Genomic DNA, 56456 nt, shown 5'->3' on the forward strand with positions numbered 1-56456 from the left:
TTTTGGGCCTTGAGCAGCTTGGCCGTGGCGGCGTCGGCGATCGGCGCTGCGTCCATGTCGGCGGAGCAGATGATGAACCGGGTGCCGGAGGCTGTCGGGGCCGCCATGACCTGGGCCGGGAACAGGACCTGGGTGAACAAGGCCATGACCACGGCAAAACACGTCCAGAAACGGACGGTGTCGCGACGGAGGTGGTGAACGGCGTTACCCATGGGGATGGCTTAGCGGCGGAGCGGGAGACATGTCAAGGGGCAGGGTGTCGCAGGCGTTGGCGGACATCAGTTTGGAATGCCAGGCGTTTGCAGAAGACGACCTAATTCCCCCTTCCGGCGGGACAAGCCCGCCACGGCACCGGCCGCCCGGCTTCCCCGCAAGCGGGGCAGGAGAACGCTTGTGTAATTTCGCCTTATGCGCGTCGTGTCAGGCGGCGCGGTTTTCGACCTCGGCCAGCTTTTGCAGGGTGACATAATCGGTCTTGCCGGAGCCCAGGACCGGTACACTGTCGACCTTGACGATCTTTTTCGGGATGGCCAGGACCGGCGTGCCGTTCTTCTTGGCCCAATCGGTCATGCGCGCCATGTCGGCATCCCGTTTGTCGGTGATCAGGACCAGGCGTTCACCCTTCTTGTCGTCGGCAATGGCGACGACGGCGTGGCGATTGTCGGGCCAGACCTCTTCGGCGATGCGTTCGACGGCGGTCAGCGAGACCATTTCGCCGGCGATTTTGGCGAAGCGCTTGGCGCGGCCGAGGATCTTGACGAAGCCTTCGTTGTCGATATTGACGATGTCGCCGGTGTCGTGCCAGCCGTCCTTGGGCGCCTCAATGACGTCGGGATTGTCGATATTGATGTAGCCGCCCATGACATTCGGGCCGCGGACCCACAGGCGGCCGCCGTCCTTGATGCCATCGACCGTTTCCAGGCGGGTTTCGATGCCGGGCAGCAGGGCGCCGACCGTGCCGTAGTGGTTGTTGTCGGGGAAGTTGACGGCGACGACGGGCGAACATTCGGTGACGCCATAGCCTTCGAGGATCGGGATGCCGCCGAACTGGCTGTTGAAAACGTGGTGGGTTTCTTCGCGCACCTTTTCGGCGCCGCAGACGACGAATTCAAGGGTCGAGAAGTCGTCGGGCTCGGCCTGGCGGGCATATTGGTTGACGAAGGTGTCGGTCGAAAACAGCAGCGACGCCTTGGTTTCCTTGAGCAGACCCGGGATCTGCTTGACGTGCAGGGGCGACGGATACTGGAAGCTTTTCATGCCGGAGAGCAGCGGCAGGATGACGCCGCCGGTCAGGCCGAGCGAGTGGAAGATCGGCATGGGGTTGAAACACACCCATTCCGGCTTGAGCTCGATATGAGCTTCGATCTGGCGGCAATTGGCGACGAGATTGGCCTGGGTCAGGACGACGCCGCGCGGGCTGCCGAAACTGCCCGAAGTGAACAGGATGACGCCGATGTCTTCGGGCCGGGTTTTCTTGGCGAACAGGCGCGGCAGTTTCGACGCCGCGACGGCCCACAGCTTGTCGACCAGGGTGATTTCCTTGCGGATATCGTCGAGATAGACGATGCGGACATAGGCGCTCATGGCCTCGACGAGGTCCTCGAGTTTCGCCGTGATGATGAAAAGCCGTGAGGTCAGGATGGTCTTGATCTGGGCCGTTTGGACGGCGGCGCGGATATTGGCCTGGCCGGCCGTGAAGTTGATCATGACCGGCACGCGGCCGAGTGCATGTAACGAAAAGAAGGAGACGGCGCCGCCGGTCGAGGTCGGCAGCATCATGCCGACGCGTTGTTCGTCGCCGAGGTGCCGTTTCAGCAGCCGCGACAGGGCGAAGACACCGGTGACGAAGAGGCCGTAGGACAGCGGTTTGCGGTCCTGATCCTCGATAATGGTTTTTCCGGCGCCGTATTTGGATTGCGCCTGTACCAGCGCCTCGAACAGCGAGACCGTTAAATCGCTCGCCTTGAACTCGCGCTTCATGCGCTACTCCCCTCGGATCGCGACCGTGGCGGGCCATCACCCGTCATCGCTTTCGCGCCGTCTCGATGTTAACACCGCCGTCATGCAGACTTTTAGCTCAGACGCCGCATGGCTCCTCGCAAAAGCTCGGGCGGGCACTTGCCCGCTGCCAGCGGCCGGAGATCACAGGCCGCCGGTATGACGCAGCAACAATCTGACATAATAGCTGATCCGGCGTCGGGGTAAAGGGGAAGCTTTAAGCCGGAAGATGCTGCAGGAGCATCGCCCAGGCCTCATGCAGTGTTGCAAAGGCCATTTTTACAAGAAAATCAAAAAGATCGGCAGGCATCTTCATTCTCCTTGTCGAGAGCGGGAGAGGATGTTTTGGGCGCACCCAGGCTTTGGCGCAGGTGGGCGCGCTGTTCGGCGGGCATCAGCAATCACAGATTCAGGGCTTACGCGTGTTGGCGACGACGACCTTTGTCAGCGTGTCGGTGCGGACATTGACCACGACATCGACCTTGGTATCCGGGGAAAGAATAATCGTTGGTTGGGCCTTGAGGGCGATGGCCGCATTCGGAGACGGTACTGCGCGCGGGGTGATGAGGGCTATACTGGGGGTCCGAACCGTCACGTTCTTGATAAACCGGGCGCCGGTGGCCGGCACGGGAGCCGGGGGCGCGGGAGGCGCCGGCGGGACCGCAAGGGAGGCGTCAGGGGCCGGCGGAGCGGGTGGCACGGCGTCCATCATGGGCGCGGGCGCTTCGATACCGACGGGTTCGCGCGGTGCTCTGGGAGCCTTAGGAGGTTTCGGTGCCTTGACCTTCGGTGGCTTGGGGGTTTTCCAATCGCGTCCCCCGTTATTGGCAAAATGCTTCCAGCCGTCGCTGTCACCGGTCCAGGCGAAGCTGGCCTTGGCGTGCAGGGCGCCGGCGCGGGCGGCCGCGGCAATGGCGTCGGGATCGATGTCCTGTTCATTCAGGTTGGCGACTTCGCGACGGGCTTTTTCGGCGGCGGCACGGGCGTTGGCGGCGATCGCATCGGGATCGATATCGCTGATCCAGCCCTGGCGTTCCATGTCGGCCTTGGCACGTATGGCGCTTTGGCGGGCCTGTCCGGTAATGGCCTCGACGTCGATGTTCTGGGCCTTGGCGCGTGCAATCTCGGCACGGCCACGTTCGGCATCGGCGCGCGCCTCGGCAGCGATGGCGTCGGGATCGATGTCGCGGACGTCGGCGTCGTCACTGTCGGCATTATTATCATTGCCGGCATTGTCATCGCTGTCGACTTCATTGTCATCGCCATCGAAGTTGTAGTCGGCCTCGGCTATCTTGACGGCGTCGGTGTGGCTGATGCCGGGGTGATCGGCCGTGATGGCAGCGAGCTTGGCCTTGAAGGCCGGGGTATTGATGGGGCAGTTCTTCTTGTCGTCGGCCGGGGCGGCCAGGCCTATATCCTGCTGTACGCTGGCGGCGACGCGGGCGACGGGGGTCACGAAGGCGGCCAGGGCGATCAGCACCACCGGCAGGGCCAGGGCGGCCGTCGGGCGGCCCTTGGCACGGGGCGCCGAAGCTTTCTCACCCAGCATGCGGGCGATCCGCGAAACCAGGCTCTTGCCGGAACCTTCGCCGTTCAGGGCCATTTTCAGGTTTTGTTGGGCTAGCCGGGGACCGTCCCGGCGCTGCTCTTCCAGGCTGAGCAAGGCAGTGGCGTAGGTGAGGGGATCCTGGCAGGTGCGGAGCGCCGCGTCGTCGCAGCACAGCTCGCGCTGTTCGCGCAGCTTGGCGCCCAGCCACCAGACGGCGGGATGGAAGAAGAACAGGGTTTCGATCAGGCTTTGCACCAGGTTCCAGACATAGTCGGCGCGGCGGATATGCTCCAGTTCGTGGGCCAGGACGGCGTCGAGCTGCTCGGGGCTGAGCGAGGTCAGAGCCGAAACCGGCAGATAGACCACCGAACGGAAAGCGCCGATGACGAACGGACCGGTGATGGCCGGATGCAGCCGGATGCGGACCTTGCCGGCGAGACCAAGCCGGCGGGCGGCGTGGGCGAAACGGTTGGCGACACTTTCAGGTACGGCCTGAGCTGATCGCGATAAGCGATTGATAAACCACAAACCTCCGGCCATACGCAAGGACAGGGCCATGACGCCGGCCACCCAGGCTGCGTCGAGCCAGGGCAGCAGGGCCTGCAGGGTCAGCTTGTCTGCAGGGGTGGACAGGAAGGGGGCGGCGACAGCGATTTCGGAGGCGGCGGTGAGGCGGTTTTCTTCGTAGACAAAGGTCGCGAAGGCGCACATCAGCATAGACAGCATCAGGAAAAGACCCAGGCTGTAGCGCGTCTGGTTGCGCATGCGCGGCGCCGCGAAATCGATCAGTTTATAAAGTCCCGCCAGGGCCATGGCCTGCCAGCAGAAATGGACGAGGGTAAAGCCCAGGGCTTCGTAGTGAGACGTCATCACGCACCTCTTTTGCGCTCGATGAGCGCCTTGATCTGTTGCAACTCATCATCGCTGGCGGGCTGCAGCGACAGGGCGTGCATGGCCAGCAGGGCGGTGGAACCGGAAAACAGTTTTTCGCTCAGCTCTTTCAGAAGCTGGCCTTGCATATCTTCTTCGCGCATGGTGGCGGAATAGATGTGCGCCTTGCCGGCTTCGATGCGCTGGACCAGGCCCTTTTCGGTCATGATCTGGAGCGTCTTGAGGACCGTGGTATAGCCCATGGCGCGCTCGGCATTGAGCACTTCATGGACGTCGCGCACGGTGGCGGAACCCTTGGCCCACAGGACGCGCAGGATTTCGAGCTCGGCTTCGGTGGGCTTACGGGTAACGGGTGTTTGGGGGGTATCGGGCTGGGTCATGACGTCAATATACGAAGCGCTTCGTATGGTGTCAACGAAATTCTTCGTAGATGATTGCCGCGACCTGAAAGGGAGGCCGGCCCGGGCTAAAACAGCGCTTTCAACATGGCCTTCAATTTTTTGCCAAGCCCGTCGCGCGCGACCGCCGGAGCGGGCTCGAGCTTGACGCTGCCGTTCAGCAGCTGAAGCTTGGCCGGACGGCGCTTTTTCACGTCCGGTTTCGGCAATCGCACGGATACGGCGACGGCARCCAGTATCTCATCGCGTGGCCGGATCGAGCAGGCCAGATCGGATAATTGCAAGGCGTCGTCGCCGCGCCCGCTGACGTCGGCGATCAAGGCGGCGACGGCACAGGTATAGGGTCGATCGGCGGCGGCGAATTGATCCACCGTGGCGATATAGGACCTCAGCTCCATGATGACGAAACCGCGAAACTCCGCCAGATTGGTGCGCAGGACGTGCTGCAAGGGGCCACCGTCGACCAGGCCGTGGAGCCTGAAATCATTTTCGAGGGCTTTCTTCAGCGTTGCCTCGGCGCCGTCGAAGTCGCGGTTCCTGGTTTGCAGCTTGGCTCGCAGCAGGCTGTAATAGGCGTTCTCCGGATCGTAGCGGATCGCCTTGCCGAGATTTTCGATCAGGACGGCGTCCTGGATAACGCCCATACCAGTATAGGCGACCATATAGAAACTGAAGGCGCGTTGCAGGTCGGGTAGGGGCAGGCTGGGGTCGTCTATGTCCGTATCGGCCCCTACGATGTCGGCGATTTGCTGGGGGCGCAGCCCTCGTTGCGGGTTGTGCATGGGCCGGCCGCCGATCCAGGACGCGACCGTGGCGAAGCCGCTGACGCCGGCGTGAATTTCCTCGCAGCGCGACATCAGGACGATTTCACCGAGCGCCGTGGCGGCGGTGCTCCCGTCCTCGAGATAGTCCACGCCCAGTTTCAAACCGTATTTTTCGGCCAGCCAGCGGCAGGTCGGCCTGTCCTGGCCGAAGATAACGGGCGACTTGCCTTGCTGGATGAGGTCGCCGATCAGTTTGTTGGCGACGGAATAGCAGATCACCTTCTGGCCGATGGAACTAACGAAGCGGAACGGACCGTAAATGATGTCGCCGGCGCGCAGGTGGACGGCGACGGCGCGGTCGGGCAGGACGACGGCGCGCGCATGCGCCATGGCCATTTTCAACGGCCTGGTGAAGGTGATGTTGCGAAAGGCCCGGGCGTAACGCTTGGCCAGATCGGGCGCATCACCCAGTTCCGTCAGGCGGGATAAGGGCTCCTGATTGACGATCAGGCCACGCGGCGCGGCATGAATCAGCTTTTTGAGCTCGGCCTGGCTTTTCCGCGGTGGTTTTACAAGATGATAGTCCGCCGCGGCAAGTCTCGAGATATAATGCCCTGCGAGGAATTGGGCGTCGAAGATCTTCTTCCGGTCGTCGATAATGTGATGCTGATCGTCAAGCCCGTCATTGACCGGCCAATGGAAGCGAAAATCGGCGCCAAGGGATTCAGCGATGACCATGGCATTGAGCATGGCTTTCAGGCGCTCACCGAAACCGTCGTTCCGCATCGCAATGACCTGCTTTTTTGCCGCCTGTCCCGCCGGCAGGCGGATGGCGTCTGTGGCGACGGCTGGGCGCCGGCACAGATCGAGAAGATGGCGGAAATGGGGATTATTACGGTCGCAAACGACCGCTTGGGCCGCCAGGCGCGTCGCCTCCGCCGTTTCGCCGGCAATAAGGGCCGCCAGCGCCGTGATATAGCTGATGTAAGGTCGTTCGGGTGTGGCGAGGCCTGAGAGATTGTGCAGGCACACGGCCACGGCGAGACGTTCAGTGACCAACCGCTTCACCACGGCACGCTGGATGGCCTGATAAAGGACGGTTTCTTCGAAAATGATTGCCGGTCGCTGTTGATCGACGATGGCTTTCAGCGTTTCCTCGGCGTTGTCGACATCGTGCTCCAGGACCTCGATGCTGGCCTTGTTCAGACTGTAAAAGGCATTGCCGGGGTCGTAGACCAATGCCTTGCCCAAGGCGTCGATAACGACCCGGTTGGGGACGACATCCATGCCGGCAAAGGCGACCATGTAGAAACTGAAAGCACGTTGCAGATTGGTCAGGGGCGAGGCCGGGTTGTCGATCTCATCATCGGCAAGGATACAGTGGACAACTTCCTCGGGCTTCCATTTGCCCGCCGGAATCTCCAACTTTTTATTACCTATCATCGACGCCAGAATGGAAAAGCTGCTGGAGCCGGCATAGATCGTCTCACAGCGCGACATCAGGACGATCTCGCTCAGGGCGGCCGGAAGAAGGTTGGCCTGGGCCAGCATGTCGGCGGCCGGTTTGAGCTTGAAACGGTCAGCCAGCATGCGGCAAACCGTCCTGTCCTGGCCGAAGATCAGCGGATACTTGCCATCGGCGATCAGGTCGGCGATCAGCCGCTTGATCACAGGGTAGCAGACGGCTTTGTTGGTGGCCTGGCTGATGACGTCAGCGGCATGAATATGCACGGCGACGCAATTGTCCGGCAGGGGCAGGACGCGGGCGGCTTCGATCGCCGCCTGTACCTTGGGCACGAACCTGATGTGACGAAAGGCGCGAACATAGTAGCCGCGCAGATTTTTGAGATTGCTTAGGTCGACAAGGCGATTGACCGGTTCATGGCCGATGCTCAAGCCTTTGATCGAGGAGGACAGAAGATGGCGTACGGCCTCAGGGGAGTGATTGCGGCCGGTTAAGGCGGGATAGTCCCTGGTCTGGATACTGTCGATGTGGTGTTTGGTGAGGAAACTACGGCTGAACGTCGCTTGTGGCGCCAGGACGGCATGATGCCGCTGAGAGTCGCCGCCGCCTGGGCGCCATTGAAATTTGAAGTCGACGCCAAAATGTTCAGCCAGGACCATGGCATGGATCATGACGCGCAGGCGTTCACTCAATCCCTCAGTCCGAGCGGCCAGGAAACAGGCTTTGGCGTCGTTCTCGTCCATGGGGAACTTGTATTCCTATGCCGCACTCCGGTGCGCGGCAATTTGGCCTACAATCCACCACTGGGCAAGCCGCTTCAGTCCACGACCGGCAATTCCGCCTTAATGTGGGACGTCAGGTTATCGTCTGAATATGCGAAGCGCTTCGTGTAGCGACAACGAAAATCTCTGTAGATAGCTGGACTTGGGTGCAGGATCGGACACAGTTTCGACGCCCAAGGACGCTGCCAATTGTCTGAAAATCAGGGTTTGCGGTTCAATGGTCGCTGCTCGCCTGGCAAGGTCCCGGGCCTGGTCGGTCGCGCCGCGTGCTTCGGCAGCCAAGGCGGCCACATAGGCCATATACGGCCTCTCATTCAAAGCCAGGACGGGCAACCTGTTGAGATAGTCCGTCAGATTTAGCGGCCCCACGGTGGGGTCGATATGCGCGTCCAGATTCAACACAAAACGCAACGTATCGTCTTTCAGCGACAGGTTTGTGTGCACGGCCGTCTTGAGTGTCGCTTCCGCAGCAGCAAGGTCGCCGCTGCGCGTTTCGATTTCAGCCTTGCGCAGGCTATAGAATGCGTTTCCCGGGTCGTATTTAAGTGCCTTGGCGAGATTGGCAATCAGGACGCTGTCAGCTATGTCCGGCGCGTTGGCCCCTACCACCATAAAAAAGGCAAAGGCGCGCTGCAGGTCGGGCAGGGCAATGTCCGGATTGTCGAGGTCTTTATCCGCGAGGATGGTGCGCACCACCTTGCCCGGATCCCGTAGACGGTCCGAACTGTGCAACGGGATGCCACCGATCCACGAAGCGACGGCCGCAAAGCCGCTGCCGGCGGCATAGATTTCATGGCACCGCGACATCAGGACAATATCAAACAAGGCTATGGCCACATTGTCGAGCCCGGCCGGGAGCATGTCGGCGGCGAGTTTCAGGCCGAACTGATCGGCGAGCAGGCGGCAGGTAACGTCGTCCTGGCCAAAGATAAGCGGCGCTTTACCAGATGCGATCAGGTCGGCGATCATGGCCTTGGCAGCCGGATAGCTCAAGGCCTTGTGAGCCGCCTTGTTGCTGAAGCGATAGGACCCGTAGATCGTGTCGCCGGCGCGAAGATGGACGGCCACTGCGCCGTCGGGCAACGGCGCTTCCCTGGCTTGAGCTATCGCCTGAAGCAAAGGCGGCGTAAATTGAATACGCCAAAAAGCGTCGCCCAGCCGTGCCGGCAAGTCCGGGATGACATCGGGCCGGAGCAGCTTGTCCAGCGGTAACCGGCTCAATTGCACGCCGGCCGGGGCAGCTTCGAGAAATGCCTGGAACTCTTTGCGAGACTTTCTCGGCTCCGTAAGCGGGTGAAATTTCCCCCGCTCCAAATCTTTGAGATGGAAGGCGTCCAGAAATTCGGCAGCGAAAATGTCTTCACGCGCCGCTATGACATGATGGTGCTGTTCGAGTTTATCATTTTGCGACCACGAAAAGCGGAAATCGCCACCGAAAACGTCGGCCATGACCATTGCGTTAAGGATGGCCTTCAGCCTTTCGCCAAAACCATCCGTACGCTGGGCCAAAAAAATCTTCTTGTCGGGGGTCGGCTTCTTGAGTTCCGGGACATTTGGCTTAACGACTTCGCTTGCTTCCGGAATGGCCGGGCCAGTGTTTGTGTCGATGCGGGAGCGTCGGCACAAATCAAGCAGACTGAGGAACTGAGGATTTAGCTCGTCGCCGGCAAGCGCCTGGGCAGCCAACGTTCCGGCAGCCTCCGGGTTCCCACCGAAATAGGCAGCAAGACCCGCGACATAGCTGGTACAGGGGCGCTCGCGGGTGACATGCCGGGTGAAAGTATCCAAGCAAGGAAACAGGGCCAGCCGCTCCTTGAGCCCACGCTTCACGATTGCGCGACGAACCGCCTGGTATAAAAGAGTCTCCTCAAACGGCGTGTCCGCAGGAACGACGGCCAAGAGCGAGTTCAGAGTCATTTCAGCGCTATCGGGATCGCCATTGACGAACTCTAGATTCGCCTTGTGCAAGCCGTAAAAGGCATTGCCTGGGTCGAATTGCAATGCCTTGCCAAGGGCGGAAATAACGATCCTGTCGTCCACCACGCCCATACCGCTATAGGCAATCATATAAAATGCGAAGGCGCGTTGCAGGTCGGGCAGGGGGGAGGCCGGGTTATCGATCTCATCGTCGCTCAGGATACAATCTATAACCTGTTGCGCCGTCCATCCCGCGGCTGGCGCTTGCCTGTCCTTGACGCCGATAAGTGAAGCCAGGATCGAAAAACCACTGGATCCGGCATGGATTTCTTCGCACCGCGACATCAAGACGATTTCGCTCATCGCCGCCGCGAGGGCATCGTCCTCGGGCAAAACCTCCGCTGCCAGCTGTATGTTGAAACGGTCCGCCAGCATGCGGCATACAATTTTGTCCTGACCGAAGAGCAAGGGCGTCTTGCCCTGGGCAATCAGATCGGAGATCAATCGCTTGACAACGGGGTAGCAGACAACCTTGGCCGTCGCCGTTGAAGTAAAGCGAAAATGACCGTAGACGATGTCGCCTGCGCGCAAATGGACGGCGACGACGCGGTTGGGTAAGGGCACGGTCCACGCCGCATCAATGGCTTTTTGGACATGGCGGGTAAATCGCAGGCGACGGAAAGCCCATTTATACCGGCTGCGCAAATGCGACGATTCTCGCAGGTCGATGAGGCGGCTGATAGGCTCCTGATTGACGCGCAATCCCTTGGCGGCCGAGTTCAGCAATCGCCGAATCTCGTCAGCTGGTAGTTTACGCCCCTCCAAAACGGGATAGCCCGCCGTGATGCTCCTGATGCCGAGGAAGTGTCGAGATAAGAAAGGTGAGTTGAAGGTCTGCCTTGCGCTCAAAACCGCGTGATGTTGTGCACCGCCGCCGGCGCGTTGTTCCCATGTGAATTTGAAATCAACACCAAAATGTTCGGCCAGAATCATGGCGTTTATCATGGCACGCAACCGTTCGCCCAAACCATCGGTCCGCATGGCCGCAAAACACTTCTTGACGCTGTCATCACTCATTAAATTTTGTAAGTCCTATGCGGCGCAGTGTTTTGCGCATTATTTGGCGCACATCGGCCAAGCCCGTCAAGGCGGTTAATCCGTTTGCGGTAATTCCGCCTTGATAAAGGTTTTCAAATCCTCGCCCAGGGCCTGCTGGCCGTCATTGGGCTGCATGTGGCAATGGGGCAGGTGGGCGCACAGGGCGCTGGCGCCGTTGGCATTGCCGGTCGTGCCGGATTTGGGCTCGATGACCAGCACGGCGGCGTTATGGGCCTTCAGGGAAATGACGGGCAGGTGCAGGCCGCTGAGGTCGGTATAGGCCTTCTGAGTCGCCTTCTGCCATGCCTCGCTCTTGATGCGCAGGCGCAGGTCCGGATTGGACATTTGCCAGTTCTGCGCGACGGCGCCCCAATAGGTCGGGACGGCGTTGTCGCGGTGCCATTCGCCGCCCTTGGCGATGATGCCGCCGAGATAGGGATCGAAGCCGACAAAGCCGGCCATGGCGTCGGATTTGAGTACGGTCGACAAGGACAAGGCGTTGATGGCGCTGTAGCCAGTACCGACGACGAAGACGGGTTTGTCGGCCGTCGGATGGATAATGTCCTTGATAAAGGTCGTCGCCGTCGCCTGGGCGTCGTGATAGTTGGGGGCGTAGACGGCGTCGCCCTGCAGCAGGTAATGACCGGCGCCGCCCTGGCCAGGCGCTTCGAGCAACCAGACGCCATAACCGGCGTCGAGCAGTTGCCGCGTCAGTTCGAAATAGGTTTCGGCCGGGTAGTCAGCGTCGGCCAGGATCAGGACCTGGGCCTTCGGGTTGATCGGCGGCGAGGCGACGCCGTAGCGCGCCTCAGGCAGGCTGCCGGAGCGATAGGCGCCCCAGACGAAACCTTGCGGCGGGAAATATTGCGGCGACAGGCCCGGTGGGATCTGGCTGTCGAGAAAGGCCTGGCCCGGCTGGATGTCCTTGGCGGCGTCCTTGAGCTTCGAACAGGCGCCGAGGCTGAGCAGCGCGCACGCTGTCACTATCGCCAGACCGAAACGAGAGACCGTCACCGCACCCATGCATTGTCTATACCGGAGTTTGCGCCTGCCCGCCAAGAGATTTGCTACACAATGTAAGTGCAATTTGACTTGATATTCGTGCCTTAAAAGATCATTTAGGCCTTATACGCCGGGTGGTTCCTGCCCGCGCGCTTGCGCCTGTCCGGGCCCAAAGGGGGCATGGGAGGCGATAGAGGTGGTAGCTTTCAGCCCATGGTCACTTTGATTAATCGTGTCGATTCCAGCCCGCGCGAGCTGCGCCATCCCGAAAAGCAGAACCGTCCCGATTCGCCGATCCTGAAAAAACCCGACTGGTTGCGCGTCAAGGCGCCCGGTTCGACCGGTTATAATGAGACCCGCCAGATCGTCCGCGACGCCAAGCTGGTGACCGTGTGCGAAGAGGCGGCCTGTCCCAATATCGGCGAATGCTGGTCGAAAAACCACGCCACCATCATGATCATGGGCGACACCTGCACCCGCGCCTGCGCCTTTTGTAACGTCAAGACCGGGTTGCCGCAGGCGCTGGATACGGACGAACCGCGCCGCGTCGGCGAAACGGTCGCCCTGATGAAGCTGGCCCACGTCGTCATCACCAGCGTCGACCGCGACGATTTGAAGGACGGCGGCGCCTGGCACTTCGCCGAGGTGGTGCGCCAGATTCGCGCCCAGTCGCCGAAAACGACGATCGAAATCCTGACGCCCGATTTCCTGCGCAAGGATGGCGCCGCCGAGATCGTCATCGATTCCAAGCCCGATGTCTTCAACCACAATCTGGAGACCGTGCCGCGCAACTATCTCAAGATCCGGCCGGGCGCGCGTTATTTCCACTCGCTGCGCCTGCTGGAGCGCGTCAAGGAACGCGATCCGCAGCAGTTCACCAAGTCGGGGATCATGGTCGGGCTTGGCGAAACGCGCGAAGAGGTCATGCAGGTCATGGACGATATGCGTTCGGCCAATATCGACTTCATCACCATCGGCCAATACTTGCAGCCAACGCGCAAGCATGCCGCCATCGACCGCTTCGTCACGCCGGAAGAGTTCAAGGCTTACGAATCGATCGCCCGCGCCAAGGGCTTCCTGATGGTATCGTCGTCGCCGCTGACGCGGTCGTCGCACCATGCCGGCGAAGATTTTGAGAAACTGCGTCAAGCGCGGGCTGCAAGGGCCTGATTGCATGACGAAATTTCATCTCGATCGCGTCCTTCCTTATGACGCGACCCAGTTGTGGACCCTGGTCGGCGACGTCGAAACATATCCGGACTTCATTCCGTGGATCACCCAGCTGCGCGCCTATAACATCCAGTCGCAGGACGGTCAGTCGCGTCTCGACGCCGATGTCGCGGTCGGCTTCAAAATGCTGTCGGAAAAGTTCTCGACGCGGGTGACCCGGACAGCCGGCGACCGCAGCGTCGACATGGCCTATATCAAGGGGCCGTTCAAGAAGATGATTGGGCGTTGGGTGTTTACGCCGGTCGCCGGTGGCACCGATGTGTCATTCGACATGGATGTCGAAATGAAGAACCCTATCTTGGACGCCTTGTTCCGGGCCAATTTCAATCTCGCTGTGTCGCGATTGATGGCCTGTTTCGAGAACCGCGCCGCGGCGACTTTGACCCGGCTTTAAGCGGTCCCCAACCTTAAACGGTTAGCGTGTCGATCGCCCATTGCAGGGCATGTTGCACGCTGGCTTCGCGGACCTTGTCGCGGCCGATGGCGCCGAATTGCTGGATCTGGGCGTAGGTCATCAGCTGGTGTTCGGGATTCTTGTAGCTTAGCCCGAAACAGACCATGCCGACCGGTTTTTCTGCGGAGCCTCCGGTAGGGCCGGCGATGCCGGTTATGCTGAGCGCAAGGTCGGCGCCGGCGGTTTTCAGGCCGCAATCGGCCATGCTGGCGGCGACCTCGATGCTGACGGCGCCGTGGCTGATCAGGAGATATTCCGCCACCCCGACCAGCTTGGTCTTGGCGGCATTGGAATAGGTGACGAAGCCGGTCTCGAACACTTCCGACGAGCCTGAAATCGAGGTGATGGCGCCGGCCAGCAAGCCGCCGGTGCAGCTTTCGATCGTGGTGACGGTCTTGTTTTGCGCCTTCAACAGGTCGACCAGGGTTTGGGCCAGCTTGTGCGTGTTCATTCGATTATCCAAGAAAAAGGCGACCCGCGAGGATCGCCTTTCGTTTCTTTATTGCAAGTCTAAATCTTATACGCCGGCGAACAAGGGCGCGGCGATATTGGCGTTGGCGAAGTCCCAGTTGACCAGGTTGGTCAGGAAGGTTTCGATGAACTTCGGACGCAGGTTTTGGTAGTCGAGATAATAGGCGTGTTCCCAGACGTCGAGGGTCAGGAGTGGCTTGTCGCCCTTGGTGAACGGTGTTTCGGCATTGCCGGTCTTGACGACCTTCAGCTTGTCGTCGGCGCCGAGAACCAGCCAGGCCCAGCCGGAACCGAATTGCGTGGCGCCGGCGGTCTTGAACTGCTCGACAAAGGCGTCGAACGAACCGAAATCGGCGGCGATCCGGTCGGCGATGGCGCCGGTGGCCGCGCCGCCGCCATTGGGCTTCATCGAGTTCCAGAAGAAGGTGTGGTTCCATACCTGGGCGGCATTGTTGAACACGCCCGGATTCTTGCCTTCGGAAGCCTTGACGATGTCGACCAGGGACAGGCCTTCGAATTCGGTGCCGGCGATCAGCTTATTGAGATTGTCGACATAGGCCTTGTGGTGCTTGGCATGGTGGAAGCTGAAGGTATTGGCCGACATGTACGGCTCAAGCGCGTCCGTGGCATAGGGCAGGGCGGGGAGTTCGAAGGTCATGGGAGCACCTGTATCTGGGGACTGTGGGGAGGGGTATGCTTACCCGCTGTCATATATTGAGGCTAATTCGCGTTTGCAAGGGCGCACGGCCGTGAGAATGCTTCGCAAGAATTACCATAAAAATTCAATGGGTTTCACCGAATTACGGATGAACCGGTATGGGACCTGTTGACCGCAGAGCGTTTGCCGTCCTAACCTCGTTCATCTGGCTGCTGAAGGGGTATCATCATGCACTCTGTCAAGCGTTCCGCGACCCTTATTGTCGTGTCCCTGGCCATGGCGACGGTCACACCGGCCGCCGCCAAACTGGCGCCGCCACCGCCCGTCGCGCAACGCGGCACCACGGTCGATCACCTGTACGGCAAGGATATTCCCGATCCTTACCGCTGGATGGAAGGTCAGGACAATGCCGCCTATAACGATTGGCTGAAGGCGCAGGGTGTTGCTGGGCGTGCCTGGCTGGATGCCTCGCCCAATCTCGAACATTGGCGCCAGGTCCTGAACGCCGCCAGTACCGGCAGCATCACCAACCGGACCCAGCATCGCGTCGCCGGCCGCATCTTCTTCCAGCGCCTGGAGCAGGGCAAGCAGGGTGTGTTGATGGAGCGCCTGAGCGACGGCACCGAAAAGGTGTTGTTCGACCCCAATGTGGCAGACGCGAGCGGCGGCCACGCTTCGATCACCAACTATACGGTCTCGCCGGACGGCAGGACGATCGCCATCAATATCGACCACGGCGGCAATGAAATCACCAGTATCGAGTTCTACGACACCGATACGGGCGCCAAACTGCCCGACCAGATCGACAATGTCTGGGGAGAGTTCACCGCCGATTGGACGGCCGACGGCAAGGCGGTGGCCTATACCCAGATGACGACCGGCCAGGCCGATGGCATGCTTAACATGCGCGCCAAGTACCATGTCATGGGCAGCGATTCCGCCGGCGACAGAACCCTGGTGGCCGGTGGCGATAATCCGGCCTTTGCCGTCGTGCCGCAGGAGTTTCCGGGGATTGCCGTTAGCCAGGATTCGGACTGGGCGTTGGGGTTCGCCTCCGGAGCGCGGGCGGAGTTTCGTTTATGCGTGCTGCCGAAGGCGAAACTTCTCGACGCGAATCCAGCGTGGAACTGCCTGGTCAATTATGATGACGGCATCCAAGGGGCCAATATCAAGGGTAATGCGCTCTATCTTGTGTCAAAGAAAACAACGCCTAACGGCGAATTGTTGAAGGTAGACCTGAGCCAGCCAGGTGCGTCCCTGGCGACGGCCAGCGTTGTGGTGGCGGAAAGCCCGGAAGGCGTTATCACCAGCACGAATGCCGCCCGCGACGGTCTTTACGTCAAGACCATGCATAACGGCATCGATCACTTCGAACGCATTAGCTATGACACAGGCGCGGTCAAACCGATTGCGCTGCCTTATGACGGAGCGTCCTATCTCGGCGACAGCGATCCCTTCGCCGACGGTTTCATGTTCACCCTGCAAGGTTGGACGCAGCCGCGGCAATTGTTGGCCTATGACCCGGCGTCGGATAGTTTGAGCGATCTCAACCTGGGCGCCAGTTCGCCGAAGGATTATGGCGCGGCGGTCGAATCCGTCACGGCAGAGGTCAAGAGCCTGGACGGCACCATGGTGCCGATCACCATTTTGAAGCCCAAGGGCTTCGTGGCCGACGGCAAGACGTTGAGCCTTCTCGACGCCTATGGATCCTATGGGACCTCGACCCAACCCTTCTTCGACCCCATGACCCTCGAATGGGTGATGGCCGGCCACCTCTACGTCTTTGTCGACGTGCGCGGTGGCGGCGAAAAGGGCGATGCCTGGCGGCTGGCCGGCAAGGGGCCCAACAAGCACAAGGGCGTCGAAGACCTGATCGCCGCGGCGGACTATATGGCGGCCCAGGGTTATAGCCGGCCCGCCCATATCGGCATCTATGGCGCGTCCGCCGGCGGTTTGGTCATGGGCGGGGCGGTGACGCATTATCCGAGCCATTTCGGCGCGGCCATCATTCATGCCGGCATTGTCAATCCGACGCGTTTGGCGGCCGCGCCCAACGGCGCCAACCAGTTCGCTGAGTTCGGCGATCCGAATACCGCGGAGGGCTTTCAGGCGCTCTACGATATGGATCCGTATCTGGCGGTCAAGGATGGCACGTCGTACCCGTCGGTCCTGCTGGATGTCGGTTTGAACGATAGCCGGGTGGCGCCGTGGATGTCGGGTAAACTGGGGGCGGCCCTGATGTACGCTGGCGACAAGAACGTGCATTATCGCGCGGATTCCGATTCCGGCCACTTCGGCACGTCTCTCAGCCAGGCAGCGGCGGAAAAGGCCGATCACTATACCTTCCTGGAAAAGGCGATGAGCGACGTCAAACCGGCCAAGACGGCTAAGGGGCGGTATTAAGCATCGCTCCGATGACCGAAGCCGGGTGACGGCTTTAAGCGGGATTCGGAGTAGCTGTGGCCCCATCCGCGGAAAACCGGCACTCCGAATGGGGAAACACTCGCTGAACACGGGTTATATATTGCCATTTCCAATGATCGGCAAAGCCTCCAGCGGGACCGGACACCATGGGTAATATGTGACTTCGACGATCGGCAGACAGTCTATTCGGAGTGCGGCTTTTCTGTGCAAAAGGCCAGCGCTACTCCGAATGGTCCAGGTACTTAGATCAGGATCGAGCAGACCGCCTGCGCGGCGAGGCCTTCTTCGCGGCCAGTGAAGCCCATGCCTTCGGTCGTGGTCGCCTTGACACTGACCCGGTCAAGGGTGATGCCGAGGATTTCGGCCAAGCGTGCGCGCATGGCTTCGCGATGCGGTTTGATCTTGGGCCGCTCGCAGATCAGGGTGACATCGACATTGACGATTTCACCACCGCGTTCGGTGATCAGGTCGAGGGCGTGGCGCAGGAAGCGGTCGCTGGAAGCGCCCTTCCATTGCGGATCGGTCGGGGGGAAATGATCGCCGATGTCGCCGAGGCCTGCCGCACCGAGCAGGGCGTCGGTCAGGGCGTGCAGGCCGGCGTCGGCGTCGCTGTGGCCGACCAGGGTCTTGCTATGGGCGATCTCGACGCCGCACAGCCAGACGCTGTCGCCGTCGCCCCAGCGGTGGGCGTCGAAGCCGGAACCGATCCGCGTCTGTTTCATAGGTTTGTCTCCGGCCAGCAAGGCTTCGAGCAGGGCGAAATCCGCCGGATAGGTCAGTTTATGCAGGCTCATATCGCCTTCGACCAGGGCGACGTCGATACCGATATGGCTTGCGACCATGGCGTCATCGGTCGCCGGTTCGCCGGCAGGCCACGCGGTATAGGCGCGCCGGATATCAGCCAACCGAAAGGCCTGCGGAGTCTGTGCCCGCCACAGATGATCGCGCGGCGGAGCGTCTTCGATCACGCCACCGCGGCCCTTCTTGATCGAATCGGTGAGCGGCATGGCCAGGATGGCCGCAGGCTGCGCCTCAAGAGCTGCCAGTAAGCTTTTGATATGGTGTACTTTTAACAGCGGGCGTGCAGCGTCGTGGATCATGACGATATCGCTGTCGTCGCCGGTTACGGCACGCAGGCCGTTTTGTACAGATGATGAGCGGTCGCTGCCGCCGGAGACGACCAGAATGCGTTCACCGTAAGCCTCCTGCGCCTGCACGACATCTTCCACCGGCACAACGACGACGACTTGGGCCGCGCCGGTGGCCACAAAGGCGTCAACAGACCAGTCGAGCACGGGCTTGCCGCCCAGCGGCATCCATTGTTTCTTGCCGCCGGAACGGCTGCCGGAACCGCCGGCCACGATGATTGCGTGAAATGTCATGGTCTTGCTTTAGCGCGAAAGCCATTGTGCGCAAGGGACAATTTGCCTAAAAGGCGCCATGACCAAGGCGGGCCTTAAAATCGGCGACATCGACATAGCGGGCAGGGTGCTGATTGCACCCATGACCGGCGTGTCCGATTTGCCGTTCCGCCATATGGCGGCCAAGCTGGGGGCGCCCTATGCCGCCACCGAAATGGTCGCCTGCGAAGACCTGTTCAAACAACGGCCGGATGTCGTGCGCAAGGCCGAACTGGGCGCCCATGACGGCTTGAAGATCGTGCAACTGGTCGGCCGCGATCCGGCCCATATCGCGCGCGGCGCCCGTCTGGCGGAAGAGTCCGGCGCCCATATCGTCGATCTCAACTTCGGCTGCCCGGCCAAGGAGGTCACCGGCGTGCTGTGCGGCTCGGCCCTGATGCGCGACCTGGATCAGGCCGAACGCATCATGACTGCGGCCTTGGGCGCTACGTCGCGGCCGGTGACGGTCAAGATGCGCCTGGGGTGGGACGACAATCACAATGCCGCCGAATTGGCGCAGCGCGCCGAGCGGCTGGGAATCGCCGCCCTGACTGTGCACGGCCGCACACGCCAGCAATTTTACAAGGGCGAGGCCGATTGGCGCGCCGTCGCCCACGTCAAGTCGGCTGTCGCCATCCCCGTCATCGTCAATGGCGACATCGTCGACCTAGAGACCGCCCAAGCGGCGCTAAGCCAGTCGGGCGCCGACGGCGTGATGATCGGCCGGGGCATCTATGGTCGGCCGTGGTTCGCCGCCGATCTCGATGCCGCGCTCAACGACAATAAACCGATGCGCGTCATGAGCTTGACCAAGCGGGCAGACATACTGCTCGAACACATGCAGGCCAGCCTCGACTTCTATGGCGAGGTCCTGGGCTTACGCATGTTCAAGAAGCATTTGGGCGCCTATGTCGAGGCCTCAACCCACGATCCCGATCCATTGGTCCGCCGTCAGGACAAGGCGCGCCTGTGCGGCATGGACGACGCTGTGGCCATTGAAAATGCCGTGCGCGAGCTGATGCGCGCCTAACTCTGTAAGCCGTTAAGCAAGTTTCGTGAAATTTGACACAGTGCCTAACATTTCTGTTGATATTGAGACACAGTAGTGCGCAAATGTCACTCATATAAAATGAGTGGTGTGGGTCTTGAAAGACACATTGGCTAAGCGTCGTTGGCAGCATTTCGTTTCGCGCAGCATGAGAAACCTGCGTACGACGGGGCCTAGCCGGCTGCTGCTTGGCGTCGGTTATGGCGCTTCGGTCCTGACGACCGCCTTTGTGGTAAGCCAGGTCGGCCAGGCCAGCGACTATCTGTTGATCCTTGTCTGCCTCAATCTCATCCTGTTGGCGGCCCTGATTGCCGTCGTCGTGGCGCGCGTCGTCAAGATCGCCCGGACGCGCAGTGCCGATGCCGGGGCGCGCCTTCACCTGCGTTTCGTTTTCCTGTTTTCGTTGGCGGCCGTCGTGCCGGCCATCATCGTCGCCCTGGCGGTCGGCCTTACCAGCCGCAGCCTTGATCAGTGGTTTTCCCACCGGGTCCAGAACATGGTGGAAAACGGCGCACAGGTCGGGCTCGCCTATGTCAATGATCAGTTGCGCAGCTCACGCGACGCCATGAGCTATATCCAGTCGGTCATCGACACGCCGACGGGATACGACCTGTTCAACGACCGCCTGGCTTTCAGCATGGCGTTGAAGAACAAGTTCGACGAGCGCGGCGATCTTAGCGCCGTCTACATCATCGACAAGACCGGCCAGGTGCTGGCGCGTGCCGAAGGGCCGGATGCGCCGACCTATGAGGCGCCGCCGCAGGACAAGATCGACGACGTGCTGACCAATGGCGCCGCCGGATTCAACGGTGTTTACGGCACACGGCTGCTCTATCCGCTGCAAAACTACAACGGCGCTATTCTTTACGGCATCAAATCCTATCCGCCGGGCCTCGGCGTCAAGCTGAATGCCGCCAGCGACGCGACCGTCGAATATCGCGATACCGGCGAGCGCCAGGCGCGGGCCCAGGGCCTGTTCTTCATGGCCTATCTGGAAACCGTTCTGCTGGTCCTGATCGGCGCCATTTGGGTCGGCACGTCATTTGCCGAAAGCATCGCCCTGCCGATTGCGCGCCTGGTCCAGGCGGCCGGCAAGGTGGCCGGCGGCGATCTCAATGCCCGCGTCGTCACCGCCCGGCAATCGGAAGATATCGCCGTCCTGTCGCGCGCCTTCAACCACATGACCTCGGACCTGCAGAGCCAGCAGGCGGCTTTGAAATCGGCCGGCGAAGAGGCGGAAAGCCGGCGACGCTTTATCGAAACCGTGCTGTCGGAAATCAGCGCCGGCATTGTCGGGCTCGATGTCCTCGGGCACGTCTCGGCCATCAATCGCCATGCCGCCAACTTCCTGGCCATCAAGTCGGAAGATGCCCTGGGCGAAAGCCTGCGCACCCTGGCGCCGGAAATCAGCGAACTACTCGACAAGGTCTCCGTCCAGCGCGTCGAAGAGGTCGAGGTCGACCTGGTCCGCCGCGGCGAAACCCGGCGCGTGCGGGTGCGTGCCTCGGGGTTGGAAACCGGCGGCGCCGTTTTGACCTTCGACGACATTACGCGTTTGATCGCCGCCCAGCGTAACGCGGCCTGGAAAGACGTCGCCCGGCGCATCGCTCATGAGATCAAGAACCCGCTGACGCCGATCCAGCTTTCGGCAGAGCGTTTGCGCAAGAAGTATCGTGGTCAGATCACCGCCGATGTCGAGGTCTTCGATCGCCTGACCGACACTATCGTCCGTCAGGTCGGCGATATCGGCCGCATGGTCGACGAGTTTTCCTCATTTGCCCGCATGCCGGCGCCCAATTTCGCCGAGGAAGAGGCCGCCGAACTGGTGCGGTCCTGTGTCTTCGCCCAACGCGTGGCGCGGCCGGATATTTCGATCGAGATCGTCGAACCGCTGCCCGAGGTTAAGGTCGTTTGCGACGGCCGCATGCTGGGTCAAGCCCTGGGCAATGTGCTGAAAAACGGCGGCGAGGCTATTTCGTCGCGGCTAATGCGCGACCGGGGGACCGACGAACCGGCGCCGAATGACGGTATTCAGGGCCATCTGCGCGTCGAGATGAAGCTCGACGGCAATGAGTTGGTTATCGAGGTCGAGGACGACGGCATCGGCCTGCCGGAAAAAGATCGCGATCGCCTGACCGAACCCTATGTCACCACGCGTGAAAAGGGCACGGGGCTGGGCCTCGCCATAGTGAAGCGTATTCTCGAAGATCACGGCGGTGAGTTCTATCTCAACGACGCGGTTCATTTAAGCGGCGCGCGGGCTGTCCTGCGTTTGCCGCGATTGCAGACGGGACAAAACCCGCTTGCCGCAAACGAGGGCCAGCAGGCTCAAAAATCGGTGTCCACGAAGGTGGTGGACCCTAAGATGGTGGAAATGTGATGAAAGTATCGTCTGGTGTGGACATCCTGGTCGTAGACGACGAGGCCGATATTCGCGAACTGATCGCGGGCATTTTGGAAGACGAGGGCTATGCCGTGCGCACCGCCGCCGATTCCAACGCGGCGTTGCGGGCCATCAAGGCGCGCAAGCCGTCGCTGTGCGTGCTCGACATCTGGATGCAGGGCGGTGGGCTCGACGGCATCGAGCTGCTCAGCGTCATCCATGAGTTGGATCCCGATATTCCCGCCATCATGATTTCCGGTCACGGCACGATTGAAACGGCCGTCACGGCGATCAAGAAGGGCGCTTTCGATTTTATCGAAAAACCGTTTAAAACCGAGCGCTTGATCATGGTTGTTCAGCGTGCGCTTGAACTGACGTCGCTGCGGCGTGAGAACAAGCGCCTGCGCAGCCAGGCGGTCGTTCCCGATGGCCTGATCGGCAATTCGGCGGCGGCGCAATTGCTGCGGTCGACCATCGCCAAGGTGGCGCCGGCCAATTCGCGCATTATGATCTCCGGTCCGGCCGGCTCGGGCAAGGAACTGGTCGCACGTATGATCCATGAGGTCAGCCCGCGCGCCAAGTGCGAATTCGTGCCGATTTCAGCCGCCGGCATGACGCCGGAGCGGCTCGATGTCGAACTGTTCGGCGAGGAAGGCGAAAGCGGCCGCCCGCGCAAGATCGGTGTGTTCGAACGCGCCCACGGCGGCACCCTGTTCCTCGACGAAGTGGCCGACATGCCGCCGGAATCGCAGAGCCGCATCCTGCGGGTGCTGGTCGAGCAGCGCTTTGTCCGCGTCGGCGGCGCCAATGATGTTCAGGTCGACGTCCGGGTGATCTCCTCGACGTCGAAGGACCTGCAGGCCGAAATCGCTGCCGGGCGCTTCCGCGAGGACCTGTTCCATCGCTTGAACGTGGTGCCGGTGCGGGTGCCGGGCCTGAGCGAGCGCCGCGGCGATATCGCCGAACTGGTGCAGTACTTTATCGACCGTATCGCAGCGGCGCAGGGCCTGCCCAAGCGGACGCTGAGCGAGGACGCCATGGCGACCTTGCAGGTGCATGAATGGCCGGGCAATGTCCGTCAGCTGCGCAACAATATCGAGCGCCTGCTGATCCTGGCTTCGGGGCACCCGAGCGAGCCGATCACCGCCCAGATGCTGCCGTCGGAAGTGGTTGAATCGGCGGTCGCCGGCGCCATTCGGCCGGAGCGCATCATCGCCCTGCCGCTACGGGATGCGCGGGAAGTGTTCGAGCGTGAATATCTGTCGTCGCAGATCGTGCGTTTTGGCGGCAATATCTCGCGCACGGCCAACTTTATCGGCATGGAACGCTCGGCCTTGCATCGCAAGTTGAAGTCGTTGGGCCTGGCGCATATCCGTGCCGAGGATGACGATATTTAGAACACCGAAACGCGGTCCGTGTAGTTGGTGAAAGGTGAAAAGGAAGATTCCATTTCGCCTCTGGCCATTTTTCCTGCAGTGATGTTGGCTGCCGTCTCAGCTTCTTTCAAGCGGTTGAGAGGAAAGCTTGCAGTCAGCAACAGTGTGCCATCGCGCGCCAGGATATCGACAAAAGCGGTTTCTTCCCGGCCGAACTTGGTTAGGAGATCATTGCTCGGCAAGGGCGGTCGGCCAATCGTGTCGTTGGAATATTTTGCCGTGATGTCCGTGCAGTTGGCGTTTGCGAGCTGAGTGTGCACCGACATGGGTACGTAAGGCGATTTTGCCGAAGTGGCACTTCTGATATATTTGGCATCCTTGGCGCAAATGGGAAATTGTTGGTGAAATTGCGTGCCCCGGACAACAATTTGGCCTCCCTCCAAGTAGGTAGTGGCCAAGCTGGCATCGTCTTGTCCATTGGCGGCCAACACCTTGCTGCGCACCAGCGCGAACGCAAACGTTTTAAATTCCGCACGCGACGACAACTTGCCATCTTCGATCACATCGAAACTCAGCTGAGGCATATTATCCAGGACGCTTGGTTTGGCTGAAACGGGGCGGCCAAAGTCTATAGGGCGGATGTCAGCTATAAATTTCAACTCGTTACTGCTTAATTCATGTGCCGCCGCACCAGTTGTTACAGAATTGGCCGTTATTACAAGCGCATGTCCCACAGAATGGGCATTATGATGATTGTCGACTTCAATATTTCCGTAGCTGGCCCTCGTGATTTCATTCGCCTGCCTGTGGACATCAGACCAGGCAAGGTAATTTGTCCCTTCGATCCATGCGATGAGCGTGAAAGCCAGAGTAAAAATACTCACGGATATCCTCACAGCGGGTTTGGGAAAGAGGCGAGCCGCTACAAATGGGTTGATGACGACAGCGAAAATCAGCATGGCTGCGGCAGCTATGCCGGAAACGATCAACCACAGCGAGGCGGAATTCTCCCGCGACCCGAACATCAACACGGCGGTCCACAACGCTATGACCAGCGCTGCGAGGCTCAGCAGCGACAAAACGATCTTGAAAATAATCTTCACGACACCCCCTTCGCGCGTTACACTACCGCAACGTGAGACCCTGCGGAAGGGGCTTGCCAAATTGGTTGTGACAATGGCATGGACGGCTTTTCGCCGGAGTTCTCCATGCCCCGCATAGCCTATGTCAACGGCGCCTATACCCGCGCCAGCGAAGCCGCCGTTTCGATCGAGGATCGCGGTTATCAGTTCGCCGATGCGGTCTATGAGGTGTGGTCGGTCTTTGACGGACGCCTGGCCGATATGGACGGGCATCTCGATCGTTTGGAGCGGTCATTGCGCGAATTGCAGATCGTCCTGCCCATGCCGCGCTCATCGCTCCTGGTCGTGCTGAACGAGGTCGTCCGGCGCAACGCCATCCGCGAGGGCATGGTGTATTTGCAAATCAGCCGTGGCGTGGCGCCGCGCGACCATGTCTTCCCCGACGACACGCGAGCCGCCATGGTGATCACAGCTAAGCCGGTCGATCGAGTGGCTGCGGCCAAGAAGGCACTATCCGGCATCAAGGCCATGAGCACGCCCGATATCCGCTGGGGGCGCTGCGATATCAAGACGGTCGGCCTGCTGCCCAATGTCCTGGCCAAGCAAAAGGCCAAGGAGCAGGGCGCCGGCGAAGTCATTTTCGTCGACCGCGACGGCCTGGTCAGCGAAGGCGGCTCGACCAATGTCTATATGGTCGACGACGGCGGCGTCATCCTGACGCGCAGCCTGAAGGCCAATATCCTGGCCGGCGTGACGCGGCTCAACCTGTTGTCCGTCATCGCCGACAGCGGTATGGAAATACGTGAGGCGAGCTTCACCCTGAACCAGGCCAAGGCGGCCCAGGAGGTCTTTATTACCGCGGCGACCAGCCTGGTCATGCCGATTATCGCTATCGACGATCACAAAATCGGTGACGGTAAACCGGGCCCAATCGCAACGGCGCTAAGGGAATCCTATATTGCCCGGGCGCGCGCCACGGCGGGTCTGTAAAAAGATTTTACTGAACCGTGGTTGAAAAGACGCAGAATCTTTGCCTAAATGGGGTGGTAAGCCCTGCGGCCGCACATCATCTCCCATGATGGCGTCTCAAAAACCGCCGGTGACTACACCTCTGTCTGTGTGAGGGATATTGTGTCCCTCAAAAAAATGAAACGAGAAGGGCCGCAATGTCCCACGATAAGAAACAAAACCTGCAAGACACGTTCCTCAACAGTGTCCGCAAAACCAAAACCCCCCTGACAATCTTTCTGATCAACGGCGTCAAGCTGCAGGGCATTGTCAGCTGGTTCGATAATTTCTGCGTCCTGCTGCGCCGCGACGGCCAATCGCAACTGGTGTACAAGCACGCGATTTCGACCATCATGCCGGCCGCGCCGGTGCAATTGTACGAACAGGAAGAAGATCTTGATGATTAAGCCCGACCAGGGGCTGACGTCTTGAGTGATCGCTTCATAGACAACGCGCCCGACGTCGTGCGCGCTGTCGTCGTTGATCCGGATATCGATCTGCGCGCCGCCGGCAAGTCAGCCGGCGAGGGTGCAGCCCTGCGGCTGCACGACGAGTCACGCCTGGAAGAGGCTATCGGCCTCGCCCTGGCGCTGGATCTGGAGATCGCCGGCAGTTTGACCATTCGTGTGCGCAAGTTCAATCCAGCGACCCTGTTCGGTCAGGGAAAGGTGGATGAAATCAAGGCACTATGTGAGGATGTTGAGGCGACGCTTTGTGTCGTCAACGGCGCCCTGACGCCCATCCAGCAGCGCAATCTCGAAAAGGCGCTGGAGGTCAAGGTCGTCGACCGGACCGGCTTGATCCTGGAGATATTCGGCCGCCGCGCTCGCACGCGCGAAGGCAAGCTGCAGGTCGAACTGGCGCGGCTGGAATACGAAAAATCGCGCCTCGTCAGGACGTGGACCCACCTGGAGCGCCAGCGCGCTACCGGTACGACCGGCGGCCCGGGTGAAACCCAGATCGAACTTGATCGCCGCATGATCGCCGACAAGATCAAACAACTGAAGACCGAGCTCGATGAGGTCCGGCGGACGCGCAATTTGCATCGCACCCAGCGCAAGAAGGTGCCGTACCCGATCGTCGCTCTGGTCGGATATACCAATGCCGGCAAGTCGACCCTGTTCAATCACCTGACCCATGCCGAGGTCGTGGCGAAGGACTTGTTGTTCGCGACGCTCGATACGACGCTGCGCAGTCTGAAACTGCCTAATGGCCGATCTGCCATCCTGAGCGATACGGTCGGCTTCATTTCCGACCTGCCGCACGAACTGGTCGCCGCTTTCCGCGCGACCCTGGAAGAGGTCGAGCAGGCCGATCTGATCCTGCATGTCCGCGATGTTTCGAACCCCGAGACGGAGGCGCAGAAGCAGGATGTCGAACAGGTCATGAGCCAGATCCTGCCCGATCTCGACCGCGCCCGCATGTTCGAGGTTTGGAACAAGATCGACCTGTTGGACGATGATTCCAAAGAGGTTTTGTATACCCGAGCGGTTACCGACCGGGCACGCAACAAGCCCTATCTGGTGTCGGCGATCACGGGCGAAGGGATCGATGCCCTGCTCAGCCGGATCGCGCAATTGGTCGATGCCGCCGGTGAGGAAATGGACATCGTGCTGGATCCGCATCAGGGCGATGTGGTGGCGTTTCTCTATCAGAACGGCCGTGTCCTGGGCCGTCATGATGATGAGGAGGGCCGCACTCACCTGCGTGTCAAGCTGAGCGATCAGGCTTATGGCCGCTATGAGCGGATGATTGCTGGAGCCTAATTGGTTTTCGGCGGCATATTGGCGGCCAGTTGTGCCGCAAAGCCATGGGCAGTCAGCCAATCGACGACCTTTGTCCAGCCGTAATTCTGGGCGTAGAAGAAGAAGTTGGGCGTATTTTCCGGTTCCACCGTTGGATCAGCGCCGGCTTTCAACAAGTCGAGCGCCACGTCTTCGTCGAAGGTGGCGTTGAGTGGCCCTTCGTTGTCGTGGTTGACGGTGTGAATATCAGCGCCATGCACCAGCAGCCATTGTACGAATTCCCGGTTGCCGCTGTTGGCGGCGATGTGAAGCAGGCCATTACCGGCGGTGTTTCTGGCGTTGATATCGCAGCCCTTATCGATCAGGAATTTGGCGATATCGAAGTCCTGCCAAGTGTCGTTTTCCGCCCCGCCGCGATCGAGCAGTAGGCTCACAGGCAGGCGCAGGGCCCCCTCTTCACTGCCTTCACGCCACGACTTTTGCATGAACGTCAAGGATGGATGATAAGCCCACAGCCGTTCGACAAGATTCAGCCGTCCGCTCAGGATGGCGCTCTGGAACGCGCTGTCGATCTGCTGCTGGTCATCGGTGAGGGCGCCGTCGGCGATCAAGCGCTGCACAACGCCTTCGCGGCCCATCGTTAGAGCCGTATCGAGGGCGGAAACGAGAGTCAGGGGATCGCCATAGTCCATAACGGGGTCTGCCGCGTGGCCGCCCATAATGGGCGTTCCGTGGTCTAGGAGCGACAAGATGACATCGTCGCCGACGTTCTCGTCGGCCAGCGAGCGGGTCAGGATGTCAGCGCCAGCGGGCGAATTGAAGGCAAAATGCTCGTCTTCCAACTGGCGCAATCCACCCCCGGACAGGGTGATCATGCCGTCGGCGCCCGAGACGCGATCCACCTCATTTTCCGCGTCGGTGACGGTTTCGGGCATGCCGATACGGTTACCGCCATAGTCGACGATGAACCGGCTTTGTCCGCCGATGTTCAGGCGCAATTTATAGGTTGGCAGATCTGTGGCGGCCCAACGATAATTATCGTGCATCTGCCCGATACCGGCCGACCGAAAGCGCTCGATCAGGCTTGCGACCGCGCCGGGCGAGATGGTCCAATGATGCTGCCCCTGTACATCGGTATATTGCCCACCCTTATAGTCGACCCTGCCGTCACCATGGATGATGACGGTATAGTTGGGACAGCTGCCGAAACATCCGATCCGTTGCAGGCTTATCTGACTTGAAAACAAAGGGGCTTGGGGCATGGTCCCGGTCCGCAACGTGGCTGGGAAAGGGACGGATTCGCCGATTTGCGCGGCTGCCGGCTTGCCATCGATGAGGAAAGGCTTGTAACGCCATGCCACGGCTTGCCGGCGCAGGTCGAGCGTCTTTTGTTGGCTGTCCGCGTCGTCATAAGCGCCAGACGGCCACGCCCCCCAGGCGCAAACCGGACGGCCTTGGGCATCGACATTAAAGTTGAACGTCAGGACGAATTGCCCGGGTGTGGGATGTTCCAAGTCGTAGGGCGGCAAGGTGAACAGGCGGTGCGCTTCGATATCATCTGGTGCATCCGCTTGGTCCTTGGCTTGGTCGCAGGTGCGGAGCACAGTGGCAGCGTGAAGAGGGGCTGCGACCAAACAGGAACCCAGGACAATAATGGTAGCGGCACGCATAGTTTCCCCCGACTGTATAATAAGGCTATCACCAAGCGGCCCAACCGCCAAGTGCATGATATTATGTTGGATCGCGCCTTGCCAAACGCCCGAGGCGCGCCTAAATAGTTAGACATCTAATTATTAGGTCCCGTATCATGCCTACCGAAAAAGAACGCTTTTCCTTCGCCCTGCACAACGCTGCCCGTATGTGGCGCGTGGCGTTGGACCGGCGCATGAAGGATCTCGACATCTCGCAATCGGGTTGGCTCAGCATCGCCTATATCGCCAAGTCCGCTGTGCCATTATCGCAAAGCGAGTTGGCGGCACTGGTCCAGGTCGAGGCGGCCACCATGGTATCGACCATCGACCGCCTGGAGAAGGCCGGCCTAGTTGAACGCGTCGCCTCGGAAAGCGACCGCCGGGTCAAGCATCTGGCCATTACCGAAGAAGGGCAGGCCATCTATCGCAAGGTACGCGCCAAGGCTGACGCCATGCGCGCTGAATTGTTAGGCCAGATCGAACCGGAAAAATTGGCGGCCGCCACTGAGGTTCTGGAACAACTACAAAGTCTTATTGAGACCTCCTCATGAGTGACACGAGTACATCGTCACCGCCCCTGAATCGCACCATGATCACGATTTCGATCATGCTGGCGACGGTGATCCAGGCGATCGACGGCACCATCGCCAATGTCGCCCTGCCGCACATGCAGGGCAGCCTGAACGCGTCGCAAGACCAGATCACCTGGGTACTGACCTCCTTCATCGTTGCCGCCGCCATTGCGACGCCGCTGACCGGTTGGCTGAGCGACCGATTCGGCCTGAAGACCGTGTTCCTGGTCTCGATCGCCGGTTTTACGGTCGCCTCGGTGCTGTGTGGTGTCGCCGGAAACCTGTCGGAAATCGTTGCCGCCCGGCTGTTGCAGGGTGTGTTCGGCGCCGCCCTGGTGCCGTTGTCGCAATCGACGCTGCTGGATATCAACCCACGCGAAAAGCACGGCCAGGCCATGGCCGTGTGGGGCATGGGGGTGATGGTCGGTCCGATTTTGGGGCCGACGTTGGGTGGTTGGCTGACCGACGCCTATGACTGGCGCTGGTGTTTCTTTATCAATGTGCCGATTGGCGCTGCCGCCTTTTTTGGTATCTGGCGCTACATCCCACGCCTGGCTGCCAAGCGCAGCATTCGTTTCGACGTGCTTGGCTTTACGGCCCTGAGCGTCTGTATCGGTTCGTTGCAAATGCTGCTGGACCGCGGGCAGTCGAACGATTGGTTTTCGTCCGGCGAGACCTGGATCGAGGCCATTCTGGTCTTTATCAGCCTGGGTATTTTCGTTATCCACACGGCGACCCGGCCGGCCGGCACCACCTTTTTCGATTATCGCCTGCTGTATAACCGCAATTTCAATACCGGGCTGTTGTTCATCTTCGTCGTCGGTATGGTGTTGTTCGCCACGCGCGCCCTGATGCCATCGATGCTGCAAGGGCTGATGCAATATAGCGCCGTTACCGCCGGCATCGTCACAGCACCGTCGGGCCTCGGCACCATGGCAGCCATGGTCGTGGTCGGCCGCTTGGCCAGTAAGATCGATTTGCGCCTGCTTCTGGCCGCCGGCTTCGGCCTGACAGCGATTTCGCTGGCCTGGATGTGCCAATATACCATCGTCCTGTCGCAGCACGACATCATCTGGCCGGGCGTCATTCAGGGTGTTGGCATGGGGCTGGTCTTCGTGCCGCTTAGCGCCGCGACCTTCGCCACCTTGCCCGGCACTCTGCGCCCGGAAGGTACAGCCATTTTCAGCCTGGTGCGCAATATCGGCAGCAGTATCGGCATCGCCATGGTGCAGGCCCTGCAGGTCGCCAATACGCAAAAGGCCCACGCCGGAATCGTCGAAAATATCAATCCGAACAATCCGGGTTACGGCGATACGGCTGCGGGTTTGATGGCGCTCAACAGTGAAATCACGCGCCAGGCCAGCATGATCGCCTATGTCGACAATTTCTGGCTGATGATGATCCTGTGCCTGCTGTCCATGCCGCTGTTGCTGCTGATCCGGACACCGAAAAAGCCGGCAGCGGCGGCAGCCGACGAGCACGTCGAATTGGCGGCGATGGAATAATCAGAACAGGCTGAGCGTTTCTTCTTGAGGCTCGACGGCGGCAGCTTTTCGTGCCGGCCGGCGGACCTTGGGGGCCGAGTTCTTGGTCAGGCGCGCGGCGAATGTGACCTTATTGCGCTGCATATCGCCAAGGACCTCCTTGGGCAGGTCGACGCGTTTTTCATGTTTTGCGCTATAAAGCGCCAGTTCGACGACCAAAGGCGCCAGGTCGGCGCCCTTTTCGGTCAGGGCATAGATGAATTTGCGCGCATCGGCGGGGTCCGGCGATTTGCTGATCAGGCCGTTCTGTTCGAGCTTGAGCAAGCGGTCGGCCAGGATATTGGTTGCGATCTTCTCTTCCGAGCGCAAAAATGCCTGATAGCCGCAGTGACCACGCAGCATCATGTCGCGAATGATCAGGAGCGACCAGTTATCGCCGACAAGTTCCAGGGTCAGATTGATCGGGCACAGCGAACGATGGCTCTTGGCCGGCGCCGGCACGGCCGTGGGCTTGGCCTTTGTCGGGGCCGTCGCCTTGACGATGCGGCTGCGCGAAACCGGGGCAGGTGAGGGAGCCTTCTTATTGGCGGACGTTTTCATACGCTGAACCGGAACCTTCTGTGGCGGTTTGCAAGCCATACAGCGTTAATCTTTCGATTCGCAAGCGGGCGCCGCATCGGACTTGTGAATCGAAAGCTACATCTGTGTATAATTGCACTTCACAAGTCAGATGTGAAAATGCATTGCGACGTGCAAGTGAGCGTGTGACTTACTTTTGCTATGAAAGTTAGTTGGGCACCCGACGCTGTGCCGCATTCGGCACGGCATGAAGCGTGGCTATCGCGGCCTTGTCCTGGTCGATAAAGGCCCGATACCGTGTCGCCTGGTCGAGGGCCTGCATTGGGCTGGCGAATTCCGGACGATCAACATCGCACTGATCGAGTACCGATGTTTTCATATGGCCGGCCGTGAGGGTCAGGTAGCATTTCGGCCCTTTCGGGCCGGCACCATAGCTGTCGACATCCGTGTCGAAAAAGCGAGCGCGTTTGAAAGCACGCAGGACGCGCCGGACCGAGGCCTTCGGTATATGATAGCGGACGCTTTGCGCTGCACCGGAAATTCTGCGGTCCTGGTAGAACACCGTGCCGTCGGCCATCAGGTCGACGCGATAGGTCAGGCATGGGCTTTGACAAGAACCGTGCTCGAAACTGAGATGGGTGTCCGGAGGGATCGTCTCCTGGCCGGTGGCAAAATAGTAGGCGATCAACAAACCGGCGCACACCGCGACACTGGCCAACATATTGAGCAGCCGTTTGTCGCGTGGGCGGGCAGGCCGCGTCGTCACGGCGTCGCGCGCTCGGCGTGTTTGGCCGCGTTCCACAAAGCGTCCATTTCGGCGAGGTCGGATTGATCTGGCGTCCGGCCTTCGGCGGCGAGGGCGTTTTCGATCGACGCAAACCGTCGGACGAATTTTTGATTGGTGAGACGCAAGGCGTCTTCCGGTTCGACATCGAGCTTGCGCGCCAGATTGGCCATGACGAACAGGAGGTCACCCAATTCTTCGCGCGCTTTGGGCAAATCACCGTTGGCGATCTCGACCTTCAATTCGGCGGTTTCTTCATCGAGCTTGTCGACAACCTCGTTGACGCTCGGCCAATCGAAACCGACCCGTGCCGCGCGTTTGGTCAGTTTGGCGGCGCGCGTCAGGGCCGGCAGGCCGACGGGAACGTCGTCCAAAATGCCGTGCTTGTTCTTGGCCTTGCGTTCCGCGGCCTTGGTCACTTCCCAGGCGACGTTTTGTTCTTCGGCCGTGCGATCGCCGACGTCGCCGAAAACATGCGGATGACGGCGGATCAGCTTTCCGCTCATGCCGGCCGCGACGTCGTCGAAATTGAACAGGCCCTGCTCTTCGGCCAGGCGGGCATGGAAGACGACCTGGAACAACAGATCGCCGAGTTCTTCCTTGAGATCGCGCATGTCGTCGCGTGCGATGGCGTCGGCGACTTCGTAGGATTCTTCAATCGTATAGGGCGCGATCGTCACGAAAGTTTGTTCGCGGTCCCATGGGCAGCCATCGACCGGATCGCGCAAACGCCGCATGACTTCCAGCAAAGATTCGATCGGCGAGGGCGTGGTCACAAAATTTCCTTTTCCTTTAAACCCGCGAGAATAGCGGCATGGCGTTCCGGAGTCAGATTATAGCCGCGCATCGACAGGGCGCCCAATAGCAAAAACAGCACGGGAAGACCGATAAAGAAGGCTTCCAGCCACATCAAGGCCTCGGGGGAATTGTGCGGCACCTTGTTGTCGAAGCCAAGTTTGCTCAGGATAAAGAGCGTGAACACCGAAAAGGCGTAGCCCAGCTTGGTCGTGGCCGACAGGATCGCCATGAGCGTGCCTTTGTGATCATGGCCGGTCTCATAAAGGACTTCGTCGCCGATATCGGCCATCAGGGCCCGGGTCAGAAGCAGCGACGCCGCATAGGGAATCCCGTTGAGGAAGACCATTACCGCGCAGACCACAAAATTGCCGGACGGCGCGAAATACATGGCGCCATAGAGCCCAGCGAAAATCAGGCTGCTGACGATCAGGGTGACGTGTTTGTTGTAACGCCTGGATGCCCAGGTCCACAAAGGCGCGCCGACAATGCCGGCGACGAAATATAACAGCATGGCGATACTGCTTTGTTCGCGGACCAGGCCCTTGGTCTGTTCGAAAAAGAAGAAAAAGAGGGCGGCCATGACGCCCGGCGCCAAGCCCATGAACAGGTCGGCCAGCAGAATATGCTGAACGTTCTTGCGCTTCAGCATGACGAAATAGTCGCCCAGGCGGATATCGTGCGATGGTGCATTCGATACCTTTTCCGGCACGATCCATAAGGCCGTACCGATGCTGAGCGGCAAGGTCACCAGGATGAACAGGCCCATGCCCTGGACGCCTTCGGCATAGGAGCGATGCAGGAGAGACTGGGTGATGACCGGGATCAACAGGACCATGATGATGCCGGCGATATTGCCGACCTGCCACCAGGCGAAGATCTTGGAGCGTTCATTATAGTTGGTGGACAGTACGGAGCCCCAACTGGATTGACTGAGGGCGGCGATCGAGAACCCGACATATATAATGAACAGCCAAATGCCGAGATAGCGTTCCGAACTGCCGACCGGGGCAAAGAAGATAAACCAGGTCCCGGCCATCAGGATCGGCAGGCAGACAAACATCCACAGCTTGAAACGGCCCCACGGCGTGCGGGTGCGGTCCATGAAATAGCCGATGAGCGGATCGACGAAAATGTCGAACATGCGGACAATCAGGAAGATAGACCCGACAACGCTGAGGCTCAAGCCGATATGGTTGGCGAAATATTCCGGCAGGGTGACGGCGAGCGGCAAACCCAAGGCGGCGAAGGGAACGCAGGGACCGATAAAGGCCAGCATTTGCCCCATCGACACCTGAGGTTTCGGCTCCTGCCTTGGCTCTGGCTGTGTCTCTAGTGCGGCTGACATCGATCCCCTCCCTGCGACCCGAGCTAAGCAGGTCCAATGGTCTTCAGTGATAGGGCAGACTCGCTGCTTTGCCAACCTTTGTCGGTGGCGGTGTATGAGTTTAACTCTGTCCGGAATAACTGCCGGTGAGATTCGGAGTAGCCATGGGCCGGTTTCGAGAAAACCGGCACTCCGAATGGCAAATGGCGGATTGGACGAAGTATCATAATGCCATTTGACCGATTGGCTTGGCATGCGTGTGCTGCCCAAGGGTGTGGTATATAAATACCTTTGCGGGCGGCCGCTTCGGCCATTCGGAGTGCCGGTTTTCTCTGAATATGGCACTGGCCACTCCGAATCTCACCGGCCGTCATTTCAGTGACCGACAGCTGCGGCAGCAATTTCGACATCTCCCGGCCTCCGCCTAAATATGTAATATATATTTCTTGACGAGTCCGATTATGCGATCTTTAAGTAGGTTCAAGAGAAGTTCGACAGGGACATCGCCGCACATGCACATGCTATCGGATGACGACGCGAAGACGGTTGGCCGGCCATCCGAATACCCTTTCAATCTCCTCTATATCTGGATGATTTCGGCGATCGCGGCACTGGGCGGCCTTTTGTTCGGCTATGATTGGGTGGTGATCGGTGGGGCTAAACCGTTTTACGAGCCCTATTTCCATCTGACATCTGAGGCGCAGATCGGTTGGGCGAACAGTTGCGCCCTGCTTGGCTGCCTGCTCGGCTCGATGGCGTCGGGAGTTCTCAGCGATCGTATCGGGCGTAAGGCGCTGTTGATCGTCGCCGCAGCCCTGTTCGGCGTCTCGTCGGTCGCGACGGGATGGGCGCATCATTTCGATAGCTTTGTCGCGTGGCGCATTTTGGGCGGCGTCGCTATTGGCATCGCCTCCAATGTGTCGCCTACCTATATTGCCGAGGTCGCGCCGGCACAGTGGCGCGGGCGTCTTGTCACCCTGAACCAACTGACCATCGTTGTCGGCATATTGGGTGCCCAGATTGTCAATTTGTTGATCGCGGGTCATGTTGAAGACGGCCTGTCTGCGGAGGCCATCCGGGGATCCTGGCAGGGCCAGGTCGGCTGGCGCTGGATGTTCACGGCCGTCGCCATCCCGTCCCTGGTCTTCTTTGTCAGCGCCTTCTTGGTACCTGAAAGCCCGCGCTGGCTGATCAAAAATGGCGCCAGGGAGAAGGCCATGGCCGTCCTGGCCCGGATCGGCGGCGCCGACTATGCGGAGGCGGAAATCGGCAGCGTCAAGGCGGGTCTGGTGCGCGAAAGTACGCAGCGCGGCGCCTGGGGCGAGTTGTTGCGCCCGGCCGTTCTCGGCCTTCTCCTGATCGGAATCGGCCTCGCCGTCCTCCAGCAGTGGAGCGGGACGAACGTGATCTTCAACTATGCCGAAGACATCTATCGCGGCGCCGGTTACGACCTCAGCGGCGTGATGTTCAACATCGTCATTACCGGAGCAATCAATCTCGTCTTTACCCTGGTGGCGACCGTGACGGTCGATCGTCTGGGGCGGCGGGCGCTCATGTTGTGGGGCACGGCCGCCATTGCGATTCTTCATGGCCTCCTGGGCGCCGCCTTCTATTTCCACATCACAGGACCGTTGGTTCTGATCCTGACCCTGGCCGTGATCGCCGCCTATGCCACGTCGCTGGCACCGGTGACCTGGGTCCTGCTTTCGGAGATTTTTCCCAATCGTATCCGAGGCGTGGCGATGTCGATTGCCGTGTCGGCTCTGTGGATCGCGTGTTTCGCCGTCACCTATACCTTCCCGATTCTCAACCGGAGCCTAGGCGCTGCCGGGACATTTTGGTGTTACGGCGCTTTCTGCTTCGCCGGTCTGCTATTCATCATTTTCACGGTGCCCGAAACGCGTGGGAAATCGCTTGAGGAAATTGAGGTTCGGCTTACCTCGAAGTCTTAAGTCTTTTTCACGTCACTTTGTTTTCACACGTAATTATCCAAAATGTGAGAGTCACTTTTGGGAATTGCGTTCCAGCCTCGACTTCGCGCGTTTTTCATCCTTCTGGACCCGTTCCATCAGGTCCAAAGCGCCGCCGATCAGGTCCCGCATGCCCGTTTCGGCTTCCTGGATTTTGCCGGCCAGGATGGCGTCGGCAACCCGTTTGTGATCCTTGGCGCTGGCGAAGCGCACGCCCTTCAGGTCATTCGTCTTGCGGATGCTGAAACGCAGCGCCGTCTCGATCATCTCGCGGTGCTGGCGGTAGAAACGATTGCCGCTGGCCTTCAAAACGGCGAGGTGGAAGGCGATGTCGGAGGCCAGGGGATCGTCCTCACCGCGGTCAGCGGCGAACATGCGCTTGATGGCGTCGTCGATGGCCGCGCGCTCTTCGCCAGATGCCCGTTTGGCCGCCAGGGCTGCGGCGCCCGGCTCGATGCTGAGACGGATCTCCGTGAACTCGATCAAAAGCTGCCACGAAAACTTGCGTTCGAGCAGCCAGCGCATGACGTCCGGGTCGAGAAGATTCCACTGATCTTCGTCATTGACTACGATGCCGCGCCGGCGTCGAGAGGTCAGAAGGCCCTTGGAGGTCAGCATCTTGACGGCTTCGCGGGTGACCGTGCGCGCGGCCTTGTAGGTTTCGGACAGTTCGCTTTCGCGCGGGAAGGGCATGTCATCGAACCGTCCGGTGACGATGGCCACACCCAGGTCCTGAACGATGGTTTCCGTTACGTTCGTCGCACTGGTTGGTGCCCGCATAGTTCCTGATCTCTGTCGTTTGTCAGTCCATAACGCACAAAGCGCAAGGGCGTGCAAGCCTTAGCCCACCGCCACTTTCGCATCAAAGCTTGGCCAGCCGCCCGCCGTCGACCAGAAGGCTGGAACCGGTGACAAAGGCAGCTTCGTCACTGGCCAGAAACGCCACTGCCGCAGCGATATGCTCCGGTTGGCCGACATCCTCGGGCGCCAGCACCTCGGCGCCGGACTTGAGATTGGGGCTGGCCCACAGCATGGGCGTATCGACCGCGCCCGGCAGGACCGCATTGGCGCGAATGCCGACGGCCTTGCCTTCGATGGCGCTGCTTCTTGTCAACGACCCCAACGCCGCCTTGGCCGCCGCATAGGGCGCGACATTGGCTGAGGTCTGCTGAGCGTGGACGCTCGAAACATTGACGATGGCGCCGCCGTTCGTCATGCGGCGGAAAGCTTCGCGGGTGAAGTGGACGGCGCCCATCAGGTTGATATCGAAACAGCGGCGCCAGTCTTCGCCCGTCAACGCCTTGATCGGCTTGTAAATCATGGCGCCGGCGACGTTGACAACGACATCGAGCCGGCCGAAGGCCGCCATCGCCATATCACAAACGCCCGTGACCTCGGCCTCTTGCGAGACATCGCATTTCGCCAGCACGACCTTGGGGGCGCCCAGCCGTTCCAAGTCGCGGCTGACGGTGTCGGCCATGTCGATAGCCAGGTCCACCATAACCAGGCTTCCGCCTTCACGGGCGAACTGTTGCGCGCAAGCGTGACCGATCCCACCCGTGGCACCGGTGAGGATGATGACCTTGTCCTTGAAACGCATGGGCTTATAACCTCCGGGATCGCCTTCATTATACACGGCCTTGCGCACCTGTTGGCGGCTAAAGCGGACCTATCCACATCGCTACCGATCCGCCTGCCGCAAATCAATATGTAATATATAATTATTATGTTGAAATACGATGAGTTACAGTCGATTGGGCGAAAAATGCAGCAAAAATGGCAGGTATCGTCATGGTCCGAGGCTTGCGGATTCACAAATGCCGTCATAAAGTAATATAAATGAAATTAACGCCGGCCACCAGAGAGGAAGTGACATGGCAAAAGTGACCCCAGCGGAGAAGGTCAACCTGACCCGGCGCGGCTTGGTGCAATCCTTGGTGACGCTCCCGTTTCTGGGAGTGGCTGGAGGCTCTTATGCTGCAACAAAAGCGGTCAGTGGTCTTGATGGCGCCTGGCAATACGCCCTCGACCCACACGACGAAGGCCTCGCCCAGACCTGGTTTGAGCGGACCTTGCCGGGCGAGGTGGACTTGGCGGGCAGCCTGGAGAAGGGCCGTATCGGTAATGCCGTCGCCGTCGATACGCCGTGGACGGGCGACATCCACGACCATCTTTTTTTCGACGCCCCGGAATATGCCCGGTATCGCGAGCCCGGCGATATCAAGGTGCCGTTCTTCCTGCAGCCCGACACCTGGTACCGTGGCGCGGCATGGTACGCGCGCGAGATCGATGTGCCCGCCGCCTGGCGCGGCAAGCGGATCGAGCTGTTTCTCGAACGCGCCCACTGGGAAACCCGGGTCTGGGTTGATGGGCAGCCGTTCGGCAGTCGCGACACGCTGCATACGCCGCACAGCTACGACCTTGGCCTTCTCACGCCCGGCCGCCATAAGCTGACCATTCGCGTCGACAATCGGATGATCGTCGAGATTGGCCATAACGGCCACGGCGTCACCGACCATACCCAGGGCAACTGGAATGGTATCGCCGGGCGGATCGAGCTTCGCGCCACCGAGCCGGTATGGATCGACCGTGTCGATCTCTATCCGTCATTAAACGAACGGACATTGAAGGTGCGCGGATATGCCGGCCGCAGCACGTCGGCCGCCGCAACGAACGTGACCGCCGAGATCGCTTTCGCCAAATATGTAACGCGCGTGCTGGTGACGTGGCAGGATGACGCAGCCACATTCGAAGCGGTCATCGTTCCCGACGCTCACGACGCCGCGGCGATGCGGACGTGGGACGAATTCGATCCCGTCCTGCATGATGTTTCGGTGCGTCTGTCTAATGGCGAAGCCTGGCGCGGTCGCTTCGGTTGGCGTGACCTGAGCCCGACGCCTGCGGGCTTTCGGTTGAACGGCCGGCCGGCCATGTTCCGCGGCGCCTTGGAATGCAGTATTTTTCCGCTGACCGGCCATCCCGCCACCGATATCGACACTTGGCGGCATGTCATGCGTCGCGCCAAGGCCTACGGCCTGAACCATTTGCGCTTCCACAGCTATTGTCCGCCGGAGGCCGCGTTCGACGCCGCCGATGAAATCGGTGTCTACCTCCAGATCGAGACGGTTTGGGCCAACCAATCGGTGACGATCGGCAGTGGTCTGCCGGTCGACCAGTGGGTCTATGCCGAAACCGACCGGGTTCTGGCCGCCCACGGCAACCATCCGTCCTTCATGCTCATGACCCATGGCAATGAACCGAAGGGAGGGGCGGAGCGCGACGCCTTCCTGGCGGCCTATGTCCGCCATTATCGCGACCTCGACGGGCGGCGGCTGTGGACCTCGGGCTCAGGCTGGCCGACGATCGGCGACAACCAGTTTCATGTCACGCCGACGCCGCGCATCCAAAGTTGGGGCGACGGGCTCAAATCGCGGATCAACAGCCTGCCGCCGGAAACCGAAACCGACTATCGCGACTTTACCAGCCAATACCCGGTCCCGGTGATCAGCCACGAGATCGGTCAGTGGTGCGTCTATCCCAACATCGAGGAAACGGTCAAATATAAGGGTTACCTGAAGGCCAAGAACTTCGAGATATTCGCCGACCGCCTGCGCGACAATGGCCTCCATAGCCATGCGCGTGATTTCGTCAACGCCTCGGGGCGGCTGCAGGTCCTGTGCTACAAGGAAGATATCGAGAGCGCCCTCAGGACCGAAGGCATGGGCGGATTCCAGTTGCTCGGCTTGCAGGATTTTCCGGGGCAGGGGACGGCTCTAGTTGGCGTCGTCGACCCGTTCTGGGACAGCAAGTCCTATGTGACAGAGGATGAGTACCAGCGCTTCTGCGCGCCTACCGTGGCACTGGCCCGGATGAAGACGCGGGTGGTCGAATCCGGAACGCCTTTTGCCTTTGCGGTCGACGTGGCGCATTTCGGCGCCGCGCCGATCGAAGACGCGGACATCACCTGGCATGTATCCTCGGCCGGCGGCGTAGACCTGGCCAAGGGCAGCTTCCCACGACGCAGCCTTGCCGTCGGCAATACCCCGCTGGGGCTGTCCGCAGCGCCGACGCTCACGGCCGACAAGGCTACCGCCGCCCGGCTTGAGGTGACGATTGCCAAGGACGGGCACGTCATCGCCCAAAACGACTGGGACATATGGATCTATCCGGCTGCGGGCGACGCACGGCCCTCCAGCGACCGCCTGCTTCGCGCCGACCGGATCGACAGCCGGGTGCTCGACCATCTCGCCAAGGACGGTGACGCACTGATCGGTCTGCCTGGCGCCAGGGTCGCCAATTTTGCCGAACAACCGGTCAAGCTCGGTTTTTCAAGCATCTTCTGGAATACGCTGTGGACCGAGCGGCAGGCGCCGACGACGCTTGGCATAGTGTGCGATCCGCGGCATGCGGCGCTCGCCGACTTTCCCACCGATAGCCACAGTAACTGGCAATGGTGGTACCTGCTTCAGCGGGCCGGGGCTTTGCGACTGGATGTGTTGCCGCCGGGCGTCGAACCGATCGTGCGCGTCATCGACGATTGGTTCACCGCACGTCCGCTCGGCCTGGTCATTGAGGTCGCCCTTGGCAAGGGCAGGGCGATCGTCTGCGGTTTCGCCGTCGATGGCCCGGAGGCCGACGACCCGGTCAGCCGGCAGATGTTGGCAAGCCTGGAAACCTACATGCTCAACGATGCCTTCCGGCCGGCGATCACAGTCTCGCCCGACCAGTTGGCGCGCCTGGCGACGGCATAATCGTTGCCTGGCCGATCTAACTCGTAAAGGACGGAAAAGCCGGCTATTTCAGCGCCAACACCACAGAGCCGGAGACGGGATCGGTAACACCCCCACCGGGCATGGCTTCCAGCGTGTCGCGGAACGAATCCAAGGTCGCGATCATCTGCGGACGAGCGGCCGCCATGGCGTCCATATCGGTCCATTCAGCGATGATGCAGTAGCTGCTGTCACCCGTCTTGATCATATTGGCATGCACCAGGCCCGGCCAGTCGGCGACGGTGACACGGTGGGCTTCGAGGAACTCGTCCTCACGGCCGGGTTTGACGCGAAAACGGACGGCATTGAAAGCAGTCACCATGGCACCCTCCATCAGATAACGGCGTCATCTTACGCTGTCTTTAGAGCTAAGTCACTGGCGTGTCTTTAGGTACGCCGATGGTGAGACACCCGTATGATGGCGAAACGCGCTACTGAAGGCGCTTGAACCGGCAAAACCGCACTCATGGGCCGCCGTTGTCGCCGACTTTCCGTCCTGCATCAAATGGATAGCGCTCAGCAAGCGCAGCCCCCGGCGCCACACAGCGAAGGTCAGGCCGGTCTCGGCAACGAAGCGCCGCATGAGGCTTCGCGGTGACATTCCGATCGTTTTTGCCCAAGTCGTCAGGTCACGATCGTCAGCGGGTGAATGGGCCAGGGCCTCGGCCAACTTGACCAGGCGAGGATCTCTGGGCGCCGGGAGGGACAGCCTGTCGTCCGGATCGTTGATAAGGATGCGTTTGAGGAGGGGCCAGACGACATCGCCGTCCGTCGGCTTGTCCACCAACCGGCGAAGCAAGGCAAGGTGCAGAGGATCGGCGTCAAGCACGCGTGCGGCATCCGGTAAGCCGTGGCAGTGGTCGTTCGACACCTTGACACTGAATCCGTGGACAGGACCGTTCGAAGAAAATCCGTGCTCGACGTTTGATGGTACCCAGCACAACCGGCCGGGGACCATGATCCAGGTGTGACTGCCGACGAACAGGCGAAGGGTACCACCCGTCAAGGCAAAGGCCTGCCCCTCGCTGTGGCCATCACGAATTTGGGCCGGCGCGTCGCGCTGAAAACGATAGGCTTTGAGCATTGGGAGCATTGGGAGCATTGGGAGCATTGGCGGGATATTATCATAAAATGTCATTTTTTGGCAATTTCGCCATAGGTTCCGCGGGTAAATTTACCCAATGGCATTTGATTTGAACCGCTTAACCCCTTTCCTGGGCACCTGGCACGGGACCGGGGAGATTTCCGTCAGTCCGTGGCAGGGCGCGGGACTGTGCAAGGGGCGTTGGACCTTCCGTCGCGATCAGGCCGGCAACAATGTCATATTTGATTACGAAGAAAAGCGGGGTGACGGCTCCACCTTTCAAGGGCACGGCATTTGGTGCGTGGATGGGGAGGACCTGCTGTGGTTCTGGTTTGACAGCTACGGCTTTCCACCTTTGTCACCGTCTCGCGGCGGTTGGCAGGAGAGGGGGCTGGTGTTGGAAAAGTCGACGCCGCGCGGATTGGGACGATCGTGCTGGACGTGTGATGGCCGAAATCTGACCTATGTGACCGAAGCGCAGCCGACAGGCCAGTCCAGCTTTTCGCAGGTTATGTCCGGCCGATATACGCGCGTTAAATCGTGGCTCTTTTAACGGGAGGCATGTTGGGGCGACGCATAGTGTCCGGTCACAGTGGCGACTACAAATCCCACCCACCGTTTATAAAAAACTCGCGAGTCGTCCGATCGGCGGGGAAAAACATTTCGAGGGTCAATTCGGAAAGTGTGATGTCGCTTGCCGTGCCAAAAACCGTGGTCGTCGAGAGCAGCGATAGCAGCGGACCGTTCGATATCCGAAGTTTGAGCATGACCGCAACCGGTGAGATTTGCGCCGGGCGGAAGCCGGTTTTGGGTATGGGCAGCGCTGACAGTTCATCTTGGAGGCGCGCGAGTTGCTGATCGGCGGTTGCGGCAAAATCACCGCGCAGCCTGGCCAGCAAATGGTGGCGCCATTCCGGCAGGTTCTCGATGCGCGGCGCAAGACCTTCGGGGTCAAGTGTCGCCCGGAGGACATTGGGTGGCATAGCCAGAAGCCTATCCGGCAAGCCTTTGAGCAGGGCCTGGGCCGGCGCGTTGGCGCTCACCAGATTCCAGTAACGGTCAATGGCCAGGGCAGGAAAGGGGCTTTGGCCTTGCAATATCGTGTCAACGGCGGCTCGGGACCTCTTCCATTTCCGGCGCATTGAGGTCTTGTTCCCTATGCAGGGGCGCATACCCTCCCGCGAGAAGCAGGCGATTGCGGTCGCGCAGTGGCATGGCAAGCTCTTCACCCAATCGCTGAAGCATGTCCCGACTGCCCTTGGACCGGCCGCTCTCAATAAAACTCAAATGCCGTGCGGAAATATCGGCTTCCAACGCAAGATCGAGCTGGCTCATCCTGCGCCGCCGGCGCCAGTCGCGCATAAGGTCGCCCACGGTTTCGCTGCTCATTTTCACCTCTCAGTCCGTTATTCATGCGGCAAGAATCGGCCTGAGCCAATTACCTTCGAGGTAATTGTTCTGCACCTGGATTGCCGCAACACTGATGCGGCAACATAGGAGAGCGAGATGACGGCACCGTTTGTAAATATCGAAAATGGCCACCAACTATATGTTCGTGACTGGGGCACCGGGCAATCCGTGCTGCTACTCTCAGGATGGGCGATGGACAGCCGCTGCTGGGGTGAGACCATGGTTCAGCTCAATGCGGCGGGCTTTCGCACCATAGCCTATGATCGGCGCGGGCACGGACGGTCCACCGACCCTGGTGTCTATGATTATGACATATTGGCCGACGACTTGGCGAAAATCATCGAGACACTGGATCTGTCCGATGTCGTGCTGGTAGGGCACTCTGGCGCGGGCGGTGAAATCATTCGCTATCTCAGTCAGCATGGCGCTGAACGGGTCGCGAGAGTGGTGTTGGTTGGCGCAACGGGCCCATCCATGGTTGCTCGAAAAGCCGGCGAGGTTGGCATCCCCGTCGAACTGGTCGAACCGGCCATTGCGCGTATTGCCGGCGGACTTTCGGAGTGGATCGCCGAAAATATTCGACCTTTTACTCCGGAAGCGGACGAGGGCACCTTGCAATGGCTTGACGCCATGCCGAGAGACGCGTCAAGACGCGCGATTGTGGATTTCCAACGTGCCATCCTGACGACCGATTTTACCGATGAAGCGCGCGGAATTTCCGTGCCCGTCAAGCTGATCCATGGCGATCGGGATGCAAGCGCGCCGCTTGTTTGGACGGCGCTACGGTATGCAGATCTCATTCCAAATGTAGAGCTGTGCATCTATGAGGGCGTGGCCCACGGTGTCATGATCACCCATTCCAACCGATTGGCCGCCGATATCGCGGGAGAAGGCCGATGAGTGAGACCTGCGTCATCCATTGGCGCAGGGTCTCAACACCGACAGGCAGACCGTCCGTGAGAGGCGTGTCCATTCTATCGGTGACCTACGCACAAACATCGCATAATAAATATTATGGGAAATAATGGCGTTGTTTTACGGCTAAGGCCACAGCCAACGCCCTAGGTTAGCTTATAGCTTCCTTATGCAACGCCCTGATCTTAGGCACATACGCCTTATGAGGATTAGGTTAGCTTCAATACCACGCCACTGACGGCGCCGAGTACGCATACCAGGGAAACATGACATGGCCACGATCGCCACGCCTTTCAAACCGACAATCGATAGCTTCGGCCAATTGACGCTTCGTGCCGCTCAAGCGCAACACGACATCTTGGCTGGTGCCTGGGATCGCGTCCGTCCGTTCAAGCCATCGCGCAACATGATGATCGCCATTGGATTTGTGGCTGCCTGTGTCGTGGCCATGACTGGCTTGCTCGCCTTCGACCAATCGGCTTTTGCCTATCATGATCTTCCGACCTATTATGGCGGCGTTGCCATCGATGTCGACTGAATGTCGACTTCATCTTCTTGGTGAAGATGAATTTCAATCGTTGATCGGTAGCTGTCACAAATGTGGCAGAAACCCTAAATAATGATTTGATTATAAAGCATTTTATGTCTGTGGAAAACTGGCTACAGCCGGATATCAAAAGACATTTGATCGAAAGCTGGCTCGACATGGGCCGGCAATTCGCGGCGCAAAGCCTCATAATCCAGTTCCTGATGCAGATTCGTTAAAACGGCGCGCTCAGGACGAAAATGCTCAATCCAGGCCAAGGTCTTTTCGACATGCGAATGCGTCGCATGCGGTTTGTGGCGCATGGCGTCGACGACCCACAATTTCAAACCTTGCAGGGCCGGATAGCTTTCTTCGGGGATATCCGAAATATCGCTGGAATAGGCGACGTCGCCGATACGGTAGCCGACCGACTGAATCGGGCCGTGATGTTGAGCGAAGGTCACGACGGGCAGGGCACCGCCCTCCCCCTCTATCGCCCACGGCGTGCCATGCGGCGGAATCAAGCGATCATTGCAAATCGGCGGATAGCCCATCAGGCCGGTAAAAACATAGCCGAAGCGCCGCCGGAAGGTTTCGCGGGTCGCTTCATCCATATAGCCGTCGATCGGTCCACCGCGCGCAAAGGTGAAGGCGCGCATATCGTCTATGCCGTGGGTCTGATCGGCGTGGTCGTGAGTCCACAGGATGGCATCGATGGCGCGAACTTTGGCGCGCACCATCTGTTCGCGGAACTCAGGCGCGGTGTCGATCACGACCGAGGTTAGCTTTTCCGGCGTACCTTCATGATGCAGGCCGAACCAGGCGGAACAGCGCGACCGGCGATTTTTTGGATTTTGCGGATCGCAAGCACCCCAATAACCATCGATGCGCGGCACGCCGGTCGAACAGCCGGAACCGAGAATCTTGAGTTTCAGGACCTGGCTCATGGCCGCGGGATCTTGTCGAACAGAGCAAAAAAGGCGTCGTGCGTTTTGGCGCGCGTATCGTCCAGGCTCCAGCCGCGGATATCGGCCAGCTTGGTATAGACGTGCGGCACGAAGGCCGGCTCATTGCGTCGGCCGCGCATCGGGATCGGCGCGAGATACGGACAGTCGGTTTCGATGATAATCTTATCGGCCGGCATATCCTTGATAATGTCGCGGACCTCCTGGGCGGCTTTGAAGGTCGCTATGCCGGAGACCGAAAACCAGGCGCCGAGGTCCGCGCAGATGCGCGCCAATTCCGGGCCGCTGGTGTAACAATGCAGCAGCAGTTTGAAAGCGCCGGCAGCATGTTCTTCACTGAGAATCTGGCCCATGACGTCGTCGGCTTCCCGGGTATGGACAACCAGAGGCAGGCCGCTTTGGCGCGCTGCGGCGATATGGGTGCGGAACACACTTGCCTGAATATCGCGCGGGCTGAAGTCGTAATGAAAGTCGAGCCCGCATTCACCAATACCGACGACGCGCGGTTTGGCGGCCAATTCAAGCAAGGTATCGACGGTGAGATCGGGATTTTCGCGGGCCTCATGCGGGTGTGTGCCGGCCGTGGCCCAGATGTCGTCTTGATCGGCGGCGAAGGCGTAGACCGCATCGAAATTTGATACGCGATCGCAGATATTAAGCATTAAACCGACGCCAGCCGCACGGGCACGGGCTATTACCGCGTCGCGATCTTCATCGAATTGCGGGGCATGCAGATTGACGTGGGAATCAATATAAAGGCAATCAACCATCAAAATTCACTTATTGGATTAATTAAGAGCGGCCAGGTCATTGTAAACAGACCAGAAATAGTCGCCACGATCAAGATTGATGCCTTCGACTTCGCCAACCGCTGAATTCAATTTGACCCATAGTTGCGAGATAGATTGGCCGATTTGTGGCGTCTCGGCGCTTAAGGCGCGTTCATGCAAACGATCCGTCAGGCAGGCCATGAAGGTGGCGAACTTCTTCGCCCCGTCGTTTTTGGAGTTCGAAGTTTTGAACATTGCGGCGGCGGCCATCAGCTCCGGCCGCGACGGTAAAGGCCGCTCCAGCAGCTTGCCGGCGAAGCTGTCCATCTCAAGAGCGCCTTCTTCCATAAGGCTTAGCGCCTTACCCGGCGCGCCGTGGGCCAGCCGGACCAGGCGCCCCAGAGACTCTTCGTCGACCTCAGCGCGGCTCTTCAAAAAGTCGCCGACCGCCTCGTCCGTCCATGGCACGAAGTTCAGCCGACGGCAGCGCGAACGGATGGTCGCCAACAATTTGCCGGGTGAATGGGAGATCAAAAAGATGATGCCCTTATGCGGCGGTTCCTCAAGGATTTTCAGCAAGGCATTGGCGGAATTGATATTTAGGTCATCGACGGAGTCGATAATACAGACACGATAGGGCGAACGCGACGGCGCCTTGGAAAAGAACTCGCCGATTTCACGCACGGCGTCGACACTGATATTCTTCTTCAGCTTGGTGTCGCCCATTTCGCGTTCCAGGGCCAGCAGGTCGGGATGGGACTGGGCCGTAATCAAGCGAACATCGGGGTCTTCCGGCAACATGCCGAGCGCACCGAAACGATTGTCGCGCTGTTTGCCCATCAGGAAGCGCGCGCAACGATAGGCGAAACTGGCCTTGCCCAAACCTTGGGGACCGCACAACAGCCACGCGTGGTGCAGGCGGTTTTTCTCATAGGCTGACAGGAAGGCCTGGTCCGCCGCCTCGCCGCGTTCGAAGACAAAATTTTCGCGCGGATGGATCAATGGGCTCGCGTCGGCCATCACACGCCTCGCAGTTCCGGAAAGGCGGATTGAACCTGGCTCCAGATGTCGCCGGCTATGGCTTCGATTGTGCGGTCGGCGGCGACGATGCGATAGCGGTCGGGCACGGCGGCGGCGCGGTTGAGAAAGCCCTGACGCAGACGTTCGTGAAATCCAAGCCCCTTCGACTCGAAACGGTTTTCGACGTCGCCGCGGGCATGGGCGCGCTGCAGGCCGGTTTCGACCGGCATGTCCATGACGACGACCAGGTCCGGCTGCGTATCGGCGACCACCATGGTGTCGACCTGTTCGATGAATTCGGGCGCGACACCACCGCCGGCGCCTTGATAGGCGCGCGAGGAGTCGGCGAAGCGGTCGCTGACCACCCAGGCGCCACGCGCCAGGGCCGGCCGGATGACTTTTTCGAGATGGTCCGAGCGCGCCGCATACATCATGAGAAGTTCGCTGAGCGGCGACCAGCGCGCGGCCTCGCCCTGAACCAAGAGATCGCGCAACGATTCCGCGCCGGGCGATCCGCCGGGTTCACGCGTTTGCACAACCTCCAGCCCTTTGGCGCGCAGTTGCGCGACCAGGGTCTTGACCTGGGTGGACTTGCCTGCCCCCTCGCCGCCTTCGAATGCGATGAAACGGCCGTCTTGTTCGGATAATTTGCTCACGGGTCGAAATAGACCGGTTTTAGGTCCGGTCTCAAGCAAAATGTATCAACTGGCCGGCTTCAGGATCGCGTCGGGAAAGCCGGCGTCGATGGCGTCTTGACGATGGGTTTCTGCCGCGGCCGCGCCGGTGAAGGGACCGAGATAGACGACATAGAGATTGCCGCGTTTATCGACATGGGCGTCGTCGATGCGATCCTGGGCACTATCGGCATTGTCCTGTTGCGAGAAGGCGCCGAGTTGCACGATGTAACGCATACCGTCACCGGTATCGGCAACCTGCGCGGGGGCGACATAGACCGGCGCCGAATTGGCGGCGTCCGCGGGGCCCAGCCAGGTCACGCGGACCTTGGCCATGCCGGTGACCCCGAGCGCTTTTGCCGCGCCGCGTGACAGGTCGAGAATACGGTTGTCGGTGAACGGGCCGCGATCGTTGACGCGAACGCGAATGGTCTTGCCATTGTCGAGATTGGTGACCTCGGCGACGCTAGGCAGAGGGAAGGTCTTGTGGGCTGCCGATATGCCATCGGGTACGAACAGCTCGCCATCGGCCGTGTGGGCATTGGGGGATTCCGCGCCGTACCAGGACGCTACGCCGGTCTGTTCGTCACCGGCATCGGGGATTTTCGGATAATAGGTCCGGCCCCGAACCGTATAGGGTTTCATGTTGCCGGAATTATAGTAGGCATCCGGCGAAACGCGCGATCCCGGCGGCTTTCCGGGCACGCCGTGATAGGATGGCGATGTCGCGCAACCACTTAAAACCATAAGCGATACAAGGGCTAAGGCCGAAAAGCCTGAGACCGGAAGTGAGCTTTTTTGCTCAACGATTGACACTTAATCCTCCGGAAAAAGAGGCGGTGAACTGAACCTCACCATGGTGCCACTGTGAAGGCAAGAAGCAAAATCTTGGTTAAGAAGGTTTGAAGCCGTTGGATAGATCTCCGATTCAGAACGTCGCGCCGGACACATGCAATTTCCAAAGAATCCGTCATTCAAGGCTTGGCACAGTGAATGTCACGCGCTACAAGCCCAACCCTTGCGTCCGCGCAATGGACAGATGGCCGAGTGGTTTAAGGCAGCGGTCTTGAAAACCGCCGTAGGTGGAAGCCTACCGTGAGTTCGAATCTCACTCTGTCCGCCACGCGCACTTTGCCGCATGGTCATGACGCGCAACGCGTCTATACAGATATCATGCAAATCCCGCCCCTCACGGTTTGGTACAACACGAAATGTCCCGTCTGCGACGCCGGCATCGATTGGCAACGCAACCGACTGGTCAAGGCTGCGCGTGCCGGCGCCATCATGTTTCGTGACATCAATCTAGAGCCGGACGCCTTAAGCCCGATCGATATCGAAGAGATTCGCCGGCGGCTGCATGGCCGTGACGACAACGGCCGCCTATATATCGGCGGTGATTGCGCCATAGCCATTTGGGAACGCACGCCGGGCGATGGCTGGTTGGCGCGACTGGCGCGTTTGCCCGGATTACATGTGATGTGGTGCTTCGGTTACGACCGTTTTGCCGATCTGCTATACCTATGGAATCGTAGTCTGAAGCATTGGTGAGGAACACGGCATGAGCGGATGGCGTCGCAATGGCTTGATGGACAGGCTGGGCATCGATCTTCCCATCATTCAGGCGCCGATGGCCGGTTCCGATTCACCGGAGATGGCGATCGCGGTCGCCAAGGCTGGCGGTCTGGGGTCTTTGGCGTGCGCCACCTTGTCCGCCGAAGCCATCATGTCCGCAGTGCAGGACATACGAACCGCGACCGGCAAGCCTTTCAATCTCAACTTCTTTTGCCATGAGCCGCCCGTCGACGATCCGGCAGGTGAAGCCAGGTGGCGACAAACCCTCCTGCCCTACTTCCTCGAATTCGGACTCGATCCAGAAGCCCAGGTGCCGTTTGTCAACCGGTTACCGTTCGATGAGGCGCTTTGCGGCGTGGTTGAAACACTGCGCCCGCAGGTCGTCAGCTTCCATTTCGGATTGCCAGGCGGCGATTTGCTGGCTCGGGTCAAGGCCAGTGGCGCGTTGGTTTTATCGTCGGCAACCACGGTGGCTGAAGCCGTATGGCTAGAACAGAACGGTTGCGACGCCATTATTGCACAGGGTTTCGAGGCCGGCGGTCATCGCGGCATGTTCCTCAGCAAAGGCATCACTACGCAAACCGGCACACTGGCTTTGGTGCCGCAGATCGTCGACGCGGTGCGTATTCCGGTCATCGCCGCCGGCGGTATAAGCGACGGCCGTGGCATCGTAGCGGCCTTGGTATTGGGTGCGTCGGCAGTGCAATTGGGTACCGCCTATCTGTTCAGCCCTGAGGCCAGGATATCGCCAACCTATGCTCACGCATTGCATGAGGCCCAGGATCGGACGGCGGTAACGAATCTGTTCACCGGAAGGCCGGCACGCGGGATTATGAACCGGATTATGCAGGAACTCGGTGCCATGTCCGATTTAGCGCCTGAATTTCCCCTCGCCGGACGGGCTTTGGCCGGTTTGCGCGCCAAGGATCAGGCCGCCGGTCGAGCGGATTTCACTAATTTGTGGGCGGGCCAGGCCGCAATCTTCGGCCGCGCCCTGCCCGCCGGCGAATTAACACGACAATTGTCCGATGAGGCGTTATCGCGTCTGAAAACAGCGCACAATGATCTTGCCTTTTAAGGCTGCTCGGTTGCACACTCTGCCGCATGGTTGAATCGATCGAACATGTTTCCGACACGGCCTTTTGGGTTGCCTATTACCGCTGGCTCGAAACCCTGCGCAAGGACGCCTTGTTTCACGATCCTCTTGCTCTGAAGCTGATCGGAAAGCGCGGCGAGAAGCTCGCGAAACATATGGGCATCAAGACTGCCATGGCGTGGTCGATCTCGCTGCGGACCTATATTATCGACTCCTATATTCTTGAAGCGATCAAGAATGGCACGGATTGCGTCATCAATCTCGGTGCCGGGTTGGATACGCGTCCCTATCGGCTGGATCTGTCCGCGGACTTTCAATGGATCGAAGTCGATTTCCCACATATGATCGACTACAAGAACGAAACCTTGCGCGACGAGCGTCCGGCGTGCCGATTGCGGCGTATCGCTTGCGACCTGTCCGATGATACTGAACGCCAGCGGTTACTGATGGATCTTAACGGCCGCGGCGCCCGGATTCTGGTCCTGACCGAGGGCGTTGTACCCTATCTGACCAATGAGGCTGTGGCTGCCCTGGCCGGCGACCTGCATCAACAGGACCATATAACCCATTGGTTGACAGACTATTTTTCGCCATTGTTCAAAAAAATATCGGCGCGCGGCAATATCATGAAACAGCTTGAAAAGAACGCACCGTTTCGTTTCGACGCCGGTAATGATCCGCTCGATTGGCCGCGTTTTTTTGCCGGCAATGGCTGGCAAGTCGGCGAGATGCGCTTCATCGGTGAGGTCGGCCAGACGCTCGGCCGTGATTTACCAACAAACTGGCTGACGCGCATCCTGATGCGCTTTGCGCCCGAAGAGCGCTTGCGTCCCTATCGCCGTATGAACGGCTATGCCTTGCTGAAAAAAGGCCATGAGGTCGTAGCGCTCTAAGCGCAAGACTTTCTCAATACTTTCCTGCGACTCTTTGATTCCACAGACAAAAGAGTCGTTATGGCCAAGGCGCCGACACATTATCTTGCTGCCCTGCTCGAACCATGGGCGCCTATCGAGATCAAACGCATGTTCGGCGGTTTGGGCGCGTGGCGGGATGGCATTTTCTTTGCCCTGATCATCAAGGATATCGTCTATTTCAAGGTCGATGCGACGACACGTGCCGACTATGCCGCTCTGCATTCGGAGGCCTTTTCCTACGAGATCGTCAAGTATGGCGTGAAAAACCTCAAGATTATCGATGGGTTATGGCGCGTTCCCGATGAAATTCTCGAGGATCCGGACGTTGTGGTGCAGTGGGCGCAGAAGGCCTGGAACATAGCCCGCCTGAAACCCGACAAAGCTACGGCCAAGATTTCGGCCAAAGCCGATTCCAGCTATGAATTCAAAAACTTGGGGCGAAAATCTCTGCCACTTTTGCGCAGTGTCGGGATCAGCTCGAAACAGCAACTGGACGAAGTGGGCGCTATCGCTACCTATCAGCAGCTCAAGGCGCGCTATCCCAAAGAGGTCAGTCTCAACATGTTGTGGGCGCTTTATGCCGTCGTCAATCGCATGGACCTCAAGGATGTTACACCCGATATCAAGGATCACTTGAAGAGTTTGCTGACCGCGGTGTGACCGGTAGTGCCGGTCAGACCGCGCGGCCATACCTTCGCGAGTCTGAAGTATTACCTATTCCAAATTTATTTAATTTTCGCGGAAGACTTGCCGACGGGCGGTCATGCGCCTAGGCTCCGAATAAAGGGCAAACCTAAAAGACAAACCTGGGAGGATTCACCATGTCGCAGTTTTCACGTCGCAGCCTGCTCGCCACCGGAGTTAGCACTCTTGGCCTGGCCCTAGCCGGCTGCTCACTGGCCAAGCCCGATATGACAAGCGAGGCGCCGCAGGGTTCCGGCTTCGTCACGACCGATGGCATTCATTTCAAGTTGAAGGGCGACACCTACCGTTATGTCGGGGCCAATATCTGGTACGGTGCCTATCTCGGTTCGGCCGCCAGCTTCGGTAACCGTGATCGCCTGGTCAAGGAGTTGGACGATCTGAAGGCGCTGGGCGTCATTAATTTGCGCGTTCTGGGCTCGTCCGAACTATCCCCCCTGATCAACTCGCTCGACCCCGCTTTCAGCAATAAACCTGGCGATTACAATGCGGACCTGTTGACCGGGCTCGATTTCCTGATGGCCGAGTTGAACAAGCGCGACATGAAGGCCGTGCTCTACCTGACCAACTTCTGGGAATGGTCGGGCGGCATGGTGACCTACCAATATTGGACGAACGGCGGCAGCTATATCAACATGAATGATCCCAAGCACCCATGGCCGGAATTCGCCGATTTTTCCGCGCAGTTCTACAGCAGTGGCGCCGCCAAACAGGCCTATTGGGACTATATCAAGATGTTGGTCGAACGGACCAATTCGATCACCGGCAAGGCCTATAAGGACGATCCCGCCCTGATGGCCTGGCAATTGTCGAACGAGCCCCGCCCGGGCGGCAGCGACGCCGCGGTCAGCAAGAATACCCAAGACTATTACGGCTGGATCAAGGATACCTGCGCCCTTATACGCTCACTCGATTCCAACCATTTGATTTCGTTAGGACACGAGGGCCTGATGGGCGCCAACGGCCGGGAAGACATCGTCGTCGCCGCCCACGAACATATCGATTACCTGACGGCGCATATCTGGCCGCAGAACTGGAGCTGGGTCGATAAGAACGATCTCGGCGGCACGTTCGACGCCGGTGCAGCCAAGGTCCAGGACTATATCGATAAGCACATTGCTATCGCGCAAAAGCTCAATAAACCCCTGGTGTTTGAAGAATTTGGCTTTCCCCGGGACGGCGTCGTCTATGAGCCCGGCACACCGACCACCTATAAGGACCGGTTTTACGGCCTTATCTATGCTGCGGTCGAAGATGCGATCCGCCATGATACACCGGTCGCCGGCTCGAACTTCTGGGCTTGGGGCGGCGCCGGTCGCGCCTTGCACAGCGATTATCACATGTTGCGCGGAGAAACGGCCTATGTCGGCGATCCGCCGCATGAGCCTCAGGGTTGGTACAGCGTGTTCAACACCGATACCTCTACTCAGGCTTTGATCAAGGCGCACGCAGAGCATCTTCTAAGCCTGAAATCGGCTTAGGATTCTGACGAAAGCAACTGATTTTATGAAAAAAAGCCGCATCGACCAGGGGGAGGCGATGCGGCTTCACAGTATCAGGACGATTCGTTCTGATAATCTTTTAATGCCTCATGAAGGTCTTGCTGCGTGGTCATAACAAAGGGCCCGTGACGGGCTACTGGCTCTTTCAACGGACGCGCAGTGGCAACCAGCACACGGGCGCCCTCACCGCCGGCGACCAGGTTGAGGAGATTGCCCTTTCCCAGGATTCCCGCTTGGCCGACATTGACTAAGGTCTGGTCGATCGCGACGCCGCCTCCGCCATAGACGTAAACAAAGCCATCATGATCGTCAGGAATGTCGAGCGTGACCTCCCCCTCGGCCCGCAAAATGATGTCGGCGATGAAAGGTCGCGTTGTCGGCGGCATAATGGCGCCCATGAGGCCGTAATATTGCCCGGCCAGGACCTTGACCTCAGCAGACGGAAAAATGACGGCCGGGATATCGATCGCCGCGACAGGACGATAGGCCGCCGCCTGCGTCTTTTCGCTACCCGGAAGGTTAAGCCAAAATTGAAATCCGTGAGCAATACCGCTTTCGGGCACATCGATCTGCATAATGCCACGGCCGGCTGTCACCCACTGGGCGCCGCCGGGTTCGACCAGGTTTTTACCCCCTGCGTCGTCGTCATGGCACAAATGACCTGCGGTCATATAGGTCAAGATTTCGAAACCGCGGAACGGGCCGTGGGAAAAGTCCGAGGCGTTCTTCCCAAAGCGAAACTCTTCGAATAACAGGAATAGGTCAAGACGGTCGAGAGCGGCTGTTCCAAGGACGCGATTCCGTCGCACGCCATAGACGTCCGTTTCAGGCGACGTGTTGACCACCCGGGCAATGCGACGGGCGCGGTAGGCTTGTGGCTGAGATGACATATACATGAAAACGCCCTTTCCTCTCGCGTGCACGTCTTGTTATTCACCAAATAGTGGAATAACGATGTTTTCGGTAGACGTGCTTTTCACACCATGGTGTTGCATAATATGGAACAGTCACGACTCGACTTCGATGATTTGCGCGCGTTCTTCCTGGTCGCGGAGACCGGTAGTTTCGCCAGGGCGGCCCAGCGTTTAGACTCATCGAAGTCGATCGTATCGCGCCGGGTGGCCCGTCTGGAGACCACCCTATCGGCCTTGCTGCTGCAGAGAACGGCGCGCGGTACCCACCTGACCGAGGCCGGGCAGACCTATTATGAGGAGGCGCGGGCGGCATTGAGCCAACTCGAATGTGCCGCCGAAAACATTTCGCACTCGGCCGCGGATATCTCAGGACCGATACGCATTACGGCACCGGTGTTCTTCGGCAGCGAATATCTGGCGCCCGCCCTCAGCGAGTTCGTTCTGCATCATCCCAATGTCGAACTGCAGGTCAATTTCAGTGACGACAAGGTCGACCTGCTGGCAGATATGTACGATATCGCCGTGCGCTTGGGGCATTTGAGCGATTCCAGCCTGCCGTCGCGGCGCTTATGTCAGTCGAAGCGCGTCGTCGTCGGCAGTCCCGGCTATCTGTCCAAACATCCGCCGATTCTTCATCCCGAAGACCTGAAAACCCATGCGATCGTCCACTATAACGGGATCAATACGCAGGAAATCTGGCGTTATGAAGTGGCCGGCGAGGTCAGGATGTTGAGGATTTCGCCCCGCTTTCGTTCCAACAGCGCCGCCATGTTGATGAATGCCGCAAAGTCAGGTCTGGGCCTGACCCTGCTGCCGCTTTTCGTTACCGGCCGATTCATCCAATCGGGCGAGGTCGAGGTCGTCCTTCCCGATCAGGATTGGGGTGCGACGCCCGTGACCCTGCTGCTGCCGCAGGGGGGCGCGGCGACGCGGCGCGTGCGCACCCTGGTCGATTTTTTGGTGCAGAGGTTGCACAACACTATCATCTAAGGCTTGGCACCGGGCGGCGATGCCGCGGACACGCCCGACGCCGAGGCGCCTCCGATGGCCGGCAGGACAGCGACCTGGTAATCGGGCGGCGTCCGGAACCATTGCGGATCCTGTTTGGCGACGACGATGTCCGTCACCTGGAACAGGGGTTCATTTTTCCCCTGTTTGGTCATCTGCAGGATGACATTATCGGCGTTGACGCAAATCATGCCGGATTGGCCGAGATAGTTGGTAAATTCCATCACACGGCACGATCGGCCGGCCACCATGGAGGCACCGACCGCTTTC

At 59.7% G+C, this 56456-nt stretch carries 51 protein-coding genes and 1 tRNA gene (2 of these 52 only partly in view); 23 read left to right on the top strand and 29 right to left on the bottom strand.

Annotated features, from left to right (window positions below):
• The 7 genes from AC1DX3_RS01070 to AC1DX3_RS01100 form a co-directional block, all read right to left on the bottom strand.
• Positions 1-212: the 5' portion of a hypothetical protein gene (locus tag AC1DX3_RS01070; RefSeq protein ID WP_476987380.1), read on the bottom strand. Its footprint begins 202 nt before the window's first position; only the first 212 of its 414 coding nucleotides appear in the window; its start codon is at positions 210-212; its stop codon lies off the left edge, out of view.
• 208 nt (positions 213-420) lie between these two features.
• Positions 421-1980: an AMP-binding protein gene (locus AC1DX3_RS01075; RefSeq protein ID WP_476987381.1), complete on the bottom strand. Its 1560-nt coding sequence runs from the start codon at positions 1978-1980 to the stop codon at positions 421-423.
• A 427-nt stretch (positions 1981-2407) separates the two neighbouring features.
• Positions 2408-4417: a M56 family metallopeptidase gene (locus AC1DX3_RS01080; protein ID WP_476987382.1), complete on the bottom strand. Its 2010-nt coding sequence runs from the start codon at positions 4415-4417 to the stop codon at positions 2408-2410.
• Positions 4417-4818: a BlaI/MecI/CopY family transcriptional regulator gene (locus AC1DX3_RS01085; protein ID WP_476987383.1), complete on the bottom strand. Its 402-nt coding sequence runs from the start codon at positions 4816-4818 to the stop codon at positions 4417-4419. The genes AC1DX3_RS01080 and AC1DX3_RS01085 overlap by 1 nt, the downstream gene beginning before the upstream one ends.
• Before the next feature lie 86 nt (positions 4819-4904).
• Positions 4905-7808: a tetratricopeptide repeat protein gene (locus AC1DX3_RS01090; RefSeq protein WP_476987384.1), complete on the bottom strand. Its 2904-nt coding sequence runs from the start codon at positions 7806-7808 to the stop codon at positions 4905-4907.
• A gap of 117 nt (positions 7809-7925) precedes the next feature.
• The gene (locus tag AC1DX3_RS01095) at positions 7926-10841 is read right to left on the bottom strand and encodes a hypothetical protein (RefSeq protein ID WP_476987385.1); all 2916 of its coding nucleotides are present in this window, start codon (positions 10839-10841) and stop codon (positions 7926-7928) included.
• 75 nt (positions 10842-10916) lie between these two features.
• Entirely contained in the window at positions 10917-11885 is a 969-nt protein-coding gene (locus tag AC1DX3_RS01100; protein WP_476987386.1) for a serine aminopeptidase domain-containing protein, read from the bottom strand.
• A gap of 192 nt (positions 11886-12077) precedes the next feature.
• Here AC1DX3_RS01100 and lipA point away from each other — a divergent pair, with 192 nt between their 5' ends.
• Positions 12078-13034, top strand: a complete 957-nt coding sequence (gene lipA, locus AC1DX3_RS01105; RefSeq protein ID WP_476987387.1) for a lipoyl synthase — start codon at positions 12078-12080, stop codon at positions 13032-13034.
• A 4-nt stretch (positions 13035-13038) separates the two neighbouring features.
• Complete coding sequence (locus AC1DX3_RS01110; RefSeq protein ID WP_476987388.1) at positions 13039-13488, top strand: type II toxin-antitoxin system RatA family toxin; 450 nt, start codon at positions 13039-13041, stop codon at positions 13486-13488.
• Positions 13489-13501: 13 nt separating this feature from the next.
• On the opposite strand, the gene AC1DX3_RS01115 is transcribed toward AC1DX3_RS01110, so the two are convergent.
• Positions 13502-13999, bottom strand: a complete 498-nt coding sequence (locus AC1DX3_RS01115) for a CinA family protein (RefSeq protein ID WP_476987389.1) — start codon at positions 13997-13999, stop codon at positions 13502-13504.
• A 66-nt stretch (positions 14000-14065) separates the two neighbouring features.
• Positions 14066-14677: a superoxide dismutase gene (locus AC1DX3_RS01120; protein WP_476987390.1), complete on the bottom strand. Its 612-nt coding sequence runs from the start codon at positions 14675-14677 to the stop codon at positions 14066-14068.
• A gap of 228 nt (positions 14678-14905) precedes the next feature.
• On the opposite strand from AC1DX3_RS01120, the gene AC1DX3_RS01125 reads away from it, so the two are divergent.
• Complete coding sequence (locus AC1DX3_RS01125) at positions 14906-17080, top strand: prolyl oligopeptidase family serine peptidase (RefSeq protein WP_476987391.1); 2175 nt, start codon at positions 14906-14908, stop codon at positions 17078-17080.
• Positions 17081-17343: 263 nt separating this feature from the next.
• Here AC1DX3_RS01125 and AC1DX3_RS01130 read toward each other — a convergent pair whose 3' ends face one another.
• Entirely contained in the window at positions 17344-18483 is a 1140-nt protein-coding gene (locus AC1DX3_RS01130; RefSeq protein WP_476987392.1) for a bifunctional 2-C-methyl-D-erythritol 4-phosphate cytidylyltransferase/2-C-methyl-D-erythritol 2,4-cyclodiphosphate synthase, read from the bottom strand.
• Positions 18484-18541: 58 nt separating this feature from the next.
• On the opposite strand from AC1DX3_RS01130, the gene dusB reads away from it, so the two are divergent.
• From dusB to ntrX, 3 genes are all read left to right on the top strand, one after another.
• Complete coding sequence (gene dusB, locus AC1DX3_RS01135) at positions 18542-19531, top strand: tRNA dihydrouridine synthase DusB (protein ID WP_476987393.1); 990 nt, start codon at positions 18542-18544, stop codon at positions 19529-19531.
• Positions 19532-19658: 127 nt separating this feature from the next.
• Positions 19659-21929, top strand: a complete 2271-nt coding sequence (locus tag AC1DX3_RS01140) for a sensor histidine kinase (RefSeq protein ID WP_476987394.1) — start codon at positions 19659-19661, stop codon at positions 21927-21929.
• Complete coding sequence (gene ntrX / locus AC1DX3_RS01145; protein ID WP_476987395.1) at positions 21929-23329, top strand: nitrogen assimilation response regulator NtrX; 1401 nt, start codon at positions 21929-21931, stop codon at positions 23327-23329. Before AC1DX3_RS01140 ends, ntrX begins: the two co-directional genes overlap by 1 nt.
• Here ntrX and AC1DX3_RS01150 read toward each other — a convergent pair.
• The gene (locus AC1DX3_RS01150; protein ID WP_476987396.1) at positions 23326-24411 is read right to left on the bottom strand and encodes a hypothetical protein; all 1086 of its coding nucleotides are present in this window, start codon (positions 24409-24411) and stop codon (positions 23326-23328) included. The genes ntrX and AC1DX3_RS01150 overlap by 4 nt on opposite strands.
• Before the next feature lie 105 nt (positions 24412-24516).
• Between AC1DX3_RS01150 and AC1DX3_RS01155 the strand changes: the two genes are divergently transcribed.
• The 3 genes from AC1DX3_RS01155 to hflX all read left to right on the top strand — a co-directional run bounded on the left by AC1DX3_RS01155 (position 24517) and on the right by hflX (position 27164).
• Complete coding sequence (locus AC1DX3_RS01155; RefSeq protein WP_476987397.1) at positions 24517-25380, top strand: D-amino-acid transaminase; 864 nt, start codon at positions 24517-24519, stop codon at positions 25378-25380.
• Positions 25381-25556: 176 nt separating this feature from the next.
• On the top strand, positions 25557-25805 hold the full coding sequence (gene hfq, locus AC1DX3_RS01160; RefSeq protein WP_018080169.1) for an RNA chaperone Hfq: 249 nt from the start codon (positions 25557-25559) through the stop codon (positions 25803-25805).
• A 21-nt stretch (positions 25806-25826) separates the two neighbouring features.
• On the top strand, positions 25827-27164 hold the full coding sequence (gene hflX / locus AC1DX3_RS01165; RefSeq protein ID WP_476987398.1) for a GTPase HflX: 1338 nt from the start codon (positions 25827-25829) through the stop codon (positions 27162-27164).
• Here the strand turns inward: hflX and AC1DX3_RS01170 are convergent.
• Complete coding sequence (locus AC1DX3_RS01170) at positions 27161-28813, bottom strand: DUF6438 domain-containing protein (protein ID WP_476987399.1); 1653 nt, start codon at positions 28811-28813, stop codon at positions 27161-27163. The two genes, hflX and AC1DX3_RS01170, sit on opposite strands and share 4 nt — an antisense overlap.
• A 137-nt stretch (positions 28814-28950) precedes the next feature.
• Between AC1DX3_RS01170 and AC1DX3_RS01175 the strand changes: the two genes are divergently transcribed.
• A complete protein-coding gene (locus AC1DX3_RS01175; protein ID WP_476987400.1) occupies positions 28951-29385 on the top strand; it encodes a MarR family winged helix-turn-helix transcriptional regulator in 435 nt (144 codons plus the stop codon).
• Positions 29382-30911, top strand: coding sequence for a DHA2 family efflux MFS transporter permease subunit (locus AC1DX3_RS01180; RefSeq protein WP_476987401.1), 1530 nt, complete (start codon positions 29382-29384; stop codon positions 30909-30911). Before AC1DX3_RS01175 ends, AC1DX3_RS01180 begins: the two co-directional genes overlap by 4 nt.
• Here AC1DX3_RS01180 and AC1DX3_RS01185 read toward each other — a convergent pair whose 3' ends face one another.
• From AC1DX3_RS01185 to AC1DX3_RS01200, 4 genes are all read right to left on the bottom strand, one after another.
• Positions 30912-31490, bottom strand: a complete 579-nt coding sequence (locus AC1DX3_RS01185; RefSeq protein WP_476987402.1) for a winged helix-turn-helix transcriptional regulator — start codon at positions 31488-31490, stop codon at positions 30912-30914.
• Positions 31491-31677: 187 nt separating this feature from the next.
• Positions 31678-32190 (bottom strand): DUF6438 domain-containing protein, encoded by a 513-nt coding sequence (locus tag AC1DX3_RS01190; RefSeq protein WP_476987403.1) that lies wholly within the window; start codon positions 32188-32190, stop codon positions 31678-31680.
• Positions 32191-32231: 41 nt separating this feature from the next.
• Positions 32232-33029, bottom strand: coding sequence for a nucleoside triphosphate pyrophosphohydrolase (gene mazG, locus AC1DX3_RS01195; RefSeq protein ID WP_476987404.1), 798 nt, complete (start codon positions 33027-33029; stop codon positions 32232-32234).
• Entirely contained in the window at positions 33026-34396 is a 1371-nt protein-coding gene (locus AC1DX3_RS01200) for an MFS transporter (protein WP_476987405.1), read from the bottom strand. Before AC1DX3_RS01200 ends, mazG begins: the two co-directional genes overlap by 4 nt.
• Positions 34397-34887: 491 nt before the next feature.
• Between AC1DX3_RS01200 and AC1DX3_RS01205 the strand changes: the two genes are divergently transcribed.
• Complete coding sequence (locus AC1DX3_RS01205) at positions 34888-36327, top strand: sugar porter family MFS transporter (protein WP_476987406.1); 1440 nt, start codon at positions 34888-34890, stop codon at positions 36325-36327.
• 51 nt (positions 36328-36378) lie between these two features.
• Here AC1DX3_RS01205 and AC1DX3_RS01210 read toward each other — a convergent pair whose 3' ends face one another.
• Together AC1DX3_RS01210 and AC1DX3_RS01215 are read right to left on the bottom strand one after the other, a co-directional pair.
• Entirely contained in the window at positions 36379-37125 is a 747-nt protein-coding gene (locus AC1DX3_RS01210; protein ID WP_476987407.1) for a FadR/GntR family transcriptional regulator, read from the bottom strand.
• An 82-nt stretch (positions 37126-37207) separates the two neighbouring features.
• A complete protein-coding gene (locus AC1DX3_RS01215; protein ID WP_476987408.1) occupies positions 37208-37945 on the bottom strand; it encodes an SDR family NAD(P)-dependent oxidoreductase in 738 nt (245 codons plus the stop codon).
• A gap of 274 nt (positions 37946-38219) precedes the next feature.
• Here AC1DX3_RS01215 and AC1DX3_RS01220 point away from each other — a divergent pair, with 274 nt between their 5' ends.
• Positions 38220-41096: a sugar-binding domain-containing protein gene (locus AC1DX3_RS01220; RefSeq protein WP_476987409.1), complete on the top strand. Its 2877-nt coding sequence runs from the start codon at positions 38220-38222 to the stop codon at positions 41094-41096.
• A gap of 43 nt (positions 41097-41139) precedes the next feature.
• On the opposite strand, the gene AC1DX3_RS01225 is transcribed toward AC1DX3_RS01220, so the two are convergent.
• Together AC1DX3_RS01225 and AC1DX3_RS01230 are read right to left on the bottom strand one after the other, a co-directional pair.
• Positions 41140-41436, bottom strand: coding sequence for an antibiotic biosynthesis monooxygenase (locus AC1DX3_RS01225; RefSeq protein WP_476987410.1), 297 nt, complete (start codon positions 41434-41436; stop codon positions 41140-41142).
• A 51-nt stretch (positions 41437-41487) separates the two neighbouring features.
• Entirely contained in the window at positions 41488-42198 is a 711-nt protein-coding gene (locus AC1DX3_RS01230) for a helix-turn-helix domain-containing protein (RefSeq protein WP_476987411.1), read from the bottom strand.
• A 97-nt stretch (positions 42199-42295) separates the two neighbouring features.
• Between AC1DX3_RS01230 and AC1DX3_RS01235 the strand changes: the two genes are divergently transcribed.
• Positions 42296-42751 (top strand): hypothetical protein, encoded by a 456-nt coding sequence (locus AC1DX3_RS01235; protein WP_476987412.1) that lies wholly within the window; start codon positions 42296-42298, stop codon positions 42749-42751.
• 46 nt (positions 42752-42797) lie between these two features.
• On the opposite strand, the gene AC1DX3_RS01240 is transcribed toward AC1DX3_RS01235, so the two are convergent.
• Positions 42798-43295, bottom strand: coding sequence for an MmyB family transcriptional regulator (locus AC1DX3_RS01240; RefSeq protein WP_476987413.1), 498 nt, complete (start codon positions 43293-43295; stop codon positions 42798-42800).
• Between the two features lie 7 nt (positions 43296-43302).
• Complete coding sequence (locus AC1DX3_RS01245) at positions 43303-43587, bottom strand: helix-turn-helix domain-containing protein (RefSeq protein ID WP_476987414.1); 285 nt, start codon at positions 43585-43587, stop codon at positions 43303-43305.
• A gap of 117 nt (positions 43588-43704) precedes the next feature.
• Between AC1DX3_RS01245 and AC1DX3_RS01250 the strand changes: the two genes are divergently transcribed.
• Positions 43705-44508, top strand: coding sequence for an alpha/beta fold hydrolase (locus AC1DX3_RS01250; protein WP_476987415.1), 804 nt, complete (start codon positions 43705-43707; stop codon positions 44506-44508).
• A 286-nt stretch (positions 44509-44794) separates the two neighbouring features.
• Positions 44795-45061: a hypothetical protein gene (locus AC1DX3_RS01255; protein ID WP_476987416.1), complete on the top strand. Its 267-nt coding sequence runs from the start codon at positions 44795-44797 to the stop codon at positions 45059-45061.
• 122 nt (positions 45062-45183) lie between these two features.
• Here AC1DX3_RS01255 and AC1DX3_RS01260 read toward each other — a convergent pair whose 3' ends face one another.
• Genes AC1DX3_RS01260 through AC1DX3_RS01280 form a run of 5 tightly spaced genes read right to left on the bottom strand, consistent with a single transcriptional unit; the run spans position 45184 to position 49225 of the window.
• Positions 45184-45996, bottom strand: coding sequence for an MBL fold metallo-hydrolase (locus AC1DX3_RS01260; protein WP_476987417.1), 813 nt, complete (start codon positions 45994-45996; stop codon positions 45184-45186).
• Positions 45993-46784, bottom strand: coding sequence for a TatD family hydrolase (locus tag AC1DX3_RS01265; RefSeq protein WP_476987418.1), 792 nt, complete (start codon positions 46782-46784; stop codon positions 45993-45995). The genes AC1DX3_RS01260 and AC1DX3_RS01265 overlap by 4 nt, the downstream gene beginning before the upstream one ends.
• 18 nt (positions 46785-46802) lie before the next feature.
• Complete coding sequence (locus AC1DX3_RS01270; RefSeq protein ID WP_476987419.1) at positions 46803-47804, bottom strand: DNA polymerase III subunit delta'; 1002 nt, start codon at positions 47802-47804, stop codon at positions 46803-46805.
• On the bottom strand, positions 47804-48460 hold the full coding sequence (gene tmk / locus AC1DX3_RS01275; protein ID WP_476987420.1) for a dTMP kinase: 657 nt from the start codon (positions 48458-48460) through the stop codon (positions 47804-47806). Before tmk ends, AC1DX3_RS01270 begins: the two co-directional genes overlap by 1 nt.
• Positions 48461-48505: 45 nt before the next feature.
• Positions 48506-49225, bottom strand: coding sequence for a septal ring lytic transglycosylase RlpA family protein (locus AC1DX3_RS01280; protein WP_476987421.1), 720 nt, complete (start codon positions 49223-49225; stop codon positions 48506-48508).
• Positions 49226-49511: 286 nt separating this feature from the next.
• Between AC1DX3_RS01280 and AC1DX3_RS01285 the strand changes: the two genes are divergently transcribed.
• The 6 genes from AC1DX3_RS01285 to AC1DX3_RS01310 all read left to right on the top strand — a co-directional run bounded on the left by AC1DX3_RS01285 (position 49512) and on the right by AC1DX3_RS01310 (position 54243).
• Positions 49512-49601: transfer RNA gene (locus AC1DX3_RS01285), tRNA-Ser, on the top strand.
• Positions 49574-50026: a thiol-disulfide oxidoreductase DCC family protein gene (locus tag AC1DX3_RS01290; RefSeq protein WP_476987422.1), complete on the top strand. Its 453-nt coding sequence runs from the start codon at positions 49574-49576 to the stop codon at positions 50024-50026. Before AC1DX3_RS01285 ends, AC1DX3_RS01290 begins: the two co-directional genes overlap by 28 nt.
• A gap of 10 nt (positions 50027-50036) precedes the next feature.
• Positions 50037-51128 carry an NAD(P)H-dependent flavin oxidoreductase gene (locus AC1DX3_RS01295; RefSeq protein WP_476987423.1) on the top strand — a complete coding sequence of 364 codons (1092 nt, stop codon included), beginning with the start codon at positions 50037-50039 and terminating at the stop codon, positions 51126-51128.
• Positions 51129-51154: 26 nt separating this feature from the next.
• Entirely contained in the window at positions 51155-52039 is an 885-nt protein-coding gene (locus AC1DX3_RS01300) for a class I SAM-dependent methyltransferase (RefSeq protein ID WP_476987424.1), read from the top strand.
• A gap of 60 nt (positions 52040-52099) precedes the next feature.
• Positions 52100-52720, top strand: coding sequence for a TfoX/Sxy family protein (locus tag AC1DX3_RS01305; RefSeq protein ID WP_476987425.1), 621 nt, complete (start codon positions 52100-52102; stop codon positions 52718-52720).
• A 161-nt stretch (positions 52721-52881) separates the two neighbouring features.
• The gene (locus AC1DX3_RS01310; RefSeq protein WP_476987426.1) at positions 52882-54243 is read left to right on the top strand and encodes a glycoside hydrolase 5 family protein; all 1362 of its coding nucleotides are present in this window, start codon (positions 52882-52884) and stop codon (positions 54241-54243) included.
• A gap of 74 nt (positions 54244-54317) precedes the next feature.
• Here the strand turns inward: AC1DX3_RS01310 and AC1DX3_RS01315 are convergent, their stop codons facing one another.
• Positions 54318-55160, bottom strand: a complete 843-nt coding sequence (locus AC1DX3_RS01315; RefSeq protein ID WP_476987427.1) for a pirin family protein — start codon at positions 55158-55160, stop codon at positions 54318-54320.
• A 102-nt stretch (positions 55161-55262) separates the two neighbouring features.
• On the opposite strand from AC1DX3_RS01315, the gene AC1DX3_RS01320 reads away from it, so the two are divergent.
• A complete protein-coding gene (locus AC1DX3_RS01320) occupies positions 55263-56168 on the top strand; it encodes a LysR family transcriptional regulator (RefSeq protein WP_476987428.1) in 906 nt (301 codons plus the stop codon).
• Here the strand turns inward: AC1DX3_RS01320 and AC1DX3_RS01325 are convergent.
• A protein-coding gene (locus AC1DX3_RS01325) for a hypothetical protein (RefSeq protein WP_476987429.1) crosses the window boundary here: on the bottom strand, positions 56165-56456 show its end. The gene runs 410 nt beyond the window's last position; 292 of the gene's 702 nt are visible here — the last part of the coding sequence; the start codon falls outside the window, past its right edge; the stop codon is at positions 56165-56167. The genes AC1DX3_RS01320 and AC1DX3_RS01325 overlap by 4 nt on opposite strands.

The organism is Asticcacaulis sp. P2_B1, from assembly GCF_056404915.1.

Excerpts from the sequence above, each read along its gene's own strand:
- AC1DX3_RS01075 (WP_476987381.1), bottom strand. The coding sequence starts at position 1,980 with ATGAAGCGCGAGTTCAAGGCGAGCGATTTAACGGTCTCGCTGTTCGAG.
- AC1DX3_RS01080 (WP_476987382.1), bottom strand. The coding sequence starts at position 4,417 with ATGACGTCTCACTACGAAGCCCTGGGCTTTACCCTCGTCCATTTCTGC.
- AC1DX3_RS01085 (WP_476987383.1), bottom strand. The coding sequence starts at position 4,818 with ATGACCCAGCCCGATACCCCCCAAACACCCGTTACCCGTAAGCCCACC.
- AC1DX3_RS01095 (WP_476987385.1), bottom strand. The coding sequence starts at position 10,841 with ATGAGTGATGACAGCGTCAAGAAGTGTTTTGCGGCCATGCGGACCGAT.
- AC1DX3_RS01100 (WP_476987386.1), bottom strand. The coding sequence starts at position 11,885 with ATGGGTGCGGTGACGGTCTCTCGTTTCGGTCTGGCGATAGTGACAGCG.
- lipA (WP_476987387.1), top strand. The coding sequence starts at position 12,078 with ATGGTCACTTTGATTAATCGTGTCGATTCCAGCCCGCGCGAGCTGCGC.
- AC1DX3_RS01110 (WP_476987388.1), top strand. The coding sequence starts at position 13,039 with ATGACGAAATTTCATCTCGATCGCGTCCTTCCTTATGACGCGACCCAG.
- AC1DX3_RS01115 (WP_476987389.1), bottom strand. The coding sequence starts at position 13,999 with ATGAACACGCACAAGCTGGCCCAAACCCTGGTCGACCTGTTGAAGGCG.
- AC1DX3_RS01120 (WP_476987390.1), bottom strand. The coding sequence starts at position 14,677 with ATGACCTTCGAACTCCCCGCCCTGCCCTATGCCACGGACGCGCTTGAG.
- AC1DX3_RS01125 (WP_476987391.1), top strand. The coding sequence starts at position 14,906 with ATGCACTCTGTCAAGCGTTCCGCGACCCTTATTGTCGTGTCCCTGGCC.
- AC1DX3_RS01130 (WP_476987392.1), bottom strand. The coding sequence starts at position 18,483 with ATGACATTTCACGCAATCATCGTGGCCGGCGGTTCCGGCAGCCGTTCC.
- dusB (WP_476987393.1), top strand. The coding sequence starts at position 18,542 with ATGACCAAGGCGGGCCTTAAAATCGGCGACATCGACATAGCGGGCAGG.
- ntrX (WP_476987395.1), top strand. The coding sequence starts at position 21,929 with ATGAAAGTATCGTCTGGTGTGGACATCCTGGTCGTAGACGACGAGGCC.
- AC1DX3_RS01155 (WP_476987397.1), top strand. The coding sequence starts at position 24,517 with ATGCCCCGCATAGCCTATGTCAACGGCGCCTATACCCGCGCCAGCGAA.
- hfq (WP_018080169.1), top strand. The coding sequence starts at position 25,557 with ATGTCCCACGATAAGAAACAAAACCTGCAAGACACGTTCCTCAACAGT.
- AC1DX3_RS01170 (WP_476987399.1), bottom strand. The coding sequence starts at position 28,813 with ATGCGTGCCGCTACCATTATTGTCCTGGGTTCCTGTTTGGTCGCAGCC.
- AC1DX3_RS01175 (WP_476987400.1), top strand. The coding sequence starts at position 28,951 with ATGCCTACCGAAAAAGAACGCTTTTCCTTCGCCCTGCACAACGCTGCC.
- AC1DX3_RS01180 (WP_476987401.1), top strand. The coding sequence starts at position 29,382 with ATGAGTGACACGAGTACATCGTCACCGCCCCTGAATCGCACCATGATC.
- AC1DX3_RS01185 (WP_476987402.1), bottom strand. The coding sequence starts at position 31,490 with ATGAAAACGTCCGCCAATAAGAAGGCTCCCTCACCTGCCCCGGTTTCG.
- AC1DX3_RS01190 (WP_476987403.1), bottom strand. The coding sequence starts at position 32,190 with ATGTTGGCCAGTGTCGCGGTGTGCGCCGGTTTGTTGATCGCCTACTAT.
- AC1DX3_RS01200 (WP_476987405.1), bottom strand. The coding sequence starts at position 34,396 with ATGTCAGCCGCACTAGAGACACAGCCAGAGCCAAGGCAGGAGCCGAAA.
- AC1DX3_RS01205 (WP_476987406.1), top strand. The coding sequence starts at position 34,888 with ATGCACATGCTATCGGATGACGACGCGAAGACGGTTGGCCGGCCATCC.
- AC1DX3_RS01210 (WP_476987407.1), bottom strand. The coding sequence starts at position 37,125 with ATGCGGGCACCAACCAGTGCGACGAACGTAACGGAAACCATCGTTCAG.
- AC1DX3_RS01215 (WP_476987408.1), bottom strand. The coding sequence starts at position 37,945 with ATGCGTTTCAAGGACAAGGTCATCATCCTCACCGGTGCCACGGGTGGG.
- AC1DX3_RS01220 (WP_476987409.1), top strand. The coding sequence starts at position 38,220 with ATGGCAAAAGTGACCCCAGCGGAGAAGGTCAACCTGACCCGGCGCGGC.
- AC1DX3_RS01225 (WP_476987410.1), bottom strand. The coding sequence starts at position 41,436 with ATGGTGACTGCTTTCAATGCCGTCCGTTTTCGCGTCAAACCCGGCCGT.
- AC1DX3_RS01230 (WP_476987411.1), bottom strand. The coding sequence starts at position 42,198 with ATGCTCAAAGCCTATCGTTTTCAGCGCGACGCGCCGGCCCAAATTCGT.
- AC1DX3_RS01235 (WP_476987412.1), top strand. The coding sequence starts at position 42,296 with ATGGCATTTGATTTGAACCGCTTAACCCCTTTCCTGGGCACCTGGCAC.
- AC1DX3_RS01245 (WP_476987414.1), bottom strand. The coding sequence starts at position 43,587 with ATGAGCAGCGAAACCGTGGGCGACCTTATGCGCGACTGGCGCCGGCGG.
- AC1DX3_RS01250 (WP_476987415.1), top strand. The coding sequence starts at position 43,705 with ATGACGGCACCGTTTGTAAATATCGAAAATGGCCACCAACTATATGTT.
- AC1DX3_RS01255 (WP_476987416.1), top strand. The coding sequence starts at position 44,795 with ATGGCCACGATCGCCACGCCTTTCAAACCGACAATCGATAGCTTCGGC.
- AC1DX3_RS01260 (WP_476987417.1), bottom strand. The coding sequence starts at position 45,996 with ATGAGCCAGGTCCTGAAACTCAAGATTCTCGGTTCCGGCTGTTCGACC.
- AC1DX3_RS01265 (WP_476987418.1), bottom strand. The coding sequence starts at position 46,784 with ATGGTTGATTGCCTTTATATTGATTCCCACGTCAATCTGCATGCCCCG.
- AC1DX3_RS01270 (WP_476987419.1), bottom strand. The coding sequence starts at position 47,804 with ATGGCCGACGCGAGCCCATTGATCCATCCGCGCGAAAATTTTGTCTTC.
- AC1DX3_RS01280 (WP_476987421.1), bottom strand. The coding sequence starts at position 49,225 with ATGGTTTTAAGTGGTTGCGCGACATCGCCATCCTATCACGGCGTGCCC.
- AC1DX3_RS01295 (WP_476987423.1), top strand. The coding sequence starts at position 50,037 with ATGAGCGGATGGCGTCGCAATGGCTTGATGGACAGGCTGGGCATCGAT.
- AC1DX3_RS01300 (WP_476987424.1), top strand. The coding sequence starts at position 51,155 with ATGGTTGAATCGATCGAACATGTTTCCGACACGGCCTTTTGGGTTGCC.
- AC1DX3_RS01305 (WP_476987425.1), top strand. The coding sequence starts at position 52,100 with ATGGCCAAGGCGCCGACACATTATCTTGCTGCCCTGCTCGAACCATGG.
- AC1DX3_RS01310 (WP_476987426.1), top strand. The coding sequence starts at position 52,882 with ATGTCGCAGTTTTCACGTCGCAGCCTGCTCGCCACCGGAGTTAGCACT.
- AC1DX3_RS01315 (WP_476987427.1), bottom strand. The coding sequence starts at position 55,160 with ATGTATATGTCATCTCAGCCACAAGCCTACCGCGCCCGTCGCATTGCC.
- AC1DX3_RS01320 (WP_476987428.1), top strand. The coding sequence starts at position 55,263 with ATGGAACAGTCACGACTCGACTTCGATGATTTGCGCGCGTTCTTCCTG.